Source organism: Nonomuraea candida (assembly GCF_000725485.1).
GTDB classification, from domain to species: Bacteria; Actinomycetota; Actinomycetes; order Streptosporangiales; family Streptosporangiaceae; genus Nonomuraea; species Nonomuraea candida.
Genome location: NZ_JOAG01000057.1, coordinates 1 through 54809 on the forward strand (window position 1 = coordinate 1; position 54809 = coordinate 54809).

At 71.0% G+C, this 54809-nt stretch carries 50 protein-coding genes, 5 tRNA genes, 1 pseudogene and 1 riboswitch; of the genes and pseudogenes, 21 read left to right on the top strand and 35 right to left on the bottom strand.

Annotated features, from left to right (window positions below; genetic code table 11):
• On the bottom strand, window positions 1–927 hold a 927-nt coding region (locus tag IO39_RS38465), incomplete at its 3' end, for an IS256 family transposase (RefSeq protein ID WP_369332901.1).
• Between the two features lie 166 nt (window positions 928–1093).
• Here IO39_RS38465 and IO39_RS38470 point away from each other — a divergent pair.
• Entirely contained in the window at window positions 1094–1462 is a 369-nt protein-coding gene (locus tag IO39_RS38470; RefSeq protein ID WP_043634671.1) for a hypothetical protein, read from the top strand.
• Between the two features lie 515 nt (window positions 1463–1977).
• On the opposite strand, the gene IO39_RS38480 is transcribed toward IO39_RS38470, so the two are convergent.
• The 9 genes from IO39_RS38480 to IO39_RS38520 form a co-directional block, all read right to left on the bottom strand.
• Window positions 1978–2053, bottom strand: a tRNA-Pro gene (locus IO39_RS38480).
• A 548-nt stretch (window positions 2054–2601) separates the two neighbouring features.
• The gene (locus IO39_RS38485; RefSeq protein ID WP_052423916.1) at window positions 2602–3648 is read right to left on the bottom strand and encodes a mechanosensitive ion channel family protein; all 1047 of its coding nucleotides are present in this window, start codon (window positions 3646–3648) and stop codon (window positions 2602–2604) included.
• A gap of 78 nt (window positions 3649–3726) precedes the next feature.
• Window positions 3727–4722 (bottom strand): ribonucleotide-diphosphate reductase subunit beta, encoded by a 996-nt coding sequence (locus IO39_RS38490; protein ID WP_043634673.1) that lies wholly within the window; start codon window positions 4720–4722, stop codon window positions 3727–3729.
• A 65-nt stretch (window positions 4723–4787) separates the two neighbouring features.
• Window positions 4788–6974, bottom strand: a complete 2187-nt coding sequence (locus IO39_RS38495; RefSeq protein WP_043634676.1) for a ribonucleoside-diphosphate reductase subunit alpha — start codon at window positions 6972–6974, stop codon at window positions 4788–4790.
• 118 nt (window positions 6975–7092) lie between these two features.
• Window positions 7093–7288: riboswitch (cobalamin riboswitch) on the bottom strand.
• Window positions 7289–7292: 4 nt separating this feature from the next.
• The gene (locus IO39_RS51405) at window positions 7293–8333 is read right to left on the bottom strand and encodes a Bug family tripartite tricarboxylate transporter substrate binding protein (RefSeq protein ID WP_157549538.1); all 1041 of its coding nucleotides are present in this window, start codon (window positions 8331–8333) and stop codon (window positions 7293–7295) included.
• 99 nt (window positions 8334–8432) lie between these two features.
• Window positions 8433–9242, bottom strand: a complete 810-nt coding sequence (locus IO39_RS38505; RefSeq protein ID WP_342671469.1) for an SAM-dependent methyltransferase — start codon at window positions 9240–9242, stop codon at window positions 8433–8435.
• Window positions 9243–9275: 33 nt separating this feature from the next.
• The gene (gene glmS, locus IO39_RS38510) at window positions 9276–11096 is read right to left on the bottom strand and encodes a glutamine--fructose-6-phosphate transaminase (isomerizing) (protein ID WP_043634684.1); all 1821 of its coding nucleotides are present in this window, start codon (window positions 11094–11096) and stop codon (window positions 9276–9278) included.
• Between the two features lie 12 nt (window positions 11097–11108).
• A complete protein-coding gene (locus IO39_RS38515) occupies window positions 11109–11384 on the bottom strand; it encodes a hypothetical protein (protein WP_245642527.1) in 276 nt (91 codons plus the stop codon).
• A 69-nt stretch (window positions 11385–11453) separates the two neighbouring features.
• Complete coding sequence (locus IO39_RS38520; RefSeq protein WP_043634690.1) at window positions 11454–11645, bottom strand: hypothetical protein; 192 nt, start codon at window positions 11643–11645, stop codon at window positions 11454–11456.
• A gap of 61 nt (window positions 11646–11706) precedes the next feature.
• On the opposite strand from IO39_RS38520, the gene IO39_RS38525 reads away from it, so the two are divergent.
• The 10 genes from IO39_RS38525 to IO39_RS38570 all read left to right on the top strand — a co-directional run bounded on the left by IO39_RS38525 (window position 11707) and on the right by IO39_RS38570 (window position 16849).
• On the top strand, window positions 11707–13836 hold the full coding sequence (locus tag IO39_RS38525) for an N-acetylmuramoyl-L-alanine amidase (protein WP_043634775.1): 2130 nt from the start codon (window positions 11707–11709) through the stop codon (window positions 13834–13836).
• A gap of 92 nt (window positions 13837–13928) precedes the next feature.
• Window positions 13929–14000, top strand: a tRNA-Gly gene (locus IO39_RS38530).
• Window positions 14001–14015: 15 nt separating this feature from the next.
• Window positions 14016–14086 (top strand) — tRNA-Cys (locus tag IO39_RS38535).
• Window positions 14087–14135: 49 nt separating this feature from the next.
• Window positions 14136–14207: transfer RNA gene (locus IO39_RS38540), tRNA-Gly, on the top strand.
• Window positions 14208–14226: 19 nt separating this feature from the next.
• Window positions 14227–14298 (top strand) — tRNA-Val (locus tag IO39_RS38545).
• Window positions 14299–14530: 232 nt separating this feature from the next.
• Window positions 14531–14761 (top strand): hypothetical protein, encoded by a 231-nt coding sequence (locus IO39_RS38550; RefSeq protein ID WP_052423918.1) that lies wholly within the window; start codon window positions 14531–14533, stop codon window positions 14759–14761.
• Window positions 14736–15254 carry a DUF6879 family protein gene (locus IO39_RS38555; protein ID WP_043634694.1) on the top strand — a complete coding sequence of 173 codons (519 nt, stop codon included), beginning with the start codon at window positions 14736–14738 and terminating at the stop codon, window positions 15252–15254. Before IO39_RS38550 ends, IO39_RS38555 begins: the two co-directional genes overlap by 26 nt.
• A gap of 47 nt (window positions 15255–15301) precedes the next feature.
• Entirely contained in the window at window positions 15302–16099 is a 798-nt protein-coding gene (locus IO39_RS38560; RefSeq protein WP_211267324.1) for a helix-turn-helix domain-containing protein, read from the top strand.
• A gap of 58 nt (window positions 16100–16157) precedes the next feature.
• Window positions 16158–16565, top strand: coding sequence for a hypothetical protein (locus tag IO39_RS38565; RefSeq protein ID WP_157549540.1), 408 nt, complete (start codon window positions 16158–16160; stop codon window positions 16563–16565).
• Window positions 16562–16849, top strand: a complete 288-nt coding sequence (locus tag IO39_RS38570; protein ID WP_157549542.1) for a hypothetical protein — start codon at window positions 16562–16564, stop codon at window positions 16847–16849. Before IO39_RS38565 ends, IO39_RS38570 begins: the two co-directional genes overlap by 4 nt.
• Window positions 16850–17084: 235 nt before the next feature.
• Here IO39_RS38570 and IO39_RS38575 read toward each other — a convergent pair whose 3' ends face one another.
• On the bottom strand, window positions 17085–17705 hold the full coding sequence (locus IO39_RS38575) for a GNAT family N-acetyltransferase (protein ID WP_211267325.1): 621 nt from the start codon (window positions 17703–17705) through the stop codon (window positions 17085–17087).
• Window positions 17706–17963: 258 nt separating this feature from the next.
• Here IO39_RS38575 and IO39_RS38580 point away from each other — a divergent pair, with 258 nt between their 5' ends.
• Window positions 17964–18743 carry a mechanosensitive ion channel family protein gene (locus tag IO39_RS38580; RefSeq protein WP_043634780.1) on the top strand — a complete coding sequence of 260 codons (780 nt, stop codon included), beginning with the start codon at window positions 17964–17966 and terminating at the stop codon, window positions 18741–18743.
• 154 nt (window positions 18744–18897) lie between these two features.
• Here the strand turns inward: IO39_RS38580 and IO39_RS38585 are convergent, their stop codons facing one another.
• Both IO39_RS38585 and pobA read right to left on the bottom strand, forming a co-directional pair.
• Window positions 18898–19209, bottom strand: coding sequence for a DUF6401 family natural product biosynthesis protein (locus IO39_RS38585; protein WP_043634709.1), 312 nt, complete (start codon window positions 19207–19209; stop codon window positions 18898–18900).
• A gap of 156 nt (window positions 19210–19365) precedes the next feature.
• Entirely contained in the window at window positions 19366–20535 is a 1170-nt protein-coding gene (gene pobA / locus IO39_RS38590; protein ID WP_043634712.1) for a 4-hydroxybenzoate 3-monooxygenase, read from the bottom strand.
• A 79-nt stretch (window positions 20536–20614) separates the two neighbouring features.
• On the opposite strand from pobA, the gene IO39_RS38595 reads away from it, so the two are divergent.
• The gene (locus tag IO39_RS38595; RefSeq protein WP_043634714.1) at window positions 20615–21364 is read left to right on the top strand and encodes an IclR family transcriptional regulator; all 750 of its coding nucleotides are present in this window, start codon (window positions 20615–20617) and stop codon (window positions 21362–21364) included.
• 12 nt (window positions 21365–21376) lie between these two features.
• Here IO39_RS38595 and IO39_RS38600 read toward each other — a convergent pair whose 3' ends face one another.
• Window positions 21377–23143, bottom strand: coding sequence for a thiamine pyrophosphate-dependent enzyme (locus tag IO39_RS38600; protein ID WP_043634717.1), 1767 nt, complete (start codon window positions 23141–23143; stop codon window positions 21377–21379).
• A gap of 88 nt (window positions 23144–23231) precedes the next feature.
• Between IO39_RS38600 and IO39_RS38605 the strand changes: the two genes are divergently transcribed.
• Both IO39_RS38605 and IO39_RS38610 read left to right on the top strand, forming a co-directional pair.
• Window positions 23232–24131, top strand: a complete 900-nt coding sequence (locus tag IO39_RS38605) for an SDR family oxidoreductase (RefSeq protein ID WP_063765426.1) — start codon at window positions 23232–23234, stop codon at window positions 24129–24131.
• A 59-nt stretch (window positions 24132–24190) separates the two neighbouring features.
• Window positions 24191–25621, top strand: a complete 1431-nt coding sequence (locus tag IO39_RS38610) for an NAD(P)/FAD-dependent oxidoreductase (protein WP_043634720.1) — start codon at window positions 24191–24193, stop codon at window positions 25619–25621.
• Window positions 25622–25868: 247 nt separating this feature from the next.
• Here the strand turns inward: IO39_RS38610 and ligD are convergent, their stop codons facing one another.
• The 5 genes from ligD to IO39_RS38635 all read right to left on the bottom strand — a co-directional run bounded on the left by ligD (window position 25869) and on the right by IO39_RS38635 (window position 31809).
• Entirely contained in the window at window positions 25869–27071 is a 1203-nt protein-coding gene (ligD, locus tag IO39_RS38615) for a non-homologous end-joining DNA ligase (protein ID WP_043634787.1), read from the bottom strand.
• 209 nt (window positions 27072–27280) lie between these two features.
• A complete protein-coding gene (locus tag IO39_RS38620; RefSeq protein ID WP_043634723.1) occupies window positions 27281–28030 on the bottom strand; it encodes a crotonase/enoyl-CoA hydratase family protein in 750 nt (249 codons plus the stop codon).
• 209 nt (window positions 28031–28239) lie between these two features.
• Window positions 28240–29295: a type II toxin-antitoxin system antitoxin DNA ADP-ribosyl glycohydrolase DarG gene (gene darG, locus IO39_RS38625; RefSeq protein ID WP_043634726.1), complete on the bottom strand. Its 1056-nt coding sequence runs from the start codon at window positions 29293–29295 to the stop codon at window positions 28240–28242.
• 53 nt (window positions 29296–29348) lie between these two features.
• Window positions 29349–29978 carry a type II toxin-antitoxin system toxin DNA ADP-ribosyl transferase DarT gene (gene darT / locus IO39_RS38630; protein ID WP_084774226.1) on the bottom strand — a complete coding sequence of 210 codons (630 nt, stop codon included), beginning with the start codon at window positions 29976–29978 and terminating at the stop codon, window positions 29349–29351.
• Between the two features lie 166 nt (window positions 29979–30144).
• The gene (locus tag IO39_RS38635; protein WP_043634730.1) at window positions 30145–31809 is read right to left on the bottom strand and encodes an acyl-CoA dehydrogenase family protein; all 1665 of its coding nucleotides are present in this window, start codon (window positions 31807–31809) and stop codon (window positions 30145–30147) included.
• A gap of 31 nt (window positions 31810–31840) precedes the next feature.
• On the opposite strand from IO39_RS38635, the gene IO39_RS38640 reads away from it, so the two are divergent.
• The gene (locus IO39_RS38640) at window positions 31841–32560 is read left to right on the top strand and encodes a PaaX family transcriptional regulator C-terminal domain-containing protein (protein ID WP_043634733.1); all 720 of its coding nucleotides are present in this window, start codon (window positions 31841–31843) and stop codon (window positions 32558–32560) included.
• A 65-nt stretch (window positions 32561–32625) separates the two neighbouring features.
• On the opposite strand, the gene IO39_RS38645 is transcribed toward IO39_RS38640, so the two are convergent.
• Window positions 32626–33639 carry a hypothetical protein gene (locus IO39_RS38645; RefSeq protein WP_043634736.1) on the bottom strand — a complete coding sequence of 338 codons (1014 nt, stop codon included), beginning with the start codon at window positions 33637–33639 and terminating at the stop codon, window positions 32626–32628.
• A 79-nt stretch (window positions 33640–33718) separates the two neighbouring features.
• Window positions 33719–35116 carry a glutamate-cysteine ligase family protein gene (locus tag IO39_RS38650; protein ID WP_043634792.1) on the bottom strand — a complete coding sequence of 466 codons (1398 nt, stop codon included), beginning with the start codon at window positions 35114–35116 and terminating at the stop codon, window positions 33719–33721.
• Window positions 35117–35241: 125 nt separating this feature from the next.
• Between IO39_RS38650 and IO39_RS38655 the strand changes: the two genes are divergently transcribed.
• Window positions 35242–36279, top strand: a complete 1038-nt coding sequence (locus IO39_RS38655) for a zinc-dependent alcohol dehydrogenase family protein (protein WP_043634739.1) — start codon at window positions 35242–35244, stop codon at window positions 36277–36279.
• Here the strand turns inward: IO39_RS38655 and IO39_RS38660 are convergent.
• Window positions 36257–36745: a carboxymuconolactone decarboxylase family protein gene (locus IO39_RS38660; protein ID WP_043634742.1), complete on the bottom strand. Its 489-nt coding sequence runs from the start codon at window positions 36743–36745 to the stop codon at window positions 36257–36259. The two genes, IO39_RS38655 and IO39_RS38660, sit on opposite strands and share 23 nt — an antisense overlap.
• A 132-nt stretch (window positions 36746–36877) precedes the next feature.
• Here IO39_RS38660 and IO39_RS38665 point away from each other — a divergent pair, with 132 nt between their 5' ends.
• Window positions 36878–37483, top strand: a complete 606-nt coding sequence (locus IO39_RS38665) for a response regulator transcription factor (RefSeq protein ID WP_043634744.1) — start codon at window positions 36878–36880, stop codon at window positions 37481–37483.
• 74 nt (window positions 37484–37557) lie between these two features.
• Here IO39_RS38665 and IO39_RS38670 read toward each other — a convergent pair whose 3' ends face one another.
• The 6 genes from IO39_RS38670 to IO39_RS38690 form a co-directional block, all read right to left on the bottom strand.
• Window positions 37558–39615, bottom strand: a complete 2058-nt coding sequence (locus IO39_RS38670; RefSeq protein WP_063765427.1) for a prolyl oligopeptidase family serine peptidase — start codon at window positions 39613–39615, stop codon at window positions 37558–37560.
• Window positions 39612–41312: an ATP-binding cassette domain-containing protein gene (locus IO39_RS38675; protein WP_084774228.1), complete on the bottom strand. Its 1701-nt coding sequence runs from the start codon at window positions 41310–41312 to the stop codon at window positions 39612–39614. The genes IO39_RS38670 and IO39_RS38675 overlap by 4 nt, the downstream gene beginning before the upstream one ends.
• 19 nt (window positions 41313–41331) lie before the next feature.
• Window positions 41332–43062 carry an ABC transporter ATP-binding protein gene (locus IO39_RS38680; RefSeq protein WP_043634747.1) on the bottom strand — a complete coding sequence of 577 codons (1731 nt, stop codon included), beginning with the start codon at window positions 43060–43062 and terminating at the stop codon, window positions 41332–41334.
• Window positions 43063–43133: 71 nt separating this feature from the next.
• A complete protein-coding gene (locus IO39_RS55285) occupies window positions 43134–43265 on the bottom strand; it encodes a SapB/AmfS family lanthipeptide (protein WP_103955008.1) in 132 nt (43 codons plus the stop codon).
• A 52-nt stretch (window positions 43266–43317) separates the two neighbouring features.
• Window positions 43318–45807, bottom strand: coding sequence for a class III lanthionine synthetase LanKC (gene lanKC, locus IO39_RS38685; RefSeq protein ID WP_043634750.1), 2490 nt, complete (start codon window positions 45805–45807; stop codon window positions 43318–43320).
• A 152-nt stretch (window positions 45808–45959) separates the two neighbouring features.
• Complete coding sequence (locus tag IO39_RS38690) at window positions 45960–47066, bottom strand: sensor histidine kinase (protein WP_157549544.1); 1107 nt, start codon at window positions 47064–47066, stop codon at window positions 45960–45962.
• A 257-nt stretch (window positions 47067–47323) separates the two neighbouring features.
• On the opposite strand from IO39_RS38690, the gene IO39_RS38695 reads away from it, so the two are divergent.
• Window positions 47324–47881: an aldo/keto reductase gene (locus tag IO39_RS38695; protein WP_500690341.1), complete on the top strand. Its 558-nt coding sequence runs from the start codon at window positions 47324–47326 to the stop codon at window positions 47879–47881.
• Window positions 47882–48247: 366 nt separating this feature from the next.
• On the opposite strand, the gene IO39_RS53435 is transcribed toward IO39_RS38695, so the two are convergent.
• The 6 genes and pseudogenes from IO39_RS53435 to IO39_RS59770 all read right to left on the bottom strand — a co-directional run.
• On the bottom strand, window positions 48248–48751 hold the full coding sequence (locus tag IO39_RS53435; protein ID WP_084774230.1) for a helix-turn-helix domain-containing protein: 504 nt from the start codon (window positions 48749–48751) through the stop codon (window positions 48248–48250).
• A gap of 203 nt (window positions 48752–48954) precedes the next feature.
• Entirely contained in the window at window positions 48955–49155 is a 201-nt protein-coding gene (locus IO39_RS38700; protein ID WP_157549546.1) for a hypothetical protein, read from the bottom strand.
• Window positions 49156–49193: 38 nt separating this feature from the next.
• On the bottom strand, window positions 49194–49430 hold the full coding sequence (locus IO39_RS55290) for a hypothetical protein (RefSeq protein ID WP_157549548.1): 237 nt from the start codon (window positions 49428–49430) through the stop codon (window positions 49194–49196).
• A 158-nt stretch (window positions 49431–49588) separates the two neighbouring features.
• Window positions 49589–50809: a helix-turn-helix domain-containing protein gene (locus IO39_RS38705; RefSeq protein ID WP_084774232.1), complete on the bottom strand. Its 1221-nt coding sequence runs from the start codon at window positions 50807–50809 to the stop codon at window positions 49589–49591.
• 320 nt (window positions 50810–51129) lie between these two features.
• On the bottom strand, window positions 51130–51339 hold the full coding sequence (locus IO39_RS59765; RefSeq protein ID WP_369332900.1) for a replication initiator: 210 nt from the start codon (window positions 51337–51339) through the stop codon (window positions 51130–51132).
• A gap of 10 nt (window positions 51340–51349) precedes the next feature.
• Window positions 51350–51863: pseudogene (locus tag IO39_RS59770) on the bottom strand (replication initiator); the annotation flags it as partial.
• Window positions 51864–51892: 29 nt separating this feature from the next.
• Here IO39_RS59770 and IO39_RS38710 point away from each other — a divergent pair.
• Complete coding sequence (locus IO39_RS38710; RefSeq protein ID WP_245642530.1) at window positions 51893–52336, top strand: aldo/keto reductase; 444 nt, start codon at window positions 51893–51895, stop codon at window positions 52334–52336.
• 221 nt (window positions 52337–52557) lie between these two features.
• Entirely contained in the window at window positions 52558–54243 is a 1686-nt protein-coding gene (gene polX / locus IO39_RS38715) for a DNA polymerase/3'-5' exonuclease PolX (RefSeq protein ID WP_043634760.1), read from the top strand.
• Window positions 54244–54326: 83 nt separating this feature from the next.
• Here polX and IO39_RS38720 read toward each other — a convergent pair whose 3' ends face one another.
• Window positions 54327–54662, bottom strand: coding sequence for a hypothetical protein (locus IO39_RS38720; RefSeq protein ID WP_157549550.1), 336 nt, complete (start codon window positions 54660–54662; stop codon window positions 54327–54329).
• Window positions 54663–54809 lie beyond the last annotated feature (147 nt).

The following is a 54809-nucleotide window of genomic DNA, read 5'->3' on the forward strand; positions in this document are numbered from 1 at the left end:
AACCGCGCTGCGAGCTGACCGCGGACTTCGCCAGGGATGGGCATACCACGTCATCGAACCGAAAACCGAGAAGCACCGTGTTGTTTCCTTACAACCACGGTGAACGACGCAGGTCTGCACGACGGCCTGGGGCCAGACGGTCTCGATGGCCTGCGGCAGGCCCTTGAGGCCGTCGCAGACCACCATCAGCGCATCACCGACGCCGCGGTTCTTGATCTCGGTCAGCACGTGCAGCCAGAATTTGGCGCCCTCACCACCATCGCCGGCCCACAGACCAAGGATGTCGCGCTCGCCATCGACGGTGACGGCCAGCGCGACGTAGATGGGCCGGTTGGCGACCTGGCCGTCGCGCAGCTTGACGTGGATGGCGTCGATGAAGACCACCGGGTAGACCGGGTCGAGCGGCCGGTTCTGCCACTCGGCCATGCCCTCCAGCACCTTGTCGGTGATGGTGGAGATGGTCTGCTTCGACACCTCAGCGCCGTACACCTCGGCCAGATGGGCGGAGATCTCGCCGGTGGTCAAGCCCTTGGCCGCCAGCGAGATGACCATCTCATCGACGCCGGACAGGCGTCGCTGCCGCTTGCGCACGATCTTCGGTTCAAAACTGCCGTCCCGATCGCGCGGGACGGTGATCTCGACAGGCCCGACGTCGGTGATGACCGTTTTGGAGCGGGCGCCGTTGCGGCTGTTGGCCGTCTCGCCGGAGCGCTGGTGCTTGTCGTAGCCGAGGTGGTCGATGATCTCACCTTCAAGCGCGGACTCCAGCACCAGCTTGGTCAGCCGGCCCAGCAGCCCGTTCTCACCGACCAGTTCCACCCCCTCGGTGCGGGCCTGATCGACCAGCCGAGCCACCAGCTCCCGGTCCGACTCCTTGGCAGTGCTGTTCTTCGGCTCACGCGCCACGCCGGCGTCCTCCAGGTCCATCTCCGTCGATGCCTGGATCACAGTACTCATCAGGTGTGTTCTCCTTGATCAGGAGTTACACCACTGACCGTACAGACCCGCCGTTACTGACCCGCGATCATGTTGTGACCAGCAAACTGGGGTTTCGGCGACGAAAGTCGCCCAGCACTACGCCAGGCTGCGGGACATGACCGCCCACAAGGTTCTGGATAACGCGGTGCTCGCCGTTCAGCACGACATGGACGCGACCGGTGTCGCAGGACGACTCGGCTTCGACACCCCGGAGTGGAACGACCTCGGCTACCTGCGCGTCGAGTACAAGGGTCAATATTCCAGCCTCGGGCTGCGTGATGACGAAGATCATGAGCCGGTTGTCACCCTCGTTCTGATCGCGGATCTGGCCCAGGAAGTGATCGCCGAGCAGGACGGGAAGATCTGGCCGACCTGTCCAGCACACTCTCTCGGGTTGCATCCGAAGCACACGCGCGGGGCGGCGCTTTGGACATGCAAGGGCGGAGGCGGTCACGCGGTGGCTGCGATCGGAGAACTGGAGTGACGGGGCCTGGCACCGGGACCAGCGACGTTCACTGAGCCACTTCGTCCCGCGTGCCGGGCGTCCCGAGCACAGTCACATGGGGACAGCTCAGACTGAGCGGGTCGGCGGTGGCCTGCCTAGCTGCTCCTCGCCAGGCCCACGATGAGCTGCGGCGTCAGGATGGAAAGGCTCATTGAGTATATGGAATGCGCCCTGGAGGAGGCTTCAGGTGCCGCCGCTTCGGAGGACTGGCCACAGGTGCGGCATCCTGGTCCACGCCGAGATGCGGGCAGACATCCCCCACAGGAGTATTCCCAACGCTCGCGAAAAGTTCAGGGTCTTCTGTGTGTCCCCCCAGGGAGTCGAACCCTGAACCTCCGCCTCCTGAAGGCGGCGCCTCTGCCAGTTGGGCCAGAGCGGCTGGGCCCCGGGCCTGGCCGGCGTGAGCCGGCCCGGGGCGGGGGCGTGGTCCGGCCGGGGGGCGCCATTCCCGTCGGCCAGGCCGTGCCCGCGGCCCTATTCCTTCAGGGCCGTCGTCCGAGCGGCAGGATTCGAACCTGCGGTGCTCCTGCTCCCAAGGCAGGCGGGCTGACCAAACTGCCCCACGCTCGGTTGCGCGCATAAAAGAAGCCGCTCCGGATTTCGTCCGCAGCGGCTTTCCGGTGATCCCGGGAAAGGATTATCCGGAAAGCCTCCGCCGCAGCTCGGGCAGGGCGGCGAACGGTCGTGGGATGCTCAGGCAGGTCACCTGCGGGCCGCCTTTCTGATGCTGGTGGATTCGGTGTACCGGACGATGTCCACGGTAATCCGGTGATCGCGGCGGGCGCCACTCATTTATGTCCGAACAGGCGTGGCGCCGCCTTTATGGGCGGGCCCGGGCGGCGCGTTCATGCGCGCGCACGGGTGAATTCAGGCGCGGGGTCAAGCGCGCGAGCGCCTCCGTGCGCGTGGGCACGGAGGCGCTGCGGTCAGGCGCCGCGGTCAGGCGCCGCGGTCAGGCGTTGCAGCCGCAGCTGCACGTGCTGGCGCAGGAGCAGGAGGAGCCGTGTCCGCATGAGCAGGATTTCGTGGTGTTGGCCATAGTGCATACATTGCGCGGCGCGATGGGCTTCGAACTCTCCGCGAGGCGACAAAAGCACTCCCCGCAGGGCAGCGTCGGCTCACACCCGGCGGTGGGGGTCGGCGTCGTCGCGGTCGTTCGTCCAGGTGACGCCGCCGGACGTGGCCGACGGCGGGGCCTCGACGCGGAAGCGGGGCAGGGAGTCGGGGTGGTTGTCCCTGATGTAGTTGACCAGGAACTCGCGCACGTCGCACTTGAGGTCCCAGGAGGAGGGCGAGTCGGCGGCGCTCATCAGGGCCCGCAGCTCCACCAGGCCGTTCGGCAGCACGTCGGTGACCTGCAGGGTCCAGTCCTTCTGGTCCCACAGCGGGTTGCTCTGCAGGAACTCGTAGAGCGCGTCCCGCAGTTTCGGGACCGGGACCGACCAGTCCACGCGCAGGAGGCAGACGGCGAGGACGCGGCTGCCGTGGCGGGTCCAGTTCTCGAACGGGTTCTGGGTGAAGTACGACACCGGCAGCACGAGCCGGCGCTCGTCCCACAACCGCAGCACGACATACGTGAGCGTGAGCTCCTCGATGCGCCCCCACTCCTTCTGCACGACGACCACGTCGTCGAGGCGCAGGGCGTCGCTGAAGGCGAGTTGCAGGCCGGCGAGCATGTTGCCGATCGTGGGCTGGGCGGCGATGCCGACGATGGCGCCGGCGATGCCGGCCGAGGCGAGCAGTCCGGCGCCGAGCGCGCGCACCTGCGGGAAGGAGAAGAGCATCGCGCCGACCGCGATGACGATGATGATCGCGGCGGCGACGCGGCGGACCAGCGCGATCTGCGTCATGATGCGCCGCGCCCGCCGGTTGCGCTCCCCCTCGACCAGCACGAGGCGGTCGAGGATGACGTCCGTCAGCGCGTACGTGGCCTGCACGATGAGCCAGGTCACCGCGCCGATCGTGGCCAGGCCGAGCACCCGTTCCACCGTGCCGGCGGTGGCCTTCTCGCCGGGCGACTCGCCGAACATGCCCGGCCCGAACACCACGTTGAAGGCCACCACGGCGGCCACCACGAAGGCGGGCCACGTGCAGTGCTCCACCAGGTGCCGGGCGAGCGCCCATTTGCGCCCCACCCTGTTCAGCACCCGCCGGGCCAGTTCCACCAGAAGGATCGATCCGACCACTGAGATAACAAGGATCGGCCAGTCCGCTGGAGACTGCACGCCCATGCCCCCTATGTTCTAGAACGTCTCGTCAAAGGTCACATTGCCCTCAACCGCCACTTGATAAGCGGAGACACGCCGTTCGAAGAAGTTGGCCAGCTCCTGCACGTCCTGCAGTTCCATGAACGCGAAGGGGTTGGCCGAGCCGTACCTCCCGGGCAGGCCCAGCCGGGCCAGGCGCTGGTCGGCGACGTACTCCAGGTACTGGCGCATCTGCGCCACGCCCATGCCGGGCATGCCCTCGCCGCACAGGTCCTCGGCGAAGGCCAGCTCGGCGGCCACCGCCTCCTCCAGCATCTGCGTGACCTGCTTGCCCAGCTCGTCGTCGAAGAGCGAGGGCTCCTCGGCCCTGACCGTGTCCACCACGCTGAACGCGAACTCCATGTGCATGGACTCGTCCCTGAACACCCAGTTCGTCCCCGTGGCCAGGCCACCGAGCAGGCCCCGGGAGCGGAACCAGTACACGTAGGCGAAGGCGCCGTAGAAGAACAGGCCCTCGATGCAGGCGGCGAAGCAGATGAGGTTGAGCAGGAACTGGCGGCGCTCACCGGCGGTCTCCAGCCGCCGCAGGCTCTCGATCGAGTCGATCCACTTGAAGCAGAACTCGGCCTTGTCGCGGATCGACGGGATGTGCTCGATCGCGGCGAACGCCTTGACCCGCTCGTCGGGGTCGGGCAGGTACGTGTCGAGCAGCGTCAGGTAGAACTGCACGTGCACGGCCTCCTCGAAGAGCTGCCTGCTCAGGTACAGGCGCGCCTCGGGGGCGTTGACGTGCTGGTAGAGGTTGAGCACCAGGTTGTTGGCGACGATGGAGTCGCCGGTGGCGAAGAAGGCGACCAGCCGGTTGATCAGGTGCCGCTCCTGCGGCGTCATCCTGGCCAGGTCGGCGAGGTCGGTGTGCAGGTCCACCTCCTCCACGGTCCACGTGTTGCGGATGGCGGCGCGGTAGCGCTCGTAGAAGTCCGGGTAGCGCATGGGCCGGAGGGTGAGGTCCATTCCGGGGTCGAGCAGCATGAAGGCAGGCTCCTAACGTGCTTGCTGGCAGGTTCGCGGGTTGTGGCCGGCGCGGGCGCGGCTGCTCACTGGCAGGCTTCGCAGCTCTCCGGGTTCTCCAGGGAGCAGGCCCGCGCCTCGGCTGCTGCGGCCTGCGCGGCGGCGGCGCCGGGCACGGCGGCGACGGTGGTCTGGGCGATGCGGGTGGCCGGGCGCGAGCGCAGGTAGTACGTGGTCTTCAGGCCCGCCTTCCAGGCGTAGGCGTACATCGAGGAGAGCTTGCCGATGGTGGGGCTGGCCATGAAGAGGTTGAGCGACTGCGACTGGTCGATGTACGGCTGGCGCGCGGCGGCCAGGTCGATCAGCGCCTTCTGCGGCAGCTCCCAGGCGGTGCGGTAGAGCAGTTTGAGGTCCTCGGGGATGCCGGGCACGCTCTGCACCGAGCCGTCGGCCCGCTTGAGGTCGTCGCGCACCTGCTGCGTCCACAGCCCGCGGGCTTGCAGGTCGGCCACCAGATACCGGTTGACCTGCAAGAACTCGCCCGACAGGGTCTCGCGCTTGAACACGTTGGACACCTGCGGCTCGATGCACTCGTAGCAGCCGGCGATGGAGGCGATGGTCGCGGTGGGGGCGATGGCGATCATCAGCGAGTTCCGCAGGCCGGTGACGGCGATCTTGTCGCGCAGCGCGGCCCAGGCCGGCGTGGCGCCCGCGCCGTAGTGGTCGGGATGCAGCACGCCCGCGGCCGCCCGGGTCTCCTCGTAGGAGGGGTGCCGCCCGCGCTCGGCCGCCAGGTCGGCCGAGGTGTCGTACGCGGCCAGCGCGATCTCCTCGGCGATCCGCGTGGACAGCGCCAGCGCCTGCGGCGAGTCGAACGGCAGCCGCAGCGTGAAGAACACGTCGGCCAGCCCCATCAGGCCCAGCCCGATCGGCCGCCAGCGCTTGTTGGCCGCCTCGGCCTCGGGGGTCGGGTAGAAGCCGAGGTCGATGGTGCGGTCGAGGAAGCGCACGGCCGTGCGCACGGTCCGGCGCAGCCGCTCCCAGTCCACCTCGCCCCCCGCCAGGTGGGCGGCCAGGTTGATCGAGCCGAGGTTGCAGACGGCCGTCTCGGCGTCGCTGGTGACCTCCAGGATCTCGGTGCACAGGTTCGACAGGTGGATGACGTTGCCGGGGCGGGCGGTCTGGTTGGAGGTGCGGTTGGCGGCGTCCTTGAACGTCATCCAGCCGTTGCCGGTCTGGGCGAGGGTGCGCATCATCCGGCCGTACAGGGTGCGGGCCGGGATCTGCCTGACATATCGCCCGGCGGCCTCGTAGGCGCGATATTTCGCGTCGAACTCCTCGCCGTACAGGTCCGTGAGGTCGGGCACCTCCTTCGGGTCGAACAGCGACCACATGCCGTCGGCCTCGACGCGGCGCATGAACTCGTCGGGCACCCAGTTGGCCAGGTTCAGGTTGTGGGTGCGGCGGGCGTCCTCGCCGGTGTTGTCGCGCAACTCCAGGAACTCCTCGATGTCGGCGTGCCAGGTCTCCAGGTAGACGCAGGCCGCGCCCTTGCGCCGGCCGCCCTGGTTGACCGCGGCCACCGAGGCGTCCAGCGTGCGCAGCCAGGGCACGATGCCGTTGGAGTGGCCGTTGGTGCCCCTGATCAGGGAGCCGCGCGAGCGCACCCGGGTCCAGGAGATGCCGATGCCGCCGGCGTACTTGGACAGCCGGGCCACCTGGCCGTACCTGTCGTAGATGCCCTCCAGCTCGTCGCGCGGCGAGTCGAGCAGGAAGCAGGACGACAGCTGCGGGCGGCGCGCGCCGGAGTTGAACAGCGTGGGCGAGCTGGGCAGGTACGACAGCGTGGACATGAGGGCGTAGAGCTCGGCCGCCTCGGCGACGGTCTCCGACAGCCCGCAGGCCACGCGGAGGAAGAAGTGCTGCGGCCGTTCCAGCACCGCCCGCGTCTCGGGGTGGCGCAGCAGGTAGCGGTCGTAGACCGTGCGCAGCCCGAAATACTCGAACCGGTCGTCCGCCTCCGCCGAGACCAAGGCGTCCAGCTCGGCCGCGTGCGCGGCGACGAACCGCGCCAGCCCGTCCTGGACGAGCCCGGCGGCGTGGGTGGCGGCGACGGACTCGGAGAACGTCCGCACGCCGTGCCCGGCCGCCTCGTCGGCGATCTCCTCGGCCAGCAGCCGGGCGGCGACCCGGGAGTTGGCCGGATCAGCGATCACCCGCGCGGCGGCCTCTTCGATGGCCAGGCGGCGGTCACCCTCGACGATCTGCGTCACGTTCGCTCTCCTCATCCCCATGAGGGCGTGCGAGAGCACGGCGGCGCGTATCACCGCGCCGCGTCGCGCTCCGGCCCGCCCTCGAGACCCTGAACACCTCATGCCGGGCGCGGCAGCACAGCCCGGCATGCCGCTGGCAGGTCTTCGGGCTCGCGGGCGTGCTCCATGGCGCCTACTGGCCGTCGCTTCCCGGATCTCTCCAGTGCGTATGACGGCGGTCGTTCCCGCTCACCGCTGCGGGGCAGCCCCGGAATCTCACCGGGTTCCCTTTTGCTCCGCCTCCGCAGAGGCGAACCAGCGACGAGCAGGATCCTACATCTAGTGGCCGTTCCCGCAACTACCCCAGCATGTTGTGGCTTTGGTGCTGTCGAGCAGGCCGAGGTCCCGCAGCACGGCCTGGGTCCTGGCGATCTCGGTGCTCAGCCAGTTCGCGAAGTCGTCGCCGGCCAGCGGAAGCGGCAGCCAGCCCGCGACCCGGCAGGCCGCCTCCCAGGCGCCGGAGCCGATCACCTCGTCGCACATGCGCACGGCCGCCTCGCGGCTCTCGGCGGACATCCGCTCGGGGCCGAACGCCGCCGCCCAGTCGGCGAAGTCCACCCGCACCCCGCACTCCAGCAGCGTCGGCACGTCGAGGCCGGGCACGCGCCGCGCGGAGGAGACCGCCAGGGCCCTGATGCGGCCGCGGCCGAGGCCGGCGCGCCACTGCGACAGCGGGCCCGCGGCGGCGACGGCCTTGCCGGCCATGAGCGCGGCGACGGCCTCGCCGCTGCCCCGGTAGCCGGTGTAGTCGACCTGCCTGCCGTCCGCGCCGAGCGCCCTGGCGATCAGGCCGAACAGCAGGTGGCCCGGCTCGCCCTGCGGCCCGCCCGCCAGCAGCGTCTGGCCGGGGCTGGCGAGCAGCCGGTCGCCGAAGTCGTCGAAGTCGCGCAGGGGCGAGCGCTCGGGCACGACCACGACCTCGACCTCGCCGCTGAGCCTGGCCAGCGGGGTGCCGGTGTCGAGCAGGCTCTGGCCGTTGTTCAGCTCGGCGGCGGCGAGCGCGGCCAGGCCGGTCACGGTGATCACGGAGCCGCCCGGGGGGAACCCGGCCGCGCGGGCCGCGCTCGCGAAGGCCCGCCCGGTCCTGGCCCAGCGGGGCCCGCCCGCGACGATCGAGAACCGGGCGCGCGCTCCGCCGCCCTGCCCGCCGGCGCCCCGGCCCGCGCCGTCGCCGCCCGCGTGCCCCGCGTCCGGGTGTCCCGGGCCCGCGTGATCAGTTCCCGTACGCTCGGCGCCGCATCCGGCCGCGCAGGCGGCGACGCCCAGCCCCCAGGCGAAGAAGCGCCGCCGGCGCATGCCCCGTTCCCCGAAATCCGCCATTACTCTAGGTTATTAACCCATTACGAGCGGCTATACACCGGGGTCCCCGGTCGCACGCATTATCGCGATTTTTAGCGCTTTTGCGTAATTTTCGACTTATCAGACTTTCTTTGCCACCCCGGCCATGAGCGACGACGGCAGCGACCAGTCCCCCACCAGCTTGGGCCGGTCCGGACGCCAGTCGGTGGCCTGCACGAGCCCCGGCGGCTCCAACGGCCAGCCGCCGAAGAAGGCCCGGATCTGGCCGGGGGTCCGGTCGGTCCCGCCCCCGGCCGACGGGCCCGCGTACCCGCCCGTGGGCCGCTCCTCGTCCTCCAGGTGGCCCAGGGTCGTGGCGTGCGAGATCACCAGGTAGCCGCCGGGCGCCATCCGCTCGCGCAGCACCGCCACCGCCCGCTGCGGCCCCGCCGCGTCGGGCAGGAAGTGCAGGATCGACACCAGCAGCACCCCGATCGGCCGGTCGAGGTCGAGGAAGTCGCCGGCCCTGGCCAGCACGTCCACGGGGTCGAGCAGGTCGGCCTGGATGCAGCGGGCCCTGTCCGGGAAGCTCCGGAGCAGGGCCGTGGCGTGCGCGGCGACGACGGGGTCGTGGTCGACGTAGACGACCCTGGCCTCGGGGGCCACCTCGTGCGCGCTGCCCTGGGTGGGCAGGCCGCTGCCGAGGTCGAGGAACTGGTCGACCCCGGCGCGGGCGACGTAGCGTACGGCACGCTGGAGGAAGGCCCGGTTCGCGCGGGCCAGCGGGACCGCCTCCGGGATCAGCTCGGCGAGCTGGTCGATGGCCTGGCGATCGACCGCGAAGTTGTCCTTCCCACCGAGCATGTAGTCGTACATGCGTGCGGGATGGGGCCTCTGATGGTCGAACTGCCGCACACTATCGAATTTATGTGGTTCGCGGCCAGATAACACTACCCCGGGGCGATTATGGGTGAATTAACTCCCTTACTCCACCGTGACGCTCTTGGCGAGATTACGCGGCTTGTCCACGTCGCGACCGAGCGCGACCGCCGCGTGGTAGGCCAGCAGCTGCAGCGGGATCGTCAGCAGGATCGGGTCGAGCTCGATCTCGTTCTTCGGGATCACGATCACGTCGTCGGCCAGCTTGGCGTCGGGCTCGCGGTGGCCCACCATGAGCACCTGGCCGCCGCGCGCGCGGATCTCGCCGAGCGTCGTCAGGTTCTTGTCGAGCAGCTCGTCGTCGGGCACGATCGCGACCGTCGGCATGTCGGGGCCGATCAGCGCGAGCGGGCCGTGCTTGAGCTCGCTGGCGGGGTAGGCCTCGGCGTGGACGTAGGAGATCTCCTTGAGCTTCTGCGCGCCCTCGCGGGCGACCGGGTAGCCGCGCACCCGGCCGACGAACATCATGCTCGGGTGGGGGGCGTACTTCTTGGCCAGCTCGGCGATCTTGTCGCCCTGCTGGAGGATCTGCTCGATCTGCCCCGGCAGCCGGCGCAGGCCCTCCACGATGCGCCGGCCGTCGGCGGGCGACAGGTCGCGCACCCGGCCCAGGTGCAGCGCCAGCAGCGCGAACGCCACCGAGGTCGAGGTGAACGCCTTGGTCGAGGCGACCGAGACCTCGGGGCCTGCGTGCAGGTAGATGCCGCCGTCGACCTCGCGGGCGATGGCGCTGCCCACGGCGTTGACGATGCCGATGACCCGGCCGCCCTTGCGCTTGAGCTCCTGCACGGCCGCCAGGGTGTCGTAGGTCTCGCCGGACTGGCTGATCGCGACGTAGAGGGTGTCGGGGTCGACGACGGGGTTACGGTAGCGGAACTCGCTGGCCGGCTCGGCGTCGGACGGGATGCGCGCCAGCTCCTCGATGAGCTGCGCGCCGATCTGGCCCGAGTAGTACGCCGACCCGCAGCCGATGATCTTCACCCGGCGGAAGCTCCGCGTCTCGCGCGCGTCCATGTTGAGCCCGCCCAGGTGGGCGACGTGGAAGCGCTCGTCGAGGCGGCCGCTCATGGTGCGGGTGATCGTCTCGGGCTGCTCGGAGATCTCCTTGAGCAGGTAGTGCTCGTAGCCGCCGGTGTCGTAGTGGCCGGCGTCCCAGTCGACGGTGAGCGGCTCCTTGGCCGTCTCGCGGGCGTCGCTGGCGAAGGTGTGGAAGCCGTCGGCCTTGATGACGGCCAGCTCGCCGTCCTCCAGGTGCACGACCTGGCGCGTGTAGCGGACCAGCGCCGAGACGTCGGAGGCGGCGAACATCTCCTTCTCGCCGATGCCCAGCACGATCGGGCTGCCGTTGCGCGCCACGACCACCTCGCCGGGGCGCTGGGCGTCGATGACCGCGATGCCGTACGTGCCCACGACGCTCTTGAGCGTCTTCCTGACGGCCTCCTCCAGCGACTCGTTCTCGTCGGCGGCGTGGGCGATCAGGTGGGCCAGCACCTCGGTGTCGGTCTCGGAGGCGAACACCACGCCGTCGGCCTCCAGCTTGGCGCGCAGCTCGGCGGCGTTCTCGATGATGCCGTTGTGCACGACCGCGATGCGCTCGTCGGCGGACAGGTGCGGATGGGCGTTGACGTCACTCGGCACGCCGTGCGTGGCCCAGCGGGTGTGCCCGATGCCGAGGTTGCCCCTGAACCTGGCCGGCACCACCTTGGCCAGGTCGGCGACCCGGCCCTTGACCTTGCGCACCTTCAGGCCCTTGTTGGACACCACGACCCCGGCCGAGTCATAGCCCCGGTATTCCAGCCGCTGCAGGCCCTCCAACAGGATGGGCGCGGCGTCCTTGGGGCCGACATACGCCACGATTCCGCACATAGAGGTCTCCTCTTATCCGTAGACAATCCTGCGTAGCTGCCTCAGCGACAGCTCGGGAGCCGCCACCCGGCGACTCCGTAACTCGCCGGCGATCCGGGGGAAGATCTCGTCGTTCGTGAAGCCCTTGGTCTTCAACTCCCCGTGACGGCGGCGGACGAACTCCTCGGTGGACTCCGAGAAGTAGGCCAGCACGTCGGCGACCACACGGGCGGCCTCTCCCGGGCCCAGCGGGCTCGTCCGGGTGAGGTGCGCGATGAGATCTTCGTACGGATGCCTCGGCGTGGACACAGACGAGGACATTACGACTCCGGAACGAGACACGCCAACATCCTGCCCGATATCGGGCAGGAAATGCTCCTAGAGGGTCTCGGAACGGCTCCAGCCCCGGCTGAAGCGCCGGAAGGCGACCACCCCGCCGCCCAGCCCGAGCCCCACGAGCACCGCCGCCGGACCCGCCGTGACCGTGGGCACCTCGCGGTCGATGACCGGGACGCCGAATTCGCCGCCGATCTGGCGGATCTCATGCGTATCATCCGACCCGTCTGACACATCCCTTTCTGGGAACAGTTACGGTGAGTAGTCGTATCGTGACGTTCTGGGGGAGATGGTCATGCAGATCTGGCTCGCCACCGTACTGGCCGCCGGTGTCCTCACCGCGTCCGCGCCCGTGCCCGCCGCAGGGGCCGAGGAGGTCCGGGGGCGGCAGGCCGACTTCGCGGCGGCGGCGCGGGAGTACGGGGTGCCGGTGAGCGTGCTGCTCGGGGTGGCGTACCTGGAGTCCCGGTGGGACGCGAACGGCGGGCGGCCCAGCACGGCCGGCGGGTACGGGCCGATGCACCTGGTGGACTCCTTCCCGGCCGGCGCGACAGGGGACGGAGTGACGGGGGGCGGGGTGACGGGGGACGGGGTGACGGGGGACGGGGTGACGGGGGGCGGGGCCACGGTGGCGAAGGCCTCGGTGTACGGCGACGCGGTGGCCGATCCGCGCGGGGACGACGCCCGCCCGATGGCCCGCGCCGTCGTCGAGAACCTCTCCCGCACGGCCCTGAGCGCGGCGCCGGCGCCGCCCCGGGCCACGCTGCCGGAGGCGGGGCGGCTGACCGGCCTGGCCTCCGCCCGGCTGCGGGAGGACCCGGCCGCCAACATCCGCGCCGGCGCCGCCCTGCTCGCCTCCTACCAGGAACGCCCCAGCTCCGACCCCGCCGACTGGCACGGGGCCGTGGCGCGGTACGCGGGGACGGACGACCCGGCGGCGTCACGGGCGTTCGCGGACGAGGTGTTCTCGGTGATGCGGGAGGGGGCGCAGCGGCGTACCGACGACGGGCACGAGGTGCGGCTCGACCCGATGCCGGGACTCTCCGTGCCGGGGGCCGCCGAGGACGGGACCATCGGGGAGATCTGGCCGGGCGAGGAGGCCGGGCCGGGCGAGCCGATCTGGGACTCCTGGAGCGCCGAGGAGACCGGGAGCGCTGACGAGACCGGGAGCACCGAGGAGACCGGGAGTGCCGGGCCGGCCTCGCGGGTGGGGCCGAAGGGGCAGGCGGGGACGGGGAAGGCGGAGTGCCCGGCCTCCCTGGCCTGCGAGTGGATGCCGGCCGCGTACAAGCGCTTCGGCAAGAAGAAGAACCGCGACTACGGCAACCACGACCGCCTGGCGCGCAAGCGCACCGTCGACTACATCGTGATCCACGACACCGAGGGCACCTACCAGGGCATCCCCTCCCTCATCCGGAACCCGAGGTACGTGAGCTGGCACTACACGATCCGCTCCCGTGACGGACATGTCGCCCAGCACGTGGCGACGAACGACATCGCCTGGCACGCGGGCAACTGGGACGTCAACACCCGCTCCATCGGCATCGAGCACGAGGGCTACCTGGCCAAGGGCGGCACCTGGTACACCGAGGCGATGTACCGGTCGTCGGCGAAGCTGGTGAAGTACCTGGCCGGGAAGTACGGCATCCCGCTGACCCGGGCGCGCATCCTCGGCCACGACAACGTCCCCGGCACCACCCCGCAGACGGTCGCCGGCATGCACGAGGACCCCGGGCCGTACTGGGACTGGGCGCACTACTTCGAGCTCATGGGCAAGCCCTTCAAGGCGGCCAAGGACGGCGACTCCGTCATCATCCGCCCGTCGTACGCCACCCACCGCCCGCGCTTCACCGGCTGCGTGACCACCAAGCCCGCCCAGGCCTGCCCTCCGCACGGGGCCTCCACGGTGTGGCTGCACAAGTCGCCCAGCCACACCGCGCCCCTGGTCGACGACGTGGGCAAGCATCCGGGCAAGCCGAGCACGTACAGCGTGTACGACCACAGCGCCCGCGCCTCGACCGGGCAGCGCTACGCGGTCGCGGCCAGGCAGGGGGACTGGACGGCCATCTGGTACCTGGGGCAGAAGGCCTGGTTCCACAACCCGGCCGGGAAACCGACCGCCATCCCGGCCAAGGGACCCATGGTGACGCCGCTGTCGGACGACGTGAAGGTGTACGGGCGGGCGTATCCGGAGAAGTCCGCCTACAAGAGCGCGGCCCGGCAGGCGCTGGTCCCGCTCAAGTACAAGATCGCGCCCGGCCAGACGTACACCGTGGGCGGCACGGTCAACGGCTCCTACTACGCCGCCAACGCATACTCCCCCTCCAAGCACGTCACCACCACGGGCAAGACGCGTTACCACCAGATCCAGCTCGGCCACCGGGTGATGTTCGTGAAGGCAGAGGACGTGCGCTTGATCGACTGAATTTCGGCGCACCGGCCGCACAGTGCGCACGGGCACTCTCCAGAGACGATATGGTTTTCCCGTGGCCCGGCGCAGCGCCGCCGGAGACGCACGCGGAAGTGGCTCAGTGGTAGAGCATCACCTTGCCAAGGTGAGGGTCGCGGGTTCGAATCCCGTCTTCCGCTCGGAGTGAAACTCCTGGTGGAGTGGCCGAGAGGCGAGGCAGCGGCCTGCAAAGCCGTCTACACGGGTTCAAATCCCGTCTCCACCTCGGCGTCCGGCGGACCCTCCGGGATCCGCTAAAGTAAGTGCAACGCCATGCGGAAGTGGCTCAGTGGTAGAGCATCACCTTGCCAAGGTGAGGGTCGCGGGTTCGAATCCCGTCTTCCGCTCTGAGTCATAACTCAACAAGGACGATTAGCTCAGCGGGAGAGCGCTTCCCTGACACGGAAGAGGTCACTGGTTCAATCCCAGTATCGTCCACCCACGCCATTCCGACTCAGGAATGGCATCAGCCCCAGCTCCCGGCAGCGTCCGAGGGTCTGGGGCTTCCTGTCGTTCCGGGTTGATCATGATTGTTGTCTCCACCGGCGCTGACGTTGTGCTGCCCCCATGACAGACACTTCTCCGGGCGAGGGGTTGACGTAGCTGCGACCTGGGCTGACGATCGCGGAGTCGAGCAAAGTGCGGCAAAGCTCCAGCGGAGGTAGCGATCATGAAGTTGACGTTCCTGGGCAAGGAGACGACCGGGGATCAGTCCCCCACCCTGTACGCCACCGACCGGGGCACCATCGTGGTGCAAGGATGGAAGATCACAGACCCCGAAGCCCTCGAAACCCTCAAGGACGTACCGGACCACGAGACGTTCCTGGAGGTTCCCAGGGAACTGATGCGGCACCTGCCCGAGGAGTGGTTCGACCATGGAGACGCAGCGCCTAACCCGTGACGACTTCCGGGCGCTGTGGCTCAGGCGTCGGCGGGCCTTCCATCTGGAGATGAGGGACTCCTACGGCGTCGAGGATGAAGAGGGACCGTTCCGCAGGTGGCTCCTGGGCGAAACGGACGACTACCAGTGGCACCAGTCCTGGTTGTCCTTCGCCCGGAGGTCCACCCGCCGGGGCACGGTCATCCAGCGGGCCCGGATCGTGACCGAGCCCTTGAGCGACTACATCAGATGGGCCATGACCATCGACCCTCAGAACATCGAGGCAGGCGAGGACATCCGCTATCTGCCCCGGCACCAGGCCGCCGACATCCACCTGCCCGAAGAGGACTACTGGCTGCTCGACGACGACGCCTTGGTCCTCAGCCTGTTCATGCCGGACGGCTCCTCAGGAGGCTTCGGCCTGGTCTCTGATCCCGGCCTGCTGCAGCAATGCCGCACCGTGCGAGACCAGGTGTGGGCGAGGGCCATCCCCTACGCTCAGTACGTCGCGTAGCCGCTCCAGTGTCCACGCCAGCACAGAAGGCACGCGAGGCACTCGGCGTGCGGCTGAGGGACATCCGCAGGGACGCCGGGCTGTCAGGCATCGAGTTGGCGACCTTGGCCGGTTGGCACTCATCCAAGGTCTCTCGCATCGAGTACGGCCGGCGCAACGCCTCCGAGGATGACCTACGGGTGTGGTGCCGGCACTGCCACGCCGCCGATCAGCTTGCCGATTTGGTGGCCACCCTCCGCTCCATCGAGACCATGTACGTGGAATGGCGCAGGCAACTCGGCGTCGGAACACGCAAGCGTCAGCGTGACCGGCTCACGATGGAAGCCGAGACCAGTTTGTTTCGTATGTTCGAGACGTTCTACATCCCCGGCCTCTTTCAGACTCCCGACTACGCCGCCTCCGTGATGACCAGCGTCGTGGAGCTGCTGCGCGTGCCCAACGACGTGGCACAAGGGGTCCAAGCTCGCATGGAGCGACGACACATCCTCTTTCGCAGGAAACACCGCTTTCACGCGGTGATCTGTGAGGTAGCGCTGAGTGCCGGCGTGGTCCCCCGCGAGGTGATGCCCGCCCAGCTTGACCAGCTTCTCCAGGACATGGATCTGCCCTCGGTCAGGCTGGGGATCATCCCCACCACAGCACCGCACAAGGCGCTGCCTCTGACGGGCTTCTGGATCTTGGACCGTCGAGTGGTTCAGATCGAGACTCTCGCGGCGAGCCTCTCTCTGAACCAATCCCATGAAGTGACTGTGTATGAGCGGGCCTTTGATCAGCTCGCAGCATCGGCGGTATATGGGGCCAAGGCCAAGGCCCTGATCGACAAGGCGCGGACGCTGATTGGCTAGTGCGGCAAAGAGCGGCAAACTCCTTGGAGGATTGATCGTTGACTTCTACCGTCGAGACATGGCGATCACACAACCGACACGATCAAGCGGCGTTCTGCTCTGCCGGCCCGTCATCGAGCTGAAGGCGACAGAGCAGAACGAGGCCCTTGATCGCGTGCTGGCGCATCTGACGGCCAGGGGCGTTCACGCGCAACTGATCAAGCAGCAGGTTCCCACCCGATGCGCGGTCCTGCTCCACGCCGGCGGTGAGCGTCTGTGGCATCCCCCGGAACTGACGGTCTACGCGGACGGCGGCTGGACGGTCGCCGTCGTGACCATCGGGGAGCGCTCCGGCAGTTACCTGGTCGAGCTGCCTCGTGTCGGCCCCGGCAACGAGCCGTGCGGCAAGCGGCTCGAGGTCGTGCCCGCGGACCGGCCCGGCAGGGTCGCCGTCCTGGTCGCGGACAACGCGGGGGTGGCCGCGTGAGCGCCCGGAAGGCGGTTGTGGCGCTTCCCCCGATCGTGTGGGTGGTCCGGTCCGCCGGCAAAACCGAGTACGGGATGCTGGGCAGCATCAAGGCATTCTCGATGCACAACCAGGGCGCTCGCTGGCGTCTCGACCCCCGCCTGCCCGACCACAAGGGCCTGCCCTGTCCATCCCGGGAGTTCCGGGAGGTAGCGGATGCGAAGGCGTGGGCGGAAGTGCTGCGCGAGGAATGGATGGACGCGCTGCGAACGGCCTACACAGGGCAGTTGCGCCGGGCGTCATAGACGCCCCGGCTGTGGAGACGGTCTGATCGCCACCCCCGCGGCCGGGTGCCGGAGAACTCGATCAGAACGGGCGGACGAGCGCCCGCGCATGGACTCCCGCCTGAGGATCGCGCATCCCGCGAATGTGATCCGGCCGCCCGCGGCCGTCGGGTCCGGCCCGCCCGGGCGTAGCGTTCAGGCCGTGGCCCCTCCGGGTGCCCGGTCGCCGGACGGCGGCACCGGCCGGGCGTAGCGTTCAGGCCGTGCCCCCTCCGGGCGCCCGGTCGCCGGACGCGGCCCGGGCGGGCGTGCGTAGCAGGGCCTTCAGGTGGGTGCGGCACTCGGGCCACTCCTCGGCGATGACCGAGAACATCGCCGAGTCGCGCAGGCGGCCGGACTCCCCCGGGGCCCAGGACTGCGACCAGTTGCGCAGCACGCCCTCGAAGCGCGCGCCCACCTTCTCCAGCGCGGCGCGCGAGCGGCGGTTGCGGGCGTCGGTCTTCAGGTCGACCCTGGCCACCTCCCAGGTCTCGAAGGCGTGGCGGAAGAGGAGATATTTCGCCTCGGTGTTCAGGCCGGTGCCCAGCGCCGAGCGGCCCAGCCAGGTGAAGCCGATCTCGACCGCGCACAGCCGGTCTCCCCCGGGCCACAGGCGCGGCTCCCAGTAGGCGGTGGCTCCGACCGCGCGGCCGGACGCCACGGACACCTGCGCGTACGGGGCCAACCTGCCGGCCGCCGCCCTGGCGAGCTGCGCGTCGATGTAGCCGCCGACCTCGGCGGCCGTCGGCACCCAGGTGAACGTGTACGCCTCCCGGCTCTCCTCGGCGGCCTCGGCCAGGTCGCGGGCGTGATGGTGGCCCAGAGGTTCGAGGCGCACGCGAGCGCCTTCGAGTACGGGGCCTTCGAGCCGGAAATCCATCGTCTCTCCAAGCGGCGCGGTCGGGCGGCGATCATCCTGGCCCAGGCCGGGGCGGAACGTCAACGAGTTTCGGGACGGGGAGGGTTTGCCGCGGCCAGGTCCGGAGCGACGGGAGGTTTGTGGGCTTGTGCGAAGTTTTGGAAACGATGTGTGCATGGACGGTTTCGCTCCGGGTAGCGCCGAGGCATTGACTCCTCGGAGGGGGAAACCGTGGACATCAACATCGGCCAGGGCATTGCCGATGCCTGGCGGATCATTGCGACATTCGTCCCGAGGCTGATCGGGTTCCTGGTGATCCTGGTCATCGGGTGGCTCGTGGCCAAGGCACTGGAGAAGATCGTCGACAAGGTGCTCGAACGGGTCGGCTTCGACCGCGCGGTCGAGCGCAGTGGCGTGCGGCGCTGGCTGGAACGGAGCAAGTACGACGCCAGCAGCCTGATCGCCAAGATCGTCTTCTATGCGATCCTGCTGATCACGCTGCAGATCGCCTTCAACGTCTTCGGCCCCAACCCGGTCTCTTCGCTGCTGGCCGGAGTGGTGAGCTGGCTGCCCAGGGCCCTGGTCGCCATCGTCATCATCGTGGTGGCCGGCGCGGTGGCCAAGGCCGTCAGGGACATCGTGGAAGGAGCGCTCGGCGGGCTGTCGTACGGGCGCTGGCTGGCGACCGCGGCGGCGGTGTTCATCTGGGCGCTGGGCATCATCGCCGCGCTGAACCAGATCGGCGTCGCCACGACCGTCACCACGCCGGTGCTGGTCACGGTGCTCGCCACCATCGGGGCGATCGCGGCCATCGGCTTCGGTGGCGGGCTCGTCCGGCCCATGCAGCAGCGCTGGGAGCGGTGGCTGAGCCGGATCGAGCACGACGCCCCGCAGGCCAGGGCGCACGCGGAGGCGTACCAGAGGGGGCGTGAGGACGCCCGGTCGATGACGGAGGAGACGGCGCCGATCAGGACCACGCCCGGCGGGTCGCACCGCTCGGACCTCCCTCCGGGCTGACCCGCCGCACGCCGGCCGCCCGGCACGGGACCCGCTCCCGCCCCGGGCGGCTCGCCGCGGGGTGAGGCCGCCAGCCGGGGACCCTCAGACGGGGACCGCCAGGCGGGGACCGCCAGGCAAGGACCGCCAGGCAAGGACCGTCAGGCTGGGACCGTCAAGCGGGGGTGCCGTCTTCCAGGAGGCCCAGCTCGCGCGTCAGCCAGCACACCGCCGTCAGCCGCAGCGACGGCGCGTCCGGCTCGCCGCTGAAGGACCAGCCGCGGTGCCGCAGCTCGTCGAGGAAGCCCAGCAGGTAGTCGCCCAGCGTCTCGCGGTCCAGCGGGATGGCGTCGCGCAGCACCGCCGCGTGCTGGTCGACCGCGGCCACCAGCCCGGGGTCGCCGTCCATCCGGGCGAGCTGGGCGTCGCCCAGTGCGTTCATCAGCCAGCGCAGGGGCGAAGCCGCCCATCCCTCCTCGAAGACCACCCCGCAACCTTAAGGCATCCTCCGAGGTCGGACGGCCCGCCAAGGTTCCGCCGGATGCGGGTCTGGCGGGCGCCCACGTCCCGCCCGATGCCGACTGCCGGGTCCCGACTGCCGGGTCCGACTGCCGAGTCCGACTGCCGGGTCCCGGCTGCCGGGTCAGTCGTCGTGGAAGGGCAGCCCGACGTAGTTCTCCGCCAGGGTCGTGGCCGCCGCCTCCGAGGAGGTCACGTAGTCGAGGTGCGACAGTTGCAGCCGCCGCGCGTACGCGTCGTCCTCGTCGAACGTGTGCAGCAGCGTCGTCATCCAGTACGAGAAGTGCTGCGCCCGCCACACCCGCTTCAGGCACGCCCGCGAGTACCCGTCGAGCAGCGCGGTCGAGCCGTCGGCGAAGTACGCCGCCAGCGCCTGGGTCAGCACGCGCACGTCGGCCACGGCCAGGTTGAGGCCCTTGGCGCCGGTGGGCGGCACGATGTGGGCGGCGTCGCCCGCCAGGTAGAGCCGGCCGTACTGCATCGGCTCGGCCACGAACGAGCGCATCGGCGTGACGCCCCGCTCCATGATCTCGCCGGTGGCCAGCCGGAAGCCGGGCACGGTCTCCAGCCGCCGCTTCAGCTCCGCCCAGACGCGCTCGTCCGGCCAGTCCTCCAGCCGGGCGTCGGCGGGAACTTGCAGGTAGAAGCGGCTGACCGTGGGCGAGCGCATGCTGTGCAGGGCGAAGCCGCGCTCGGTCCTGGCGTAGATCAGCTCCTCCGACGACGGGGCCACCCGGGCCAGGATGCCGAGCCAGGCGAAGGGATAGTCGCGCTCGAACACGCGCAGGACGCCCTCGGGCACCGCCGGCCGGGACACGCCGTGGAAGCCGTCGCAGCCGGCGATCACGTCGCAGTCGAGCCGCTCGCCGCCGAACGTCAGGTACGGCCGCCCGGAGTCCAGCGCGTGCAAGGCCACGTCCTCGACCTCGAACCGCAGGTCGCCGCCCGCCGCCAGCCTGGCCGCGATCAGGTCCTTGACCACCTCCTGCTGGCCGTAGACGGTGATGGAGCGGCCCGGCACGAGCTTGTCGAAGGCGATGCGGTGCCCCTCCCCGCCGTACCGCAGCTCGATGCCGTGGTGCGGCAGGCCCTCGCGCAGCAGGCGGTCGCCGACGCCCGCCGCCACGAGCGTGTCCACGGTGCCCTGCTCCAGCACCCCGGCCCGCACCCGGCGCTCGACGTAGTCGCGGCTGCGCCTCTCCAGCACCACCGAGGAGATGCCGCGCAGGTGCAGCAAGTGTGAAAGGAGCAGGCCGGCGGGCCCGGCTCCGATGATCCCGACCTGAGTTCGCATGGGGGAAGCATCCAGCCTGCGGCGGCTCCCGGCCGAGAGAACACTTCCACTCAGTGGAATATTGCTGCAGGATTGACGCATGTCAGGCGGAGCTCGCGAGCCGGGGCGCTCGGTGACGTCCAAGGTGCTGGCCGTCCTGGGCGCGTTCGACGCCGCGCATCCGCAGCTCACGCTGACCGAGCTGGCCGCGCGCAGCGGGCTGCCGCTGAGCACGACGCACCGGCTGGTCCGCGAGCTGGAGGAGTGGCAGGCGCTCGGCCGCGCGCCCGACGGGCGGCTGCGGGTGGGGCCGCGGCTGTGGGAGCTGGGCCACCTCGCGCCCAACCGGCTGCAGGAGCTGGCGCACCCGTGGCTGCAGGACCTCTTCGGCTCCACGGGCGAGAACGTGCACCTGGCGGTCAGGGACGGCCTGGAGGTGCTGTACGTGGACAAGGTCTACGGCAGGCGGGCCGTGCCCATCGTCTCCCGGATCGGCGGCCGGCTGCCGATGCACCCGACCGGGGTGGGCAAGGCGCTGCTGGCGTACGAGCCGGACTGGTTCGTCACGTCCTACCTGGCGCGCAAGCTCGAACGCCCCACCTCCCACACCATCACCGAGCCCGGCCGGCTGGCCAGGGAGCTGGCGGCGGTGCGGGCACAGGGATACGCGCTGACCTATGAGGAGATGACGCCCGGCTCCTGCTCGGCGGCGGCGCCGGTCCTGGTGGCCGGCCGGCCGGTGGCGGCGCTGGGGATCGTGCTCTCCTCGCGGCGCGCCCGCGAGCTGCCCCGCCTGGTGGAGCCGCTGCGCGCGGCCGCCGCCGGCATCGCCGGGGCGTACGGAAGCTGACCCCCGGCGCGGTCAGTCGCCCAGTTTCTGGATGCGGTCCTTGAACAGGGTCGTGGCGATGGCGGCCTTGTGCGGCTGGCCCTTGAGGAACGCCTGGGCGAAGCTCTTGGCCTGGTCGTAGGAGACCTTGCCGGGCATGGGCGGCTCGTTCGGGTTGACGTCCACGTCCACCAGCGCCGGGCCGTCGTGGGCCAGCGCCTGCCCGATCGCCGGGGCCACGTCGCCCGACTTGGTGACCTTGGCCCCGAAGCCGCCGCACGACCTGGCCCAGGCGGAGAAGTCGGCCTCGGGGGCGGCGTAGCGCACGCCGTGCTCGGGGTAGCCGAGCACCATCTGCTCCCACAGGATCTGGCCGAGCGAGTTGTTGTTGTTGATGACCACCTTGATCGGCAGCCGGTGCTGCACGGCGGTGAGGAACTCGGCCATCAGCATGGAGAAGCCGCCGTCGCCGACGTAGGCGATGACCTGGCGGCCGGGGAAGGCGTGCTGCATGGCGATCGCGTACGGCAGGCCCGGCGCCATCGTGGCCAGCGTGCCCGACAGGTAGAACTCGCGCCCGCCCCGGATCGTCCAGTGCCGCGCGGCCCAGGTGGCGATGGTGCCGCTGTCGCAGGTCAGGATGGCGTCGTCGGAGGCCAGGTCGTCGAGCACGGCCATGGCGTACTGCGGGGCGATGGGGTCGCGGCCCGGGTTCTCCAGCGCCTCCATGTCGGAGCGCCACTTCGCCATCATCTTCTGGTACTTCGCCAGGTGGGCGTTGCCGTCCCGGCGGCCGAGCAGCGGCAGCAGCGCCTGCAGCCCCTCCTTCGCGTCGCACACGACCGGCACGTCGGTCGCGATGCGCGCCCCCGCCCTGATCGGCTCCGCCTCGAACTGCACCACCCGCGTGTCGCGCACCTCGGGCAGGAACTTGGAGTAGGGGAAGTTCGTGCCGATCATGAACAGCACGTCCGCCTCCTCCATCAGCTCCTCGCTCGGGCGGGTGCCGAGCAGGCCGAGCCCGCCCGTCGTGTACGGCGAGTCGTCGGGGATGACCGCCTTGCCCGGCAGCGTCTTGACCACGGGCGCCCCGAGCGCCTCCGCCACCGCCAGCACCTCCTGCCCGGCGTGCAGCGCGCCCTGCCCGACCAGGATGGCGGGCCGCTCGGACCGGTTGAGCACCTCGGCCGCCCACTCGACGTCCTCCTGGCGCGGGAGGCCGGAGGGCCGCAGGTAGACGGGCGCGGTCTCGGGCGCGCGCACCGGGGCCACGCTCTTGTACGGGTCCGCCCCCGCCTCGGCCACCTGGATGTCGTTGGGCAGCGTGAGGTGGGAGACGCCGCGGCGGGCGTACGCGGTCCTGATCGCCAGGTCCACCAGCGAGGGCAGCTGCACCGGGTTGGTGATCATCATGTTGTACTCGGCCACGTCGGCGAAGAGCTTGTCCAGGTGCACCTCCTGCTGGTATCCGGTGCCCAGCACGGACGTCTCCTGCATGCCCGTGATGGCCAGCACGGGCACGTGGTCGAGCTTGGCGTCGTACAGGCCGTTGAGCAGGTGGATGCCGCCGGGGCCCGAGGTGGCCAGGCACACGCCGATGCGGCCGGTGGCCTTGGCGTAGCCGGTGGCCATGAAGGCCGCCGCCTCCTCGTGGTGGACGAGGACGAAGCGCACCCGGTCGCGGTGGCGCCGCAGGCCCTCCATGATGCCGTTGATGCCGTCGCCCGGCAGGCCGAAGACGGTGTCCACGCCCCATGCCGCGAGCCGTTCGATCAGGGATTCGGATGCGATTCGAGCCATGTGAGCCGCCCTACCCCGCACCGCCGCCCACAGACGCCGGGGCGAGATTCATTGACATTTCTCGAAATTGACGGGTAGGGGACCCGGCATGCGCATTCTGGTCACGGGAGCCACCGGCACGCTCGGCGGGGCGGTGATTCCCGCCCTGCTGAAGGCGGGGCACGAGGTGCGGGCGGTGAGCCGTACCAAGCGGGACGACCGCGGCAACGTCGAGTGGATGTGGGGCGACCTCATCTCCGGCAACGGCCTCAAGGAGGCCCTGTACGGCGTGGACGCCGTCGCGCACCTGGCCACCAGCGGCCGCAAGGGGCGCGGCGCGGTGGACGTGCCCGGCACCAGGACGCTGCTGATCCTCGCCCGCGCGGCCGGCGTGCCGCACGTGCTGTTCACCTCCATGGTGGGCGCCGACCGGGCCGCCCACGGCTACCTGCGCTACAAGCTGGAGGCCGAGCGGCTGGTCGCGGAGAGCGGCCTGGGCTGGACGATCCTGCGCTGCACCCCGTTCCACCAGTGGCTGCACCACAGGCTGGGCGACTTCTCCGCGCTGCCCGCGCTGCCCGTGGACCGCTCGGTGCCCTGGCAGCCGGTGCACACGGGCGAGGTCGCCACGCGCATCGCCGCGCTGCTGAGCGCCGGCCCCGCCGGCCGGGAGATCGAGTACGGCGGCCCCCAGGTCCTGAACACCGAGGAGCTGGTCAGGACCTGGCTGCGCGCCTCCGGCCTGCACCGCCCCTGCGTGCCCGTGCGCTATCCGGGCCGCCTGTACGCGGCCCAGCGCGCCGGCGACCTCACCACGGACGCCGCGCCCAAGGGCGAGATCACCTGGCACGACTATCTGCTGCCGCCGCCCACCCTGTCGGACGACTCCGACGACTTCGCCTCCGAGCACACCGCCTCGCCCACCAGCCCGGCCACGCAGCCGGAGCAGGACCCTGACCTGCGCGTATACGGGGGCGACGAAGGGTACGAACGCCCGACACGAAGCTAGCCGGACACCCCGTTCCATTACACGTTGCCGACTTGTTGGTCCCAGCCCGTTACTAGACAATGTGTTCGGTGACAAGAGGCATCCCGCTGACCAAGGACTTCGCCAACGGCGGGGTCTCCTTCTGGTACCGGCAGATCGGCCTGCCCGCCCGGCGGCCGGCCCTGCCCGGGCCGCGTGACTACGACGTCGCCATCGTGGGCGGCGGCTACACCGGCCTGTGGACCGCGTACTACCTGAAGCAGGCCGACCCGGGCCTGCGGATCGCGATCCTGGAGAAGGAGTTCGCCGGGTTCGGCGCGTCCGGGCGCAACGGCGGGTGGTTGTCGGCCGAGTTCGCCGGCTCGCGCAAGCGGCACGCGAAGGCGCGCGGGCGCCAGGCCATGATCGACCTGCAGCACGCCATGTTCCGCTCCGTGGACGAGGTCATCTCCGTCGCCGAGGCCGAGGGCATCGACGCCGACGTGCGCAAGAGCGGGCTGATCCACGTCGCCACCAACCCGGCCCAGCGCCGCCGCCTGCGCGCCCAGGTCGCCGGCCTGCGCGCGTGGGGCTACGGCGAGGACGACATGCGGCTTTTGGAACGTGACGAGCAGCACGAACGCGTCCGGGTGGCCGGCGCCCTGGAGGCGTCCTACTCCCCCCACTGCGCCCGCATCCAGCCCGCCAAGCTGGCCGTCGGCCTGGCCGGCGCCGTGGCCCGCCTGGGCGTGGACATCTTCGAGGACACCACGGTCACCGAGATCCTGCCCCGCCGCGGCGACGTGCGGGCGGCGGCGATCACCACGCGGGGGCTGGTCACGGCCGACTACGTCATCCGCGCCACCGAGGGCTTCACCGCCTCCCTGGCCGGCCAGCACCGGCAGTGGCTGCCGATGAACAGCTCGATGATCGTCACCGAGCCGCTGCCCGGCGACGTGTGGCGGCACATCGGCTGGCAGGGCGGCGAGCTGCTGGAGGACGAGGCACACGCCTACGTCTACGCCCAGCGCACCGCCGACGGCCGGATCGCGATCGGCGGGCGGGGCGTGCCGTACCGGTACGGGTCGCGCATCGACCGGCACGGCGCCACCCAGCGGCAGACGGTCGCGCTGCTGTGGCGGATGCTGGTCAAGCTGTTCCCGGCCGCCGCCGACGTGCGGGTGGCGCACGCCTGGTCCGGGGTGCTCGGCGTGCCCCGCGACTGGTGCTCGACGGTGCACCTCGACCACGCCAGCGGCCTCGGCTGGGCGGGCGGCTATGTCGGCAGCGGCGTCACCACGACCAACCTGGCCGGCCGCACCCTGCGCGACCTCGTGCTGCGCCGCGACACCCCGCTGACCCGGCTGCCGTGGGTGGGGCGGCAGGTGCGGCAGTGGGAGCCGGAGCCGTTGCGGTGGGTCGGGGTGCAGCTCATCTACGCCCTGTTCAGGGCCGCCGACCGGCACGAGAACGAACGCGGCACCACGACCTCCCCCTACGCCCACCTCGCCAACCTGATCTCCGGCCGCTGACCCGCCAGAGCCCGCCGCCCGCGCACAGGCTCGACCCCCGCACAGGCCCGACCCCCGAACACGGGCCCGACCCCCGCACACGGGCCCGACCCCCGCACACGGGACCCGCCGCCCGCGCACAGGCCCGACGCCCGCCACCGCCCGGGCCGCCCGGGCGGTGGCCCGGCCGCGGGACGCGGTGGCCCGGCCGCGGGACGCGGTGGCCCGGCAGCGGGACGCGGTGGCCCGATCCTGGCCGGGCGGTGGGTCAGGAGTGGTCGCCGGCGCGGCCCCAGGGGTCGTAGTCGACCTCCAGGGGCTCCTGCGGCGGGCGCTCCTCCTCGGGCACGTGCTGGAGGTTGACCCGGACGCGATACCACACGCTGCTGCGCCCCCGCATCCCGTCCACCAGCACGTCGGCGGGCTCCAGCCGGGCCGCGGCCTCCGGGTGGCGGCCCTTCCACCGCTCGAACCCCGCCATCGCCTCGTCCTTGTGCTCGGCCCTGGCGATCTCGATCACCGGCATCGTCTGCTGCCTGCGGCCGCTGCCCTTGGGCGGCTTCGGCGCGGGCCCCAGCTCCTCGGCCAGCTCCAGCAGCCCGTCGAGCGAGCCGGGGTGCAGGTCCATGTCCTCCCACGGGTCGCCGCGCTCGGCCAGCCGCGCCGGCACGGTGTCGATCGTGAACGCCCCCGGATCGCAGTCCGGCACCTCGTCCCAGGTCAGCGGGGTGGACACGCGGGCGTCGGGCACGGCCCTGACCGAGTAGGCGGAGGCCACGGTGCGGTCGTAGGCGTTCTGGTTGAAGTCCACGAACACGCCGTGCCGCTCCTCCTTCCACCACCGGCTGGTGGCCAGATCGGGCGCGCGCCGCTCCACCTCGCGCGCCACCGTCTCGGCCGCCTTGCGGACCTTCGCGAACGGCCAGCGCCGCTCGATGCGGGCGTAGACGTGGAAGCCGCGCGAGCCGGACGTCTTGGGCCAGGCGACCAGCCCGTGGTGGGCCAGCACCTCGCGCGCCACCTGCGCCGTGCGCAGCACGTCGGCCCACGCGACGCCGGGCACCGGATCGAGGTCGATGCGCAGCTCGTCGGGCCTGGACAGGTCGTCGGAGCGCACCGGGTGCGGGTTGAGATCGACGCAGCCCAGGTTGACCACCCACAACACCTGCGCCAGGTCGGTGCAGACCACCTCTTCCGCGCTCAGCCCCGACCGGTATTTCAGCTCGGCCACCTCGATCCAGTCGGGCCGCTTGGCCGGGGCCCGCTTCTGGAAGAACGCCTCCTGCTCGATGCCGTGCACGAACCGCTTGAGCACCATCGGCCGCCCGTGCACGCCGCGCAGCGCCGCCTCGCCGACGGCCCGGTAGAACCGGAGCAGGTCGAGCTTGGTGTGCCCGGACCGTGGGAAGACCACCTTGTCGGGGCTGGTGATGCGGACCTCACGCCCGGCGACCTCGATGATGTCAGGCATGTAGGTCACGATACGCGGGCCGACCGACAACCTCCGGCAACCGCGTCCGGCCCCTGGAACGCGCCCGCCGGCCAGGACCCGGCCCGGACGGCGGGCCCCTGCCGGCGAGCCCCGGAAGCCGCCCACGCCCGCCGCGAACCCGGACCCTTCTCCTCCCTACGAGCCCCGGAAGCCCCCACGCCCGTCGCGAACCCGGACCCGTCTCCCCCTTACGGGTCCCGGAAGGAGCCGTGGCGGCCAGCGCCGGCGGCGAACCTGGCGGCGCCCTCCGAGGCGTCGGGCAGCGACACCAGCCCGTGCCGCAGCTCGTTCCGCATGGCCGCGGCCTCCTCCAGCCCGTCCTGCTCCAGCGCCGACATCCGGTCGCCGCGCAGGCACGCCTGCGGGAACCGGGCGATCTCCCCGGCCAGCGACTCGGCGTGCCGCCGCGCGGCGCCGGTGGGCACGAGCCGGTTGACCAGCCCCCACGCGTACGCCTCCGGCGCCTCGACGGGCCGCCCGGTGAGGATCATGTCCATGGCCCTGGAGGAGCCGATGAGCCGCGGCAGCCGTACGGTGCCGCCGTCGATGAGCGGCACGCCCCACCGCCGGCAGAACACCCCGAACACCGCGTCCTCCTCGGCCACCCGCAGGTCGCACCAGAGCGCCAGCTCCAGCCCGCCGGCCACGGCGTGCCCGGCGACGGCGGCGACGACCGGCTTGGTCAGGCGCAGCCGGCTCGGCCCCATCGGCCCGTCGCCCTCCTCGCCGACGTGGTTGTCGAGCGCCTTGAGATCGGCGCCGGCGCAGAACGTGCCGCCCTCGCCCCACAACACGGCGACGGCCGCGTCGGACGCCTCGAAGCCGAGGAACGCCTCGGCCAGCGCGTCGGCGGTCTTGCGATCGACGGCGTTGCGCGCCTCCGGCCGGCTGATCACCACGGTGACGACCGGCCCCTGGCGCTCCACGCGTACGGTCATGCGACCCTCCTCGGGGAAACGTGCGGGTTCACCTCGGGGAACGTGCTGAGCGTACGTCGATGCCCGGACCGGGGCCAGCGACCGGCGATGTGAATTATGCGCTACCAGATAAGGCAGGATTCGTTGCGGACTCAGCCATGGCTGCGTAGTAGCCACCGAAAGACCAGGCACCCAGCCCTGACATGCTCACGTCAGCTGACTACGTCGATCTATCGGCTCACAAGCAGGCCGGCCTCGTGCAGGCGGGTGAAGGCACCTCCGATGTCGCCAGGGGTGAAGATCCGCTGCTTCCGGGGGCTCCACGCGGCCATCTCCCTCACCAGGGCGCCAGGATCAGTGGCCTCCGCCGACTTCATGGCCAGAAACTGAACGCTGGCAAGCAGCTCCATGCCCTCGGGATACTCATATCCCACGACGGCACGACGGACCACTTCCCACGCCTGCTGGAATGCGACATCGTCGGCAACTGCCGACTCCGCGGCAGCGGCTGCCTCTGGCTGAATCTCCATGACGGCTCTGGCGCCCAACGTGCCATCCCCGTACCCGAGGAGATAGTGGCCTTCCATCGCCGCCAGCTCTCGGTTGAGCCCAGGAGAGAATGGGCCGTAGAGATGCGGTGTGAAGCGCAACCCCAGATCCAGCCCCGCACACTGCACAAGGTAGGGAACCTTGTGCGCCTCCAGCAGGGACAGGCGGGGCATCATGGACACACCCGACTCGAAGGCGAGAGTCACGTATCTGGACAAGGCTGAGATCAACCGACTTCGATCCAGCGTGAGCGGAGGCCGCTCCACCCCCGTCACCATGTCCTGGGGATGCGGTGTTCCTGGAACGTAGACGCGGACGTCCAGGTCGAGACCACCGAGCTTCTCGAAGATCAGCGGCCGCACGACGGACCATTGCAACCCGCCGTTCCCACAACCGAGGGGAGGCACGGCAACGGCCTGGATCTTGAGATCAACCAGAAGGGCCGCCAGGTCGTCAAGCCCGGCGACGATGTCATCGAGGCGGGAGCGCTGCCGCCAATGACGTTTCGTCGGAAAGTTGAGCACCCAGCGATCAGTGCCCTCGATCCGCACCGGAAAGATCCTTCCGGGTCGTAGTTCGCCACGGGCGCAAGCTTCGGCGTAGGCGGTGAAGACATCCGGAAACGCCCTCTTGAACTGAAGCGCGATGCCCTTGCCCATGACACCGACCAGGTTGACCGTGTTGACAAGTGCCTGAGCGTCATCCCGCAACAAGTTGCCGCTGACTTCCGTGATCAATTCACTTCACCCCCTTGGCCTTCATTATTGCCCATCGAACACAGTTTCCAAAGTCACGAGAAGTACCAGTGCGCCCGCGCCGCCACGACGGGACGTTCCCGAGCAGCGACGATCTTGCGCACGGTATCGGCCAAGGACTCATTCTGTGTGTACACGTGGGAAAAGACGGCCCACGGCACATGCTCATGGACCAGCAGCTCAGCCATCCGACGTTGCATCCGGGACCCGTCCTCGTCCGTGTTGGCCCAGTATTCCGCCCGCATGAGCGCCCAATCTATATGGGCGAGCAGTTCATCCCGCTCGGTGGCGAATCGAGCCGTTGCCAGGGCCGCATTTCGATCACTCGCCACCCAGGGCAAGTTCAGAGCCACGATGGCGGAGAGTCTGGTCACAAGGTAGACCAAGGGTGTTTGTCCCGCTCCGTAGCCGCGCACCCCACCGCTGTTGATCCTGAACAGCATGGGAGAGCGCGGGGCGAAGTAGAAGGGCACGTAGTCAGCGACCACGCCCATCGGTCCCCTGGGAACCGGTCGTGCCCGCCGGAGTTCCTTGATCCCCGGCTCGGCGCACTCTACGGACAGTGGTGGCCGGCGAGTGTCGGCCACCAGCCCAGTCTGGACAACACTCGCCAGATTGTCCACGTGAGTGAAATGCAGCAACCACGGATCGTGCGTGTCCATCATCGAGCAGGAGCATAGCCGTGCCGATAACCCCTACTGGTCGCCTTCTCCGGTTCTGGCGATCTCGCTGCGCCCGAGTTCGTCTTCACCGCCACCACCGAGGTACCCGGCAACGCGCCGATCCGGTCACCGCCGATAGCACAATCGCCGACGCGTCGGTCACCTGAGGTCAGAGCGTGGCCGCTCCCGCGAGGAGAGTGTCGAGGGGGTCCTCGGAGGGGCGGTCGATGCCGCGCAGGGGGCCCGGGTCGGTGAGGTGGGAGTCGGCGTAGAGGCGGGCCACGAGTGCCTTGCGGTCGTCGTCGAGACCCCAGGTGGCCTGGTCCTCCAGCAGCGCGGCGGCGTAGACGTCGGCCATGAACTGCGCCAGCGGGTACAGCCGCGCCTCGGCCGTCGCCGGCGCCAGCCCCGACCACGCCTCGACGGCCTTGGCGAGGTCGTCGACGCGGGCGCGCACCAGGCCGGAGGTGGCCAGCGCGCGCAGGTGGTCGAGGAAGGGCAGGTGGGCGCGTTCCTTGAGGATGGCGCGCCGCACGTCGAGGCAGAGGATGTTGTCGCCGCCCTCCCAGATCGGGTTGACCTGGGCGTCGCGCAGCAGCCTGGCCACCGGCCACTGCTCGATGTAGCCGTTGCCGCCGTGCACCTCGATCGCGTCGCTGGCGGCGGTCAGGCCGAGGCGGGCGGCGCGCAGCTTGATCAGGGCGGGCGTGAGGCGCAGCCGGGGCCCGAGGTGCCCGTCGAAGACCATCGCCTGCGCGGCCTCGACCTCGACGATCAGCTCGGCGAGCTTGCGGCGCATCAGCGGCTGCTCGACGAGCGGCCGGCCGAACGCCTCGCGGGCGCGGGCGTAGCAGATCGACTCGGTCAGCGCCCGCCTGGCCACGCCGAGGCCCATCATGGCCACGCCGAGCCGGGAGGCGTTGGTGAGCTTCATCATGGTGCCGAGCCCCGAGCCGGAGCCCTCCCCCGCCAGCAGGAACGCCTCGGCGCCGGTCAGCTCGACCTCGGCCGAGGCGACGGACCTGGTGCCGAGTTTGTCCTTGAGGCGGCGGATGCGCACGCCGTTGCGGCTGCCGTCACGCCGCTCCCACAGCACCAGGAACGGCGCCACCGCCCCGCCCGGCATCCTGGCCAGCACGACGAAGGCCGAGCCGTTGGCGTTGGAGGCGAACCACTTGACGCCGGTCAGCAGCCACGCGTCGCCGGCCGGGGCCGCCTCGGTCTCCAGCGCGGCCAGGTCGGAGCCGCCGCTGCGTTCGGTGAACAGCTGCGCGGCCTCGCCCGAGTAGAAGCCGTCGGCGAAGATCTCGCGCACCCGGTCGCGCACGTCCGCGGGCGCGTGCTTCTCGGCGAGCGAGACCACCATGCCACCGCCCGTGCCGAGCGCGCAGCCCATCCCGATGTCGGCCTGGTCGAGCAGGTACGTCCACGCGGCGCCCAGCGCGGCCGGGTCCGCCCCGTTCGCGCGGGCCTGGCCGGCGAAGGACGGCGAGGTGAAGTTGTCGGCCATCAGCGCCCGCCGGGCGGCGTGGAACGACGGCGGCATGACGACCGCGCTGACGTCTCTGCCCCACTTGTCGTACTTCTCCAGCCGCGGCGGGTTGCGGTCGGTCTCCTCGGCGCATTCGGCGACGAGGCCGCCCATCAGCGCGCCGAGCCGGTCGAGGTGCGGCTCCGCCCAGGCGAAGCCGTCGCCCAGGTGCCGCCGCATGAGCAGGCGGAGCGTGGGGTCGCAGCGCCACCAGTTGCGTCCGGCCGCGCCCTGGTAGCGCTCGGTGGCGTAACGGTCACCGCGGTCCCCGCGGTCGAACGGTTCGATGAGGTACCGGCCCATACCCGCGAGTGTTACATATACTCGACACGCGATGGAAGAGCGTAACAACACGTTGAGCGCGCGGTCGGCCGTGCTGAGCGCGCTGCTGGGCAGCCACCCGCCCCGCCTGTCCGCCCGCCACCTGGTGCGCATCGGCGCGTTGTTCGGCATCGCCGAGGGCACGGTCAGGGTGGCGCTGTCGCGGATGGTCGCGGCCGGCGACCTGCTGCAGGCCGGCGGCCACTACACGCTGTCGGAGCGGCTCGTCGCGCGCCAGGCCAGGCAGGACGAGAGCCGCGACCCGCACACCCGGCCGTGGGACGGCACCTGGGAGGTGGCGGTGGTCACCGCCGAGCGGCGCGCCCCCGCAGACCGGGCCGCCCTCCGGCACACGATGGGCACGCTGCGCCTGGCCGAGCTGCGCGAGGGCACCTGGCTGCGGCCGGCGAACCTGGTGCGCGACTGGCCCGAGATCGTCACCGCGCAGTGCACGCTGATCGACGGCCGCCCGCACGACGACCCCACTCCCCTGCTGTGGGACCTGGACGGCTGGGCGGCCGAGGCGCGGCGGCTGGAGCGGGCCCTGGACCGGGCGGAGGGGCTGGCCGAGGGCTTCCTCGTCTCGGCCGCCGTGCTGCGCCACCTCCTGGCCGATCCGCTGCTGCCCGGCGAGCTGCTGCCCGGCGACTGGCCGGGCCGCGAGCTGCGCGAGCGCTACGACGACTTCGACCGCCGCTACCGAGAGGTGCTGCAGGAGCATCTCAGAGGCTGACGCCTCCCGCCGTGCCGCAGGAGCACCTCAGAGGCCACCACCCCCGCCGCGGAGCCCGCGCGTCCTCAGAGGCTGACGCCGAAGACCGTGCGCTTGCCGGGGTACTCGCTGACGCTCCACAGTTTGCCGTCCTGCACGGTCAGGTCCTCGGGCCCGATCGGGAAGGGCCGGGGGGCGGGCTTGCCGTCCGCGTACACCAGCAGCTTGCCGTTGTTGGTGGAGCCGGCCGACTGGCTCAGGTACCACCGCCCGTCGTACGACATCGCGCCCTGGATCTTGGGGTGCCCCATGATGAAGGCGTCATCGGGCGCCCCGCCCTCCATGTCGAGCTTCCACCGCCCGACCCAGGCGTCGGGCTCGCGGTCGGTGTACTCGCCGGTGATGAGCTTCGGCGTGTCGCCGCTGCGGTCGACGGAGACGAAGGAGAAGTGCCGCCCCTCCCGCTCCACCTGCCAGAAGTCGGTCTGGGGGATGATGTAGCGGTAGCCGAAGGCGTGCAGCCTGCCGCCGTGCCGCCCGACGCGCCCGCCCTCGCCCAGGTCCCTCTGGGTGGTGCGCAGGTCGAGCAGGTTGTTGAGGTCGAAGACGCGCAGCCCCCGCTTGGTGTCGGCGACGTAGAGCAGGTCGCCGAAGCAGGCGATGCCGCCCGCGTGGATGTCGATCGGCCCGAACGAGCCGTCCGGCTTGGCCAGGACCAGCAGCGCGTGCTGATATCTCAGGGACTTGGGGCTCAGGAACGACACCCTGATGCCCCGCTCGCCCCCCTGGGGCTTGTAGTACCAGCTCACGATGAACGCCGGCACGCCGATGGCCCCGGAGTCCTCGCTGCCGGTCAGGCCCTGTGGATACCAGTCGGTGGTCTCCTGGTCCTTGTCGTCGAAGGCGTACCACTGGACCGGCTTCGGGCGCATGGAGCCCATCGCCGCGCCCGCCCCCTTGTTCTTGCCGGTCCGGTTGGCCTGCGCCAGCAGCGCCTCGACGGACGTGCTCCCGACCTCTTCCGCCAGCTTGGCCGCCCCTTCCGCCAGGTCGCCCGTCGCCCGATTAAGGACAAAGGCCGCCGTATCGGTCGGAACCATCCCCGTTTCCGCCATGTCTTCCTCACCTTTTCCGTCTCTTGACCAGTTTGACGGAACAGGGCGGAGCCTGGTTGGCCTTTCATTTCCACAAATACACGGGCGTACCGGAGAGCGCCAGCTCGCGGTAGCGCCGGACCAGCCGCCGCCGGTCGCCGCCGAAGCGCGCCAGCGCCTCGCGCTGCCAGGCCGAGCCGGTGCGCCGCAGCCGGGTGCGCTGCGCGATGACCTCCAGCGAGCGGTCGGCGTCGTGCGGCGTGACCCCCGCCTTGAGCAGCCCTTCCCGCGCCAGGGGCAGCAGGGACAGCACCAGCTCGGCGGCCTCGTGCTCGCCGTCCATGCCCGGCCAGGAGAGCTTGGCGTCCAGCCCGTGCATGGCCGCGCGGTAGAAGTTCTGGTACGCCGTCGCGAACCGGTAGCCCGTCAGGTCCCGCTCGGCCTGCGACAACGTGAGCCCGAGCAGGAAGGCCGTGTTCGCCGCCATGTCCGCGCACGAGGGCCCGGCGGGCAGCGCGCGCAGCTCGATGCGCAGGTGGCCGCCGTCGGCGGGGTCGTAGACGGGGCGGTTCCACTGCCAGATCGTGCCCTGGTGCAGCCGCAGCTCGGGCACCTCGTGCCGGGCGGCGCCCTCGGTGAGGTCGGGCACGATGGGGTCGTAGTCGCGGACGTACCGTTCGAACAGCTCGTGCGCCCCCTCCCGCACCCAGTCGGAGCCGAACGTCACCCGCCCGTCCCTGCGCTCGCGCCGCTGCACGTCGCGGTCGTCGGCGGCCTCCTCCATCAGCGCGATGCGCGTCTCCTCCCACAACTCGCGCCCCAGGAAGAACGGCGAGTTGCCGCACGCCGCCAGCACCGGCCCGATGGCGAGCTGCGCGGCGTTGAACAGCCGGGCGAAGCGCTCGGGCGGGGTGCGGATGTGCACCTGCCAGGAGGTGTTGGCGCTTTCGAGGATCACGTCCTCCACCGACAGCTCCAGGTCGTCGATCTTGACCAGGAACGGTTCCAGCCGCAGCCGCCTGATGCCCCTGCTCATGGCCCGGTAGCGGTTCTGGTCGCTCATCGCGCCCCGTGTGAAGTCCTCGGTGTCGAGCGTGGGCAGGATGCCGATGGGCAGCGCGCCCCCGCCCTCGACCGCGCCGTCCACCTTGGTCATCGTCTCCTGCACCTCGGCGGCCATGGCCGCGAAGGGGCTGCCCGCCAGGGGCAGCGGGGTCAGGTTCACCTCTATGTTGTACCGGCCCAGCTCCAGCACCACGCGGGGGTCGTCCAGCGACTCCCGCACCTCGCTGTTGCGCGGCAGCGGCCGGCCGTCCTCGTCGATCAGGAACAGCTCCAGCTCGGCCCCGATCGTGACCGGACCCTGGCCGAAGCCGGGGGTGTCGAGCAGCTCCCGCAGCACGCCCAGCTGCTCCTGGATGCGCTCCCCGAAGCGGGCGTACTCCGCCTCAGTAAATCGCTCTTTATCCAGATCTCTTCCCATCACCACCATCTGTCCCGTTTTCCAAGATTTGAACGCGTCACCGGCGAACGGGCCGCCACCCTGCCCGGGGGCGCCCTCCCGGCGGGCCTTGCGCGAGCTGCGGCAATTGACCCTAAGCTCATGAGATGCGCGCGGTTGCCTTTGACATCTTCGGCGGTGAGCTCGACGTACGCGAGCTGCCCGACCCTGCCCCCGCCCCGCACGGGGCGGTGATCCGCGTCGAGGCGACCGGCCTGTGCCGCTCCGACTGGCACGGCTGGCAGGGGCACGACCCCGACATCAAGGTCCTGCCCCACGTGCCCGGCCACGAGCTGGCGGGCATGGTCGAGGCGGTCGGCTCCGACGTGCGCGGCTGGCGGCCGGGGGCGCGGGTGACCGTCCCGTTCATCTGCGCCTGCGGCGGCTGCGCCGCCTGCGCCACCGGCGACCAGCAGGTCTGCGAGCGGCAGACGCAGCCGGGCTTCACCCACTGGGGCTCCTTCGCCGAGTACGTCGCCATCGACCACGCCGACGTGAACCTGATCTCCGTCCCGGAGGACATGGCCTACGTCACCGCCGCCGGGCTCGGCTGCCGCTTCGCCACCGCCTTCCGCGCCGTGGCCCAGGTCGGCGAGGTACGCCCCGGCGAGTGGGTGGCCGTGCACGGCTGCGGCGGCGTGGGCCTGTCGGCCGTGATGATCGCGACGGCGGCCGGGGCCAGGGTGGTGGCCGTCGACATCAGCGGCGACGCGCTGCACCTGGCGGAGCTGGCCGGGGCCACGCACTTCGTCAACGGCTCGGCCGGCGACGCCGCGGCCCAGGTGCGGGAGCTGACCAGGGGCGGCGCGCACGTCTCCATCGACGCGCTGGGCAGCCCGCAGACCTGCGCCGCCTCGGTGGAGAGCCTGCGCCGCCGGGGCCGGCACGTCCAGGTCGGGCTGCTGCCGGGCGGGCCGACGCCGGTGCCGATGGACCGGGTGATCGGCCACGAGCTGCGGCTGCTGGGCAGCCACGGCATGGCCGCGCACGCCTACCCGCCGATGCTGGAGCTGATCAGGGCCGGGGTCCTGCATCCCGACCAGCTCGTCACCCGCACGATCGGGCTCGCCGACGCCGGCAAGGCGCTGGCCGCGATCGGCTCGGTGCCGGGCGTCACGATGATCACTCCTCGAGTTGCACCCTGAGCGTCCTGAGCACCATCGCCATCGTGCCGTAGTGGGCGACGAGCATGACCAGCTCGATCCGGCCCGCCACGTCATAGCGGTCGCACAGCGCCGCCCACGTCGCGTCCGTCAGGTCGCCGCCGTAATAGAGGTCGTCGGCGACCTGGAGGACGAGCTGGTCCTCGACCGACCACAGGGCGTCGGGCCGGCGCACCAGCTCGATCTCCTGCTCGGTCAGACCGGCCTCGCGCGCCCGGCGGGCGTGGCGGGCCCAGGCGTAGGCGCTGTCGCAGTGGTGGGCGGTGCGCAGGATGGCCAGCTCCCGGTCGCGGGCGGGCAGCGTGCCGTCCAGCAGCGCGCCGGTGTAGTGCCGCCACGCGGGGTAGATGCCTGGGTGGCGGGCCAGGGTGGTGCACACGTTGTACGGATGGGCCGCCGTGAAGTCGTCCCATTCTTCAGGAGGAAGGGGTCGTACCCGGGGTCTCATGGTCGCCAGCAGCTCCCCATCGGTCGATTAGGGCTTGACGCCTAAATACAGGTCCTTTTCATGATTGGGTCAATACGGCAGGATTAAGGGGCCCGCAAACGTTGCAAGCCAGGCCGACCGCAAGGACGCACGGTGATTCGAACGTTGCTCGCTGAGGACATGAACCTGGTACGAGGGGCGCTCGTGGCCCTGCTGGCCTATGAGGAGGACATCGAGGTCGTGGCCGAGGTCGAAAGGGGCGACCGTATTCTGGCCGCGGCGAACGCCTGCCGCCCCGACGTCGCGGTGATCGACATCGCGCTCCCCGGAAAAGACGGGCTGGAGGCCGCCGGCGAGCTGCACGAGAAGATGCCCGAATGCGGGGTGCTCATCCTGACCGGCGTGGGCACTCCTGGGCTGCTGAAAAAGGCGCTCGACGTGCACGTGCGCGGGTTCATGGCCAAGGACGCGCCGCCGGGGCGGCTGGCCGACGGCATCCGCAGGGTGGCCGAGGGCGAGCGGGTCATCGACTCCGAGCTGGCGATCGCGGCGATGCGCCCGGCGGAGGCGCCGCTGACGCCGCGCGAGCTGGACGTGATCGGGGCCGCGGCGGACGGGGCGTCGATCGGGGAGATCGCGGCCTCGTTATACCTGGCCGAGGGGACGGTCCGTAACTACCTGTCCAGAACCTCGGCCAAGCTGGGCGCGCGCAGCAGGATCGACGCCATCCGCATCGCCCGGGAGTCGGGCTGGATCTGACCCGCGGGGCCCGCGACCCGGGCCGCTTCCGGTCCCCGGTCCCGCGCGCGGGACCGGGGACCGGGCGAGCCGGATCAGCCCGCATCGGGCGGGCGGGGTCGGGCCGGGGCCTCGGGCGGGCAAGATCGGGTCGCGGTCTCGGGCGGGCGGGATCGGGTCGTGTGGGCGGACAGGAAGGCCAGCACGTCGGCGGCCAGGCCGACCGAGCGGCTGACCGCGCGGGCCCCGTGGCCCACGTCCGGCTCGTGCCGCAGCAGGATCGGCCGGTCCCCGCCGGTCGCCCACTGCAGCGCGGCACACATCTTGCGGGCGTGCATCGGGTCCACCCGCGTGTCGGCCGCCGAGACCGTGAACAGCGTCGCCGGGTAGTCGGTGCCCTTGCGCACGTGGTGGTAGGGCGAGTAGTCCAGCAGCCAGGCCAGGGCCTGCGGGTCCTCGGGGTCGCCGTACTCGCCGGTCCAGGAGGGGCCCAGGCCGCTGAGGTGGTAGCGGGCCATGTCGAGCAGCCCGGCCGAGCACACCACGGCGGCGAACAGGTCGGGCCGCTGGGTCAGCGCGGCGCCGACGAGCAGGCCGCCGTTCGACTCGCCCCAGACGCCGAGTTGTGACGGCGTGGTCCAGCCGTCGGCGATGAGCTTCTCGGCGGCGGCCACGAAGTCGTCGAAGACGTTCTGCTTGCGCTCCAGCATGCCGTCCCGGTGCCACGCCTCGCCCTCCTCGCCGCCCCCGCGCAGGTTGGCGATGGCCAGCACGCCGCCCGCCTCGACCCAGGCCAGCGAGTCGGCGGCGTAGCCGGGCATGAGGGGGATGCCGAAGCCGCCGTAGCCGCTGAGGATCGTCGGGCGCGGGCCGCCGTCGGACGGCTGCGCGACCACGACCATGCGGATGGGGGTGCCGTCGGCGGAGGCGTACTCGATGTGGTGGCTGCGCACGTCGGGCAGGGTGACCCGGCCGGGTGCGGCGGACCAGCGCGTGGTGGCGTCGGTGCGGGCGTCGTACCGCCAGATCTCGGGCGGGGTGACGGCGTCGGTGTAGGTGAACCACGCCTCGGGGCCGCCCTCGGGGCGCGAGGTGAGCGAGGCGATCGTGCCGCTGCCGGGCAGCGGCACCGTGCCCAGCCGCTCGCCGGTGCGGGCGTGGTGGATGACGATCTCGCCGACCGCGTGGCGGGTCCTGGACACCAGCAGCCTGTCCCCGTCGAGCAGCGTGAACGCCCCCAGCACCGCCTCCTTGTCCTCCGGGATCAGCTCCCGCCACGCGGTGGGCGTCTCCGGGTCGGCCACGCAGAGCCGGCGGCGCGGGGCGTCGCGGTCGGTGAGCAGGTACAGGCGGCCGTCACAGGCCACCGCGCCGGCCGTGCGGGCGTGCGAGCCCTCCTGCACGGGCCGGGGCCGCGGGTCGGCCGGGTCGCGGCGAGCCAGGTCGGCCAGCCAGAGCGAGCTGCCCGACGCGGTGCCGGACGAGATCGTCAGCCAGCGGCCGTCGGGGCTGATCTGCACGCCGTAGGAGATGCGGCCCCCCACGAACACGGGCACGTCGGCGTCGTGCGAGCCGATCCGGTGCAGGAACACGCCCTGCTGGAAGCGCACGTAGTAGAACGCCTCGCCGCCGGGCAGCCAGGCGACCGCCGAGTAGCGGCAGCCGCCGATCGGCCCGTCCACCAGCGAGCCGGTGGCCACGTCGAGGACGTACAGGTCCGCCTTCTCGTCGCCGCTGCGCGAGATCTGGTACGCCAGCCGCCGTCCTTCCAGGTCGGGCTGCCAGTCGTCGAGCGTGGTCAGCCCGGTGGGGTCGAGCTCCATGGGGTCCAGCACGACGCGGTCGTCGCAGCAGAGCACCGGGTGTTCCTGGGAGGTGGACTGGCGCAGGTGGAAGCGCCGGCCGCCGCGCCAGGCGGGCGGGGTCACCAGGCCGGTCTCCCGCAGCTCGGTCAGCCGGGCCAGGAACGAGGCGCGCCGGGGCAGCCGGGCCGCGCTGTCGCGCCACAACCGGTCCTGGGCCTTCAGCCAGTCCTGGGTGCGGGGGTCGCTGGGGTCCTCCAGCCAGCGGTACGGATCGTCGATCTCGTGGCCGTGGCGGCGGTCGGTGAGGGGAAGGCGTTCGGCGGGCGGATAGCTGTCTGGAAATCTCATGACACGGGCTCCGGGTGCCAGTGGCCTGCCAGGTCGGCGTACAGAGGGGAGTTCCGCACCAGCTCGTCATGGGTGCCGACGGCGACCTGGGTGCCGTCCATGAGGAGGATGCGGCGGGCGCGCAGGGCGGAGGTGAGGCGGTGGGCGATCACGATGAGCGTGCCGCCCCGGCGCGCGAACGCGGCCTCGGCCCTGGCCTCGGCGGCCGGGTCGAGGTGACAGGTGGCCTCGTCGAGGATGACGAGGGAGGCGGGGGCCAGGTAGGCGCGTACGAGGGCGACGAGCTGCCGCTGCCCGGCCGAGAGGGCGCCCGGCTCGACCCGCGCTCCGTATCCGCCCAGTTCGGCCACCAGGCGGGCGGCGCCGACGGCCTCGACCGCCGCGTCCACCCGCGTCAGGTCCTGCCCGGCCTCCTGGGACGGGGCGTGGTAGAGCAGGTTCTCCAGCAGGGTGCCGCGGAAGACGTACGCCTCCTGCGGGATCAGCACCCGGGCGGCGGGGTCGAGCCGGTCGGCGGGCACGCCGCCCACCAGCACCTCTCCCTCGCCGGGCCGCAGCAGGCCGCTGACCAGGGCGGCGAGCGTGGACTTGCCCGCCCCGCTGGGCCCCACGACCGCCAGGTGGTCGCCCTCGGGCACGACGAGGTCCAGGCCCTCGACGACGGGCGCGGAGTGCGGCCCGTAGGCGAAGGTGACGCCGTCGAGCCGCACGTCGCAGGCGGGCGGCCGGACGCGGGGCCGGTCCTCGGGGGCGGGCGGGGCCATGTCCAGGATGCGGCCGAGCGAGACCGCGAGCCGGACGCCGCTGACCCCGAGCCCCTGGACGAGCCCGCCCAGCGCGGGCGCCAGCGACTGGGTGACGTACGCCAGCGTCCCGACGATCACTCCGGCGCCGACGCCGCGCTCCAGCAGCCACGGCGCGCCGGCCAGCACCAGGACGACGGGCAGCCACCCTCCGGCGGCCAGCGCGAACGTGCGGGCGGCGGTGACCCGGGCGACCCCGCGCGCGGCGGCGGCCTGCGCCCCGACCCGCAGCCCCAGCCGCCCCGCCACCCGCTCCCGCAGGCCGCACGCCTCGATGTCGCGCAGCCCGCCGGCCACCTCGGTCATGGCCTCGGCCAGCCGCTCGTCGGCCACCAGGTACGCGCGCTGCCGGCGCGCCAGCGCGGGCAGCGAGAGCAGGAACAGCCCGAGCCCGGCCAGGAACGGCGGCAGCACCAGCACCAGCGTCTCCGGCGCCAGCGTCGCCAGCCCCAGCACCACGCTGACCACGGTGAACACGAACCCGCGCACGGTGGTGACCACGGCGGCGAAGGCGTCCCTGGCCAGCTCGACCTGGAGCCCCGCCCGGGCCACGGCGGCGCTGTCGCGGCCGCCCTCCACCCGCAGGGCGCCCTCCACGACGTGCGTCATGAGGTCGTCCCTGAACGGCTCCGCCACCGCCGCCACGGCCAGCACGACCTGCCGCGCGGCCACGGCCCCGACCAGCCAGGCCAGGCCGAGCGCCGCCAGCCAGGCGAGCCCGGTGAGCGGTTCGGCCCGGGCGAACCCGTCCTCGATGGAGCGGGCCACGGCCAGGCCGATGAGGAAGGCGGGCGCCGCCTCCAGCACCGACCACAGCCCGAGCTTGACGAGGTGGCGCGGCTCGCGCCGCAGCGCGCGGACGAGCGGGCGCACGGCGGCCCCGCGCATGGTCATGACGCAGCCCCCTGGATGCTCATTGGGCGTTCACCTGGAAGACCCGGCGGTAGGCGGGGTCCTGCCACAGCTCCTGGTGGGGCCCGCGGGCGCGGACCTTGCCGTCCTCCAGCCAGACGACCTGGTCGGCGCGGGCGGCGGTGGCGAGCCGGTGGGCCGCGATCAGCCGGGTGCGGCCGCGCGGGTCGGTGGTCAGGGCCCGGCCGACCTGGCGTTCGGTCACGGTGTCGAGGCTGGAGGTGGCGTCGTCGAGCACCAGCAGCCGCTCCCCCTGGGCGAACGCCCTGGCCAGGCCGATCCGCTGGCGTTCGCCGCCGGACATGGGGGCTTCGGCGAGCGGGGTGTCGTAGCCGAGCGGGAGCCGCCGGATGAACGCGTCCGCGCACGCGTCCCCGGCCGCTCCCGCGGGCTCCGGCCCGATGGCGTCGCCGATCGTCTCGCCGACCAGGACCGGGCGTTCGAAGGCGTACCCGATGGCCCGTCGCAGCTCCTCTTCGGTCAGCTCGGGGAGCGGGACGCCGTCGAGCAGCACCGCCCCGCGGTCGGGGTCGACCAGCCGCCCGGCGAGCGCGGCGAGCAGCGATTTGCCCGCCCCCGACCGTCCGACCACAGCCGTCACCGAGCCGCCGGGGATCGTGAGGTCGCCCACGGTCAGGCCGTTCACGGCGACGTCACGGAACTCCAGGGCGCCCGGCTGGTGCGGCGGGACCGACTTGTGCGGTGCGGCCGTCTCGGGCGGCGGGACCGTCCCGGGTGGTGCGGCCGTCTCGGGCGGAACGGGCGGAAGGGTGCGGGTGCCGTGCGCGACGGGCGGCACGGCGAGCACCTCGGCCACCCGGCCGGCCGCGGCCCGCGCCCTGGCCAGGCCGCTGACGTGGCCGAGGGCGGTGCTGAGCGCGGCGCCGAGCACCGCGTAGCGGGCGGCGGCGTACAGCTCCCCGACGGTGAGCTGGCCGGCGGCGAGCATGAAGCCGCCCACGGCGAGGACGGCCACCTCCAGCAGCGGCACGACCAGCCCCGACCGGACGGCGGCCGAGGCGTTGGCCCGCCACAGCTCCATCCCGTGCGCGCGCAGCTCGGGCAGCGGCGCGAGCACGCGCCGCGCCTCCCTGCCGGCCGTGCCGGCCGCGGCGATCGTGCGCGCGCCGGCCAGCGCCTCCACGAGCCGGGCGGCGATCTCCCCCTGCAGCTCCTGGTAGCCGCCGGCGATGGCGGTCGTGCGGCGCAGGAACGCCCGCAGGACGAGCAGGATGACGACGATGCCCGCCCCGAGCGTCAGCGTCAGGACGGGGGCGATGAGCGTGAGCGCGACCAGCGCGCCCACCGTGGGCACGACGAGGGCGAGCGCGCTGGTCACCGTCTCCGGCGCTCTGCCGACCTCCTCGGTGTTCAGGCCGGCGCGGGTGACGAGCTCGCCTTCGGGAAAGCGGCGGGTGGCCGCGGAACCGCTGCCGAGCACGTGCCGCAGCAGGCCGGAGCGGAGGGTGGCGGCGGCGTGCGCGCCGCTGGCGCCGCGCGCCCACACGCCGAGGCTCTCGCAGAGCATGACGGCGGCGACCGCGCACACGCAGAGGGTCAGCCAGGGGGTGCCGCCCGGCGGATTCGCCACGAAGGCGTCGACGGTGCGGCCGATCAGGTACGGGAGCGCCAGCTCCCCTGCCGCTCCGACGACGGCCGTGACGGCCAGGACGACGGGCCATGGGCCGCCGCGCCGCACCGCGCCGATCACGAGGCGATCCGCTTCCCGCACGCCGCGCCTCCTCAGCTTGTGACGTCCCCGCGCCGTGACGGAGACGGCGCGGGGACGGGGTTCATCGCATATCAGTGGCAGAGAGCGACACTGAGGTTGCTGGGCTTGCCGGAGTGGCAAGAGAGAACGGTCAGCGTGCTGCCGCCGCTGGCCACGTCGCTGGCCGCGGGAGCCTCAAGACCCTGCAGGTCGAGAAGTACCATGTCGTGCACCTCCTTCCGTGGTGTTGTCGGGGGCAGGCCGCTCGGGTGCGGCCTACAGGAACGGCAGTGGGCAGGGTTCGTCGCCCATCGCCGAGGCGAGGGCGAAGAGCACGCCGGCCGTTCCGGTCGCGAAATCCATGGACAGGCGAAGGAGCTGGTCGCCGGGGAAGGCCAGTCCCCCGGCGTACGGCAGCGCGTGCCACCGCAGCCCCTTCACCAGTGCCGGCACGTCGCCCGCCCGTGCCGCGATGAGCCCGGCGCGCCCGGTGAACAGGCCCGCCTGGACGAAGAAGCCCGCGCGCCCGGCCAGCCGCAGCTCGGTCAGGGCGGTGGCCAGCTCGTCGTCGTGCCGGTGCCGCAGGTAGCGCTCCAGCACCAGCGCGATCCCGGCCGACCCCTCGTCCAGGTACGGCAGCAGCCGCCACCCCTGGTTCACCTGGAGCGAGCCGTCCTCGGCGTGGCGGCAGCGCCGCAGGTCCTGCCGGAGCGCGGTGGCCGCCAGGTCGAGCAGGGCCGGGTCGCCGGTGTGCTCGTAGGCGTGCAGGAACAGCAGCGCGGGCCCGGAGGAGCCGTGCATGAGCCCGGCGCGCGGGTTGGTCCCGCCGCTGATCTCGGGCACGGTGGCGTCGAGCCGCTCGGCGCAGATGTCCACCGCGCGCAGGGCCTGGCCGGTGTGGCCGAAGTGGAGCAGGTTGAGGCCGATGCCGGACAGGCCGGACAGCAGGGCCGACTCCAGGCGGTCCCACTTCTCGCGCAGGCACGCCGCGATCAGCTCCTGGGCGTCGTCCTGGTGGCCGAGCAGGCCCAGCACGTACGCGATGCCGTGCAGCCCGTCGTACAGGCCCAGGCCGGAGCCGCGTACGGGGCGCAGCGCGCGGTCGCGTAACCAGCGTTCGTACTCGGGGTAGGGGCCGAGCCCGGCGCGGGCCAGGGCGAACAGCACGCCGGCCGCGCCGTGGGCGAGGTTGAGCCCGCCGCCCGGCTGGAACTGGGCCACGTCGCCGGGGAAGAGCCGGTCGTCGCGCTCGGGCGTGGCGGCGGCCGTGATGGCCCGGGCCATGGCGTCGCGCAGCTCCGGCCAGCCCGCCTCGCCCGGCATGGGCACGCCGGCGTCGTACGCGGCCGGGGCGGGGCCGCCCATGATGGTGGCCACGGCGTCGTCGATCAGATCGGCGGGCACCGGGAACGTCTCCTTGACGATCTCCCCGAGGTGCACGACCTTGGCCCGGTGCAGCGGCAGCATGATCGTGCACTGCGGCGCGAACAGGCCCAGGCGCAGGCAGGCCAGCGCGTACCGGTCCACGTCCACGCCCTGCCGGTCGGCGGGGGCGGCGAAGGCGGGGTGCGCGAGCGCGGCGCGGGCGCGTTCGTCGGCGAGCGTGGCGACCTCGTAGTCGATCAGCGCCACCCGGCCGTCGTCGGCGAGCAGGATGTTGTCGGGGTGCAGGTCGCCGAAGACGACCCCGCGCTCGTGCAGCGAGGCGACCGCCCGCGTCACGGTGTCCAGGGTCTCGACGGCCCAGGAGGTGTACTCGGCCAGGTCCTGCTCGGTGCAGGTGGCGCGGGTCAGCGGGTAGCGGTGCACCAGCCGCCGCTGGAGCGGGGTGCCGTCCACGAACTCCTGCACGAGGAAGTGGTGCTCGCCGAGCGTGAAGTAGCCGCGCGGCTCGGGGGCGGCGGACAGGCCCGACAGGCGTTCGAGCACGTCGCGCTCGTGCTCGACGCGGGCGACGGCGTCGCGGCCGGCGGCGTCGAGCCCGGCGTGCGGCCTGGCCTCCTTCAGCACCACCCGCTCGCCGGTGCGCTGGTCGCGCCCCAGATAGACGCCGCCGCCGTTGGAGAAGTGCAGGACGCTCTCGATCGTGTACGGCAGGCCGGCCGTCGTCACGGCGTTACGCGCGGCGAGCTGCGGCTCCAGGAAGGCGGGCAGCGTCGTCCACGGCGGCACCGAGAACGTGGCCCCGCGCACGTCGGGCACGAGCCGGCCGTCGCCGTCGATGACGGCCAGCACCCGCTCGCCGGAGGGGGAGAGACAGTGCCGCTCGGCGAAGCCGCCGTAGCGCACGAACAGGGGTCCGGCGTTGTAGCGCAGATCGCTGAGAATGTACGGCCCGCGCACGTCGCGGAGTAACTCGTCGAGCTCCTTGAGCACGAGTTCGAGCTGCGCCTCGTCCCTCGGGTAAATGGTGACCAACTTGCCGCTGGAGGCCCGGGAGGCGGCCTTGGAGTTCACCATGACCAGCACCGGCAGGCCGCGCAGGAACTTGAAGGCGATGCCGCGCGGCATGCAGTAGTCCCAGACGGCCTCGATGGCCTTCTCGGCGTCCTCCACGCGGGCGGAGACGTGGATTTTCCAGCCCTGCATGGGAAGGGGCGGCGTGTCGCCGGGGGCGTAATAGCACCAGGTGTCGGTGAGGGCGGTGGACCAGCCGGCGGGCACCGGCCTGCGCAGAATGGGAAAGTCGGCGTCGTCGGCCGTGCTGTGCTCCAGCGTGTCGTAGAAACACGGGTCAACAAGGCAATAGAGCTCGTACTTGTCCATCTGGCGGGGACCTCCGGGGCGGTGTGCTTAGAGCCTGCCGCCCCGGGCGCCGATCCGGCTAGTCACATTGTGCAGCCAAATTACGTGCCTATGTAACAGCCATTTGTGACGTCCTCACTATTCACCGGGCGCCGTGTCATTTTTTCATGCGGTCATTTCTTGTGCGGCACGTACACGCTGAAGGTGAACTGCCCGGTCCTGGACGAGGTGGCCTCCAGCCAGCCCCCCAGGCCGGAGACGCGCTCGGCCAGGTTGAGCAGGCCCTGGCCGGCGTCTCCCGGGCGGCGCGGCGGGCGCACCCCGTCGTTCCTGATCGTCAGGCGCACCATCTGGTCACGTTCCAGCAGGTGCACCGAGCACTGGCGGGCCTCGGCGTGCCGCAGCACGTTCGTCACGCCCTCGCGCAGGGCGTGCGTGAGGGCCTCCTCCACCTCGTGCGGCAGGTCGCGGCAGGCCACCCTGATCTGGCAGCGCACCCGCGCCGACTCCAGCAGCGAGCGCGCCGAGCCCAGCTCGGCCGCCAGCGAGGAGCTGCGCAGGCCGTGGGCCACGGCCCGCACGTCGGAGGAGAGCACGCGCAGCAGCTCCAGCGTCTCGCTCACCTCGTCCCGCGCCTTGGGGTCCCGCTCGGCGATCAGCCGCTCCAGGAGCTGCACCTTCAGCACCAGCACCGTGAGCCGGTGCCCGACCAGGTCGTGCAGGTCGCGGGTGAAGCGGCGGCGCTCCAGCACGACGGCCTTGCGCATGACCTCGGTGCGCGCCTCGGCGAGCTGCCCGGCCCGCCGGGCCAGGCTCACGATGGCGTACTCGGCCACGCCGGCCAGCGGCGCGGCCAGCGCCCAGACCGGGTCGATCATGGTGGCGTCGGGGGCGGCCAGCATCACGGGCCCGCAGGCCAGCGCCAGCAGCACCAGCACGATGGAGCGGATCCGGCCCGCCATCACCAGCAGCGCGCCCGTCAGCAGCCCGCAGACCGGGGTCCACGCCGCGCCGAACACCGTCAGCGGCAGATACGTCAGCCACGCCTGCACGGCCACGATCCACCACGAGCCGGCCCGGCGCGCCGGCGTCTCGGTGATGAACTTCACGTGCAGCACCAGCAGGACGAGCAGCGTCACCGCCCCTTCGACGACCCTCCCCGCCCCGGCCAGCCCGGCCAGGACCGCCACGGACAGCCCCGCGATCCCCGCCACCAGGCCCGCCCGGCCCGCCCAGCGCGGAGATGAAAGATCGTCGAGCTTGGCACGCGCCCGGGACAACAGTCCACGGTGTGTGTCCTCCACCTCACCCCCGGTATGCGTCGGGTCCGCCACGTCGCTCGGCCGCCCACCGTTTGTAACGTTCCTCTAATCGACCTGATCAGCATCGCCCGTGTAAAGGTCGTTTCCGCTTTTGGACACGCCTGACTTCCCGTCCGCCCACTCGGTTAACCATGCATTCGGGCCATATGGTGAGCGGTATGGATTACACGCGGCTCGGTAAATCAGGTGTGAAAGTTTCGCGGGTTTGCCTCGGCATGATGAGCTACGGCGACCCCGCCCGGCAGGAATGGGCGCTGACCCGGGACCGGGCGGAGCCCCTCGTGCGCAGGGCGGCCGAGGCCGGAGTGACGTTCTTCGACACCGCCGACTACTACAGCGGGGGCGAGAGCGAGGTCGTGACCGGCGAGGTGCTGCGCGGGATCTTCCCCAGCCGGGAGGACTACGTGCTGGCCACGAAGGTGTACTTCCCGATGGGCAGGGGCGTCAACGACCGGGGGCTGTCGCGCAAGCACATCCACGCCGCCATCGACGCCTCGCTGCGGCGGCTCGGCACGGACTACGTGGACCTCTACCAGATCCACCGCTGGGACGACGAGACGCCCATCGAGGAGACCATGGAGGCGCTGCACGACGTGGTCAAAGCGGGCAAGGCCCGCTACCTGGGGGCCTCCAGCATGTGGGCCTGGCAGTTCGCCAAGGCGCAGCACGTCGCCGAGCGCAACGGCTGGACGAGGTTCGTCTCGATGCAGCCCCACTACAACAAGTACTTCACTTCATGCGGCATGAGGGATGGGCTTGCACTAGCTGCATGATCGTCCCATATTCATCCTCCGACCTGCACCTTTGCCGGTACTGAGCCAGGTACGTGTGTCCATGCATGATCGGCAAGTGCTCTGACGGCGACAACTTTCTCTACAGGGTCAAGGCGTCGGCGCTGCGCGCCGCCGCGCGGGCGGCAGGACGGCCGCCCTCCCCGCCGGGCATGCGGCCTGGGAGCCGGTCCCGGCGGGAGCGGCCAAGCCGCCCGCAGTCAGGTGTACAGGCCGGGAGCGCCTTACTTCGGAGCGGCCTCACGATCGCCAGAGCCGGGCTGATCTCGGTTTCGGGCTGGGGGCGATCGACGGTCCAGGACTTCGTTCCTCAGCCCTGGCCCACCGCACCAGCGGCTGACCTGCTTGCTAGCGAATCTCGGATCGGGTGACTACGAGCGCGGTCCACTCGTCGAGCGAGAGTTCATAGACGGAAGAAAGCTCCTGCATGCTCTCTGCGCTTGGAACGGCCAGTGCGCGCTCAAAGTCGTTGATCGTCGATTGGCCGATTCCGGTCCGCACGCTGACCTCTTTCTGCGAGAGTCCCGCGTTCTCTCGCGCGTCACGAAGTTGGCCGGCCAGCCTTCCTTCAGGACCCGGCGGGAGACTGGACGGACGAGGAGTTGCCGACCGTGACGTCTTGTTCGTCTCGGAAGCGACCTGTGAAGAGTTCGCATAGGTCGCGATTCCACCTGACAGGAGCCCAATGACGATCAGGGCAGCCAACACAAGCCAGATGAAGCCAAACCCACCAGCATCGGAGCTGGCCGTAGGCGCGGGAGCGGCAGCGGCGGGGCCGCGTCGCTTGTGGGCTCTAACCCGAACGATCTTGCCGCTCCTGAGACGCCGCAAGTGGGACCGGACGGAAACCATGGAGCGAGGTTAAGCGGTGCCTCCGACACTTCCTCGACGGAATAAACATGGAGAAAGCAAGGTCTATCTCTTTGGAGACGTGGACCTTACTTTATAGCGAGCATACGAGGCGTTAGGGAGCACACTCTATTGCGGTTAGCGCACACCTGGATAGGTGCGAACAACGATCCAGGGAGTTCATATCTCCGTCCTGACCCGCTGCGCTACCGGGGCAGCTCAGTGAGATCCTCCCAATGGAGCATCCAGCGTCGCATCCCCATCGGTAGGTCATGCTCTGGCCCATCGAGTTGGACGAAGGCGAAACGGCCGTCGCGCATGACGGCGATCACCACACCGGTGTAACCGGTCATCAGCGATCCGAATGCTCGTGTCGTCATCGGGCTGTGCTCCATGCTGGAGATCAAGACCCGACATCCGTAAAGCCGCCACAAGCTCCGGGCACTCACGCGGTCCTCGGATCTTGAGCGAGTCCGGGCGCGACGTCCACCTCGCGCATGAGCCTGCGCAGTTCCGTGGTGCCGTCGGCGTCCAAGACGAGCGGGAACGGAGACGGCCAGGCAGCGATCGCGTAGAAGCGCCGGGTGTACGGCCCGTAGAACACGACCCACCCGCGTTCAGAGCGGTCCAGTTCCCAGGCGGCGCGCCGCTGGTCGGGATCCCAGCCCTGCCATCCCGGCAACTGATGGTCGCCTCTGTTCGCATCGCCGGATGACGCTGTACGCCGTCTCACCCGTCCTCCAAGGTGGCCGTGCATCTCGCATTACGGCGACCGTAGAAACGGGGAAGGGGGCCGGTGTGCACGACCTGTGCACACCGGCCCCCTTGACAGGCAGAGATCTATATGCCCATGCGCTCCCCCAGCAGGCGCAGCGACTCCGGAGGCTTCCGGTAGGTGCGCTGGAGCTGACGGACGGTCTCTCTCGCGGATGGGTGGAATCGGGTCATCTGCGGAGCGATGCGTTCGGCGTGCAAGATGCGTTTGAGGGACTTGTCGTGGTCGCTGGTCCACAGATGGACACGGGACATGTCGAGGTCGTGGTGTGCCCGCCGTTCACCGCCGACGCTTCGCCGTCCTAGATCCAGTTCCCGGTCCAGCTTGATCGCTTCGTCGGCGTCCCCCAGCTCGACGGCGACCGCGCAACCGTGGATGGCGGCGTTCTGGGGGTTCATCTGGAGTCCGTACGGGTCGCGGCGGTCTCGCGGGCTGATCCGAGCCGCAGCATCCGAAGCGGTGCCGTGATGCTCCCAGGCTTCCGGCGCCCTACCGGCTCTCGCGGCGGCGATGGCGGCGCTGAGGTGGAGGGAGCCGAAGACCTCGGTGGAGACCGGATTGCCTTGGTCGACCTTGGCGGCCGTCTTCTTGATCATCTTGAGGGAGACGTCCCACGCGCCGAGGGTCATGAGCAACCTCGCCCTACCGAGAGACACCAGGCAGGGAAGATGCTCGTCCTCGGCGTACTGCGCGGAGACGGAGGTCCGCTCGACGATGACCTGAGCGAGATCGTTGTAGCCCAGCCGCCGTGCCAGCGATCCGGCCAGAGCTTGGGCGCGGTTGAGCATGCGCCATGCCCGCGCGGCGTCCGTCTCCATGGCGTGAACGGTCAGTTCCTCCAGAACCGCAGGCAGGCGAGCGCCGAGACGGGCATGCGATGCGGCTTTCTGGAGCTTCCGCAGCTCGGTTATCTCGGTGCGCAACTCGTCCAAGGTCCGAGGAGGCGTGTCGAGTTCAGGAGCGATATCCACATACGCCAGAGCCATCCGAATTGCCGGGATAGTGGCGTGTACGGCATCGCTGTTCTTGTCGTTTCCCCTGTACGGCTGGCCATTGATCTCGGCCGGGTCTACGGCGCATGCTCGCGCGACAGCAGCGACCAGGGATGGAGTGGCGGGTTTCGCTCCGGTCTCAACTTTGGCGAGCAGGCTACGTGACACGTTGGCCCGCATGGCAAGGCCCTCCTGCGTGAACCCACGGAGGTTCCGCGCTCTCGCTATTCGGATGCCCGTGTGTTCGCTGTGAGGAGTGGTCGCCGGTTCGGGATTCCAGTCAAATCCGGCCATATGCCTTCCCCTTTTCCGGTTGCGCGACTTCTCCACGATAAACCGTTTGCCCAGCTCAGAGAGGTGGATTAGCGGAGGCCATCGCCCTGCCTCCGGTCAACGTCATCCGCCTAGATCCACACATTGCCGCCCTCGTTTGAGCGTGGTTCCTTGATACCCACTCGCCATGTGATGGAGCCTCTAGCCGCTAGGTGCCTGCTCAATGGCTCTGTAAGCCTCTAGAAAGACCTCTAGGTCTAGAGGTCTTTCTAGACCTAGCCTCATCAGCGGCCCTCTCACGTGCGATCCGGCGAGCTGTTGCGATGCGGTCGCGAGCGATCTCAGCCCAGAAGGCTTCTCCGTGACGGTGACCGTTTTCCGGCATAGTGCCAGTCGGCGACTGTCACGGTCTCCGCCGGATCGAAGGCCGGAACGCCCGAGATCAGCCGCGCTTGTTCGGCACGGAAGTCGGCTCGTGCTTGGCGAAGGTCTCCCAGCCTGATCGAGTAGTGGCGCGACTTGGTGGAGAAGTGGCCCCGGTAGCCGAGCATGTGAGGCCCACTGCCGCAGTGGCACCGTCCTGTACGCCGGTATGTCGGCGAGGGTGAAGCAGGTGTAGATCATGCGTCGCGCGTGCTCGGTGACCTTCAGCCCTGCGATCTGCCCCGCGTGCCGAATCGGACGATCAACCGTCCCCGCCGACTCGGCTCCCTTGGTGGCGTACTTGGCCACGTACGCGGCGACCCGGTGATCGCTCAGTCCGTCCAGTTCGGAGGAGACGTAGACCGGTCGGACGTCGAGCTGATCGCCCCATCGAACAGGAGACGGCGGTCCGTCCTCTATCTGGACCGCGACCTGTCCGGCGGTCCGGCGTATGGCCCGGTCGAGAAGGTCCATGGTGATGCGGTCCGGTGGACGGTCTGCCGGGACCGTCCGGTCCGTCAAGCCTGATCACGGCGTGGAAGTGAACCAGGCCGCGCGCCTGGTACTCGGCGACCTTGGCGTAGGAGAGGCGGGCCGTCCGGCGCAGTTCTTTGCGGGTGAGGCCGAGCAGGCGGGCGAGGACGCTGGGCATCGTCGGAGATGGGGGATGCTGTCGGGCTCATGGGCAACATCTTGCATGAAATGCAGAGCTACAACCTCCTCTACCGCGAGGAGGAGCGCGAGATGCTGCCGCTCTGCGCCGACCAGGGGGTGGGCGTGATCCCGTGGAGCCCGCTGGCCCGCGGCGTGCTGGCCAGGGCCGGCTCACCCGGCTCCGCCACGACCAGGACGGGCTCGGACGAGCGCATCGACCACCTGTACGACCCGGAGAACGACAAGGCGATCGTGGACCGGGTGGCGCAGGTGGCGGCGCGGCGCGGGCTGCCGGCCGCCCAGGTCGCGCTGGCCTGGGTGCTGGGCCGGCCGGGCGTCACGGCGCCGATCGTGGGGGCCACGAAGGAGCGGCACGTGGACGACGCGGTGGCGGCCGTGTCGGTGTCGTTGTCGGAGGAGGAGAGGTCCTTCCTGGAGGAGCCGTACCGGCCGCGCGAGGTCCGCTTCTGACCCTCGGCGCTCCTCCCGCCGCCTCCACCCCCTCGCCCGCGCTTCCCTCGCCTGCTTCTCTCCCCCGCCTGCCCTTCTCACCCCCGCCCGTGCTGAACCACCGGCCCTGGCCGCCACCGGGCGGGGGCGCCGGGCAGGCGGGGGCACCGGGCAGGCGGGGGCACCGGGCGGGTGGGGCCGGCGGGGCGGGATTGTCGGGGCGGCCCCCTAAGGTATGGGGCATGCGGGCAAACGAGGAAGCGGCGGCGGCGCTGCAGGAATACGCGGAGCTGTTCGCGCTCTCCGGCGGCGACGCCTTCCGCGTGCGGAGCTACCAGAAGGCCGCCAAGGCGATCGCCGGGTTCCCCGAGGACATCTCGGTCGTCGACGTGCGCTCCGTCCCCGGCGTGGGCGAGGCCATCGCCAAGAAGATGGAGGAGTTCCTGCAGCGCGGGAGCTTCCGGCAGCTCGACGACCTGCGCGGCAAGGTGCCCGACGGCGTGCGGCGGCTGACCAGGGTGCCGACGCTGGGCCCGAAGACGGCCATCATGCTGTTCGAGGACTACGGCATCGACTCCACCACGGCGCTGAGCGAGGCGATCACCTCCGGCCGCCTCGACGGCGTCAAGGGCCTGGGCCCGAAGACGCTGGCCAATCTGCTCAAGGGCATCGAGCAGCTTGAGCAGTCCGGCCGGCGGGTGCACATCGGCATCGCGACGTCCCTGGCCGAGCAGGTGATGGCCGCACTGTCCGGCCAGGCCGAGCGCATCGCCTACGCGGGCTCGCTGCGGCGGATGAAGGACACGATCGGCGACATCGACATCCTCGCGGTGGCGCCCGAGTCCATCATGGAGTCCTTCCGCGCCCAGCCCTACGTCGCCGAGGTCATCGCCGCCGGCGACAAGAAGACCTCGATCCGCACCACGTCCGGCGTCCAGGTGGACCTGCGCGTGGTCCCGGCCGGGTCGTGGGGCGCGGCGATGCAATACTTCACCGGCTCCAAGGAGCACAACGTCGCCATCAGGGAGATGGCGGTCAAGCGCGGCTGGAAGCTGTCGGAATACGGGCTGTTCGAGGGCGAGCGGGTGATCGCCGCCGCGTCGGAGGAGGACATCTACGACGCGCTGGGCATGCAGTACGTTCCTCCGCCGATGCGCGAGGACGGCGGGGAGGTCAAGGCGGCGCTCGCCGGCGAGCTGCCCGAGCTGGTGGAGCTGGCCGACCTCAAGGGCGACCTGCACACCCACACCGACCTGACCGACGGCATCGCCTCGCTGGAGGACATGGTGGCCGCCGGTCACGCGCGCGGCTACGCCTACTACGCGGTCACCGACCACGCGCCCGACCTGGCGATGCAGCGCATGACGCTGGACAAGGCGCTGGAGCAGCGGAGCCGGGTGGCCGAGCTGCAGGGGAGATATCCCGGCATGCGGCTGCTGCACGGCACGGAGCTCAACATCGCCCCCGACGGCTCGGTCGACTGGCCCGAGGAGGTCCTGCGGGAGTTCGACGTCTGCGTGGCCTCGGTGCACTCCCACTTCGGGATGTCCCGCGACGAGATGACCCGGCGCTTCATCGCCGCCTGCGAAAACCCGTGCGTCGACATCATCGGCCATCCCACGACGCGCAAGATCGGCAAGCGCGAGCCCGTGGACGCCGACTGGGACGCCGTCTTCCGCGCCGCCGCCCGCACCGGCACCGCCATGGAGATCGACTCCTTTCCCGACCGCTCCGACCTGCCGTCCGACCTGGTGCGGCTGGCCAAGCACCACGGGGTGAAGTTCTCGATCGACAGCGACTCGCACGCGATCCCGCACCTGGCCAACCAGCGCTTCGGGATCGGCATCGCGCAACGCGCCTGGCTGACCGCCGACGACATCATCAACACCTGGCCCCTGGACCGCCTCCTGGCCTTCTTCGGCCGCTGACCCCGCCTCCCGGCGAGCCGCGCCCTGACGAGCCGCAGGGACTGACGGGCCACCGGGCGTGTCCGTTCGCGGGGTGGGGTGGGTCAGCCGCTCCAGGGCTGGAGGCGGTCGCGCCAGATCCAGAGGCCCTTGTGGTCGCCCCCCTTGAGCCGTACCCAGTGCTCGGGGCCGCGGCCCCGGGCGGCGCAGGTGGCCCGGACGGGGTCGGCCGTCGGCGCCAGCTCGGCCCGCTTGCGGTGCTTCTTTCCCGGCCCCTCCCTGATGGGCGCCGGATCGTCGGACTGGTTGACGTAATGGCAGGTCGGGTCCGGTCGCATGGAGGTCGCGCTCGCGCCGGCGGGGGTGGCGACGGCGAAGGTGGTGAGAGTGAGCGCGGCGGCGGTGCCGAGGCCGGCCAGGGCTCGGATCATGGCTCCCATGAGCAGTCCCCCTTCGACGGAGACGACAAGGACGTTCGCCCCACCCCCTTCTCCCAAATACCGGCTTAACGCCATAAGTGTGGAGGTTTTACCTGCCCGAACCCCCTCCCCTTGACCTCGCCGCCCCCGCCCAAGACCTCCCTGCCC

Coding starts and splice junctions, on each gene's coding strand:
- IO39_RS38470 (WP_043634671.1), top strand. CDS start 1,094: ATGACCGCCCACAAGGTTCTGGATAACGCGGTGCTCGCCGTTCAGCAC.
- IO39_RS38490 (WP_043634673.1), bottom strand. CDS start 4,722: ATGCTGCTCGACCCCGGAATGGACCTCACCCTCCGGCCCATGCGCTAC.
- IO39_RS51405 (WP_157549538.1), bottom strand. CDS start 8,333: ATGGCGGATTTCGGGGAACGGGGCATGCGCCGGCGGCGCTTCTTCGCC.
- glmS (WP_043634684.1), bottom strand. CDS start 11,096: ATGTGCGGAATCGTGGCGTATGTCGGCCCCAAGGACGCCGCGCCCATC.
- IO39_RS38525 (WP_043634775.1), top strand. CDS start 11,707: ATGCAGATCTGGCTCGCCACCGTACTGGCCGCCGGTGTCCTCACCGCG.
- IO39_RS38550 (WP_052423918.1), top strand. CDS start 14,531: ATGAAGTTGACGTTCCTGGGCAAGGAGACGACCGGGGATCAGTCCCCC.
- IO39_RS38555 (WP_043634694.1), top strand. CDS start 14,736: ATGGAGACGCAGCGCCTAACCCGTGACGACTTCCGGGCGCTGTGGCTC.
- IO39_RS38565 (WP_157549540.1), top strand. CDS start 16,158: ATGGCGATCACACAACCGACACGATCAAGCGGCGTTCTGCTCTGCCGG.
- pobA (WP_043634712.1), bottom strand. CDS start 20,535: ATGCGAACTCAGGTCGGGATCATCGGAGCCGGGCCCGCCGGCCTGCTC.
- IO39_RS38595 (WP_043634714.1), top strand. CDS start 20,615: ATGTCAGGCGGAGCTCGCGAGCCGGGGCGCTCGGTGACGTCCAAGGTG.
- IO39_RS38600 (WP_043634717.1), bottom strand. CDS start 23,143: ATGGCTCGAATCGCATCCGAATCCCTGATCGAACGGCTCGCGGCATGG.
- IO39_RS38605 (WP_063765426.1), top strand. CDS start 23,232: ATGCGCATTCTGGTCACGGGAGCCACCGGCACGCTCGGCGGGGCGGTG.
- IO39_RS38610 (WP_043634720.1), top strand. CDS start 24,191: ATGTGTTCGGTGACAAGAGGCATCCCGCTGACCAAGGACTTCGCCAAC.
- ligD (WP_043634787.1), bottom strand. CDS start 27,071: ATGCCTGACATCATCGAGGTCGCCGGGCGTGAGGTCCGCATCACCAGC.
- IO39_RS38620 (WP_043634723.1), bottom strand. CDS start 28,030: ATGACCGTACGCGTGGAGCGCCAGGGGCCGGTCGTCACCGTGGTGATC.
- darT (WP_084774226.1), bottom strand. CDS start 29,978: ATGATGGACACGCACGATCCGTGGTTGCTGCATTTCACTCACGTGGAC.
- IO39_RS38635 (WP_043634730.1), bottom strand. CDS start 31,809: ATGGGCCGGTACCTCATCGAACCGTTCGACCGCGGGGACCGCGGTGAC.
- IO39_RS38640 (WP_043634733.1), top strand. CDS start 31,841: ATGGAAGAGCGTAACAACACGTTGAGCGCGCGGTCGGCCGTGCTGAGC.
- IO39_RS38645 (WP_043634736.1), bottom strand. CDS start 33,639: ATGGTTCCGACCGATACGGCGGCCTTTGTCCTTAATCGGGCGACGGGC.
- IO39_RS38650 (WP_043634792.1), bottom strand. CDS start 35,116: ATGGGAAGAGATCTGGATAAAGAGCGATTTACTGAGGCGGAGTACGCC.
- IO39_RS38655 (WP_043634739.1), top strand. CDS start 35,242: ATGCGCGCGGTTGCCTTTGACATCTTCGGCGGTGAGCTCGACGTACGC.
- IO39_RS38660 (WP_043634742.1), bottom strand. CDS start 36,745: ATGAGACCCCGGGTACGACCCCTTCCTCCTGAAGAATGGGACGACTTC.
- IO39_RS38670 (WP_063765427.1), bottom strand. CDS start 39,615: ATGAGATTTCCAGACAGCTATCCGCCCGCCGAACGCCTTCCCCTCACC.
- IO39_RS38675 (WP_084774228.1), bottom strand. CDS start 41,312: ATGACCATGCGCGGGGCCGCCGTGCGCCCGCTCGTCCGCGCGCTGCGG.
- IO39_RS55285 (WP_103955008.1), bottom strand. CDS start 43,265: ATGGTACTTCTCGACCTGCAGGGTCTTGAGGCTCCCGCGGCCAGCGAC.
- lanKC (WP_043634750.1), bottom strand. CDS start 45,807: ATGGACAAGTACGAGCTCTATTGCCTTGTTGACCCGTGTTTCTACGAC.
- IO39_RS38695 (WP_500690341.1), top strand. CDS start 47,324: ATGATGAGCTACGGCGACCCCGCCCGGCAGGAATGGGCGCTGACCCGG.
- IO39_RS53435 (WP_084774230.1), bottom strand. CDS start 48,751: ATGGTTTCCGTCCGGTCCCACTTGCGGCGTCTCAGGAGCGGCAAGATC.
- IO39_RS38705 (WP_084774232.1), bottom strand. CDS start 50,809: ATGGCCGGATTTGACTGGAATCCCGAACCGGCGACCACTCCTCACAGC.
- IO39_RS59765 (WP_369332900.1), bottom strand. CDS start 51,339: ATGCTCGGCTACCGGGGCCACTTCTCCACCAAGTCGCGCCACTACTCG.
- IO39_RS38710 (WP_245642530.1), top strand. CDS start 51,893: ATGGGCAACATCTTGCATGAAATGCAGAGCTACAACCTCCTCTACCGC.
- polX (WP_043634760.1), top strand. CDS start 52,558: ATGCGGGCAAACGAGGAAGCGGCGGCGGCGCTGCAGGAATACGCGGAG.
- IO39_RS38720 (WP_157549550.1), bottom strand. CDS start 54,662: ATGGGAGCCATGATCCGAGCCCTGGCCGGCCTCGGCACCGCCGCCGCG.